At 61.8% G+C, this 57,671-nt stretch carries 49 protein-coding genes and 2 pseudogenes; 14 read left to right on the forward strand and 37 right to left on the reverse strand.

The genetic code is table 11. The annotated features are described in order from the left end of the window. The first annotated feature begins 190 nt into the window (after positions 1-190). Positions 191-547: a GNAT family N-acetyltransferase gene (locus ABEA12_RS16600; protein WP_210102366.1), complete on the forward strand. Its 357-nt coding sequence runs from the start codon at positions 191-193 to the stop codon at positions 545-547. Positions 548-956: 409 nt separating this feature from the next. Here ABEA12_RS16600 and ABEA12_RS16605 read toward each other — a convergent pair whose 3' ends face one another. Continuing rightward, positions 957-1,535, reverse strand: a complete 579-nt coding sequence (locus tag ABEA12_RS16605) for an HNH endonuclease family protein (RefSeq protein WP_345469001.1) — start codon at positions 1,533-1,535, stop codon at positions 957-959. Between the two features lie 263 nt (positions 1,536-1,798). Further along, positions 1,799-2,695, reverse strand: coding sequence for an excalibur calcium-binding domain-containing protein (locus ABEA12_RS16610; RefSeq protein WP_345469002.1), 897 nt, complete (start codon positions 2,693-2,695; stop codon positions 1,799-1,801). Between the two features lie 308 nt (positions 2,696-3,003). Between ABEA12_RS16610 and ABEA12_RS16615 the strand changes: the two genes are divergently transcribed. The 3 genes from ABEA12_RS16615 (at position 3,004) to ABEA12_RS16625 (ending at position 5,877) form a co-directional block, all read left to right on the forward strand. After that, positions 3,004-4,044, forward strand: coding sequence for a PDDEXK nuclease domain-containing protein (locus tag ABEA12_RS16615; protein WP_210102365.1), 1,041 nt, complete (start codon positions 3,004-3,006; stop codon positions 4,042-4,044). Between the two features lie 467 nt (positions 4,045-4,511). Next, positions 4,512-5,579 (forward strand): sodium:calcium antiporter, encoded by a 1,068-nt coding sequence (locus ABEA12_RS16620; protein ID WP_345469004.1) that lies wholly within the window; start codon positions 4,512-4,514, stop codon positions 5,577-5,579. A 64-nt stretch (positions 5,580-5,643) separates the two neighbouring features. Continuing rightward, a complete protein-coding gene (locus tag ABEA12_RS16625; RefSeq protein ID WP_345469006.1) occupies positions 5,644-5,877 on the forward strand; it encodes a hypothetical protein in 234 nt (77 codons plus the stop codon). Positions 5,878-6,043: 166 nt separating this feature from the next. On the opposite strand, the gene ABEA12_RS16630 is transcribed toward ABEA12_RS16625, so the two are convergent. Continuing rightward, on the reverse strand, positions 6,044-6,601 hold the full coding sequence (locus ABEA12_RS16630; protein ID WP_210102364.1) for a DUF488 domain-containing protein: 558 nt from the start codon (positions 6,599-6,601) through the stop codon (positions 6,044-6,046). 273 nt (positions 6,602-6,874) lie between these two features. Between ABEA12_RS16630 and ABEA12_RS16635 the strand changes: the two genes are divergently transcribed. Then, positions 6,875-7,093, forward strand: coding sequence for a hypothetical protein (locus ABEA12_RS16635; RefSeq protein WP_210102363.1), 219 nt, complete (start codon positions 6,875-6,877; stop codon positions 7,091-7,093). Between the two features lie 160 nt (positions 7,094-7,253). Continuing rightward, positions 7,254-7,427, forward strand: coding sequence for a CsbD family protein (locus ABEA12_RS16640; protein ID WP_210102362.1), 174 nt, complete (start codon positions 7,254-7,256; stop codon positions 7,425-7,427). 159 nt (positions 7,428-7,586) lie between these two features. On the opposite strand, the gene ABEA12_RS16645 is transcribed toward ABEA12_RS16640, so the two are convergent. Next, positions 7,587-9,503: an alpha/beta hydrolase gene (locus tag ABEA12_RS16645; RefSeq protein WP_210102361.1), complete on the reverse strand. Its 1,917-nt coding sequence runs from the start codon at positions 9,501-9,503 to the stop codon at positions 7,587-7,589. 463 nt (positions 9,504-9,966) lie between these two features. Between ABEA12_RS16645 and ABEA12_RS16650 the strand changes: the two genes are divergently transcribed. Further along, complete coding sequence (locus ABEA12_RS16650) at positions 9,967-10,470, forward strand: hypothetical protein (RefSeq protein WP_210102360.1); 504 nt, start codon at positions 9,967-9,969, stop codon at positions 10,468-10,470. On the opposite strand, the pseudogene ABEA12_RS16655 reads toward ABEA12_RS16650, so the two are convergent. From ABEA12_RS16655 to ABEA12_RS16675, 5 genes and pseudogenes are all read right to left on the reverse strand, one after another. Then, a pseudogene (locus ABEA12_RS16655) lies at positions 10,358-10,838 on the reverse strand (IS3 family transposase); the annotation flags it as partial. The gene ABEA12_RS16650 and the pseudogene ABEA12_RS16655 sit on opposite strands and share 113 nt — an antisense overlap. 82 nt (positions 10,839-10,920) lie before the next feature. After that, positions 10,921-11,910 carry a tyrosine-type recombinase/integrase gene (locus tag ABEA12_RS16660; RefSeq protein WP_210102359.1) on the reverse strand — a complete coding sequence of 330 codons (990 nt, stop codon included), beginning with the start codon at positions 11,908-11,910 and terminating at the stop codon, positions 10,921-10,923. Further along, complete coding sequence (locus ABEA12_RS16665; RefSeq protein ID WP_345469011.1) at positions 11,907-12,800, reverse strand: tyrosine-type recombinase/integrase; 894 nt, start codon at positions 12,798-12,800, stop codon at positions 11,907-11,909. The genes ABEA12_RS16660 and ABEA12_RS16665 overlap by 4 nt, the downstream gene beginning before the upstream one ends. Before the next feature lie 35 nt (positions 12,801-12,835). Further along, positions 12,836-13,888, reverse strand: coding sequence for a tyrosine-type recombinase/integrase (locus ABEA12_RS16670; protein ID WP_210102357.1), 1,053 nt, complete (start codon positions 13,886-13,888; stop codon positions 12,836-12,838). A gap of 334 nt (positions 13,889-14,222) precedes the next feature. Further along, positions 14,223-14,938: pseudogene (locus ABEA12_RS16675) on the reverse strand (IS3 family transposase); the annotation flags it as partial. Positions 14,939-15,464: 526 nt separating this feature from the next. Between ABEA12_RS16675 and ABEA12_RS16680 the strand changes: the two are divergent. Continuing rightward, entirely contained in the window at positions 15,465-16,730 is a 1,266-nt protein-coding gene (locus ABEA12_RS16680) for an MFS transporter (RefSeq protein ID WP_210102356.1), read from the forward strand. A 1,642-nt stretch (positions 16,731-18,372) separates the two neighbouring features. On the opposite strand, the gene ABEA12_RS16685 is transcribed toward ABEA12_RS16680, so the two are convergent. From ABEA12_RS16685 to ABEA12_RS16720, 8 genes are all read right to left on the reverse strand, one after another. Next, positions 18,373-18,747 (reverse strand): hypothetical protein, encoded by a 375-nt coding sequence (locus ABEA12_RS16685; RefSeq protein ID WP_210102355.1) that lies wholly within the window; start codon positions 18,745-18,747, stop codon positions 18,373-18,375. A 1,003-nt stretch (positions 18,748-19,750) separates the two neighbouring features. Beyond that, positions 19,751-20,386, reverse strand: coding sequence for a response regulator (locus ABEA12_RS16690; RefSeq protein WP_210102354.1), 636 nt, complete (start codon positions 20,384-20,386; stop codon positions 19,751-19,753). Then, positions 20,383-21,813, reverse strand: coding sequence for a sensor histidine kinase (locus tag ABEA12_RS16695; protein WP_345469014.1), 1,431 nt, complete (start codon positions 21,811-21,813; stop codon positions 20,383-20,385). Before ABEA12_RS16695 ends, ABEA12_RS16690 begins: the two co-directional genes overlap by 4 nt. Beyond that, on the reverse strand, positions 21,761-23,170 hold the full coding sequence (locus tag ABEA12_RS16700; protein ID WP_210102353.1) for a phytoene desaturase family protein: 1,410 nt from the start codon (positions 23,168-23,170) through the stop codon (positions 21,761-21,763). Before ABEA12_RS16700 ends, ABEA12_RS16695 begins: the two co-directional genes overlap by 53 nt. Then, positions 23,160-24,599 carry a glycosyltransferase family 87 protein gene (locus ABEA12_RS16705; RefSeq protein ID WP_210102352.1) on the reverse strand — a complete coding sequence of 480 codons (1,440 nt, stop codon included), beginning with the start codon at positions 24,597-24,599 and terminating at the stop codon, positions 23,160-23,162. Before ABEA12_RS16705 ends, ABEA12_RS16700 begins: the two co-directional genes overlap by 11 nt. A gap of 182 nt (positions 24,600-24,781) precedes the next feature. Beyond that, positions 24,782-25,222, reverse strand: coding sequence for an SRPBCC family protein (locus ABEA12_RS16710; protein ID WP_210102351.1), 441 nt, complete (start codon positions 25,220-25,222; stop codon positions 24,782-24,784). Between the two features lie 51 nt (positions 25,223-25,273). Beyond that, positions 25,274-26,227: an acyl-CoA thioesterase gene (locus ABEA12_RS16715; RefSeq protein ID WP_210102350.1), complete on the reverse strand. Its 954-nt coding sequence runs from the start codon at positions 26,225-26,227 to the stop codon at positions 25,274-25,276. A gap of 174 nt (positions 26,228-26,401) precedes the next feature. After that, on the reverse strand, positions 26,402-26,656 hold the full coding sequence (locus ABEA12_RS16720; protein WP_210102349.1) for a hypothetical protein: 255 nt from the start codon (positions 26,654-26,656) through the stop codon (positions 26,402-26,404). A 195-nt stretch (positions 26,657-26,851) separates the two neighbouring features. Here ABEA12_RS16720 and ABEA12_RS16725 point away from each other — a divergent pair, with 195 nt between their 5' ends. Further along, entirely contained in the window at positions 26,852-27,463 is a 612-nt protein-coding gene (locus ABEA12_RS16725; RefSeq protein ID WP_210102348.1) for an NADPH-dependent FMN reductase, read from the forward strand. Between the two features lie 222 nt (positions 27,464-27,685). Here the strand turns inward: ABEA12_RS16725 and ABEA12_RS16730 are convergent, their stop codons facing one another. The 5 genes from ABEA12_RS16730 to ABEA12_RS16750 are packed head-to-tail and all read right to left on the reverse strand — an operon-like array spanning position 27,686 to position 32,525. Beyond that, positions 27,686-28,690: an ABC transporter substrate-binding protein gene (locus ABEA12_RS16730; protein ID WP_210102347.1), complete on the reverse strand. Its 1,005-nt coding sequence runs from the start codon at positions 28,688-28,690 to the stop codon at positions 27,686-27,688. Next, on the reverse strand, positions 28,687-29,559 hold the full coding sequence (locus ABEA12_RS16735) for an ABC transporter permease (RefSeq protein ID WP_210102346.1): 873 nt from the start codon (positions 29,557-29,559) through the stop codon (positions 28,687-28,689). Before ABEA12_RS16735 ends, ABEA12_RS16730 begins: the two co-directional genes overlap by 4 nt. A gap of 10 nt (positions 29,560-29,569) precedes the next feature. Further along, positions 29,570-30,370 carry an ABC transporter ATP-binding protein gene (locus ABEA12_RS16740; RefSeq protein ID WP_210102345.1) on the reverse strand — a complete coding sequence of 267 codons (801 nt, stop codon included), beginning with the start codon at positions 30,368-30,370 and terminating at the stop codon, positions 29,570-29,572. Then, positions 30,367-31,269, reverse strand: a complete 903-nt coding sequence (locus ABEA12_RS16745) for an NAD-dependent epimerase/dehydratase family protein (RefSeq protein WP_210102344.1) — start codon at positions 31,267-31,269, stop codon at positions 30,367-30,369. Before ABEA12_RS16745 ends, ABEA12_RS16740 begins: the two co-directional genes overlap by 4 nt. Continuing rightward, entirely contained in the window at positions 31,266-32,525 is a 1,260-nt protein-coding gene (locus ABEA12_RS16750; RefSeq protein ID WP_210102343.1) for an FAD-dependent oxidoreductase, read from the reverse strand. The genes ABEA12_RS16745 and ABEA12_RS16750 overlap by 4 nt, the downstream gene beginning before the upstream one ends. Before the next feature lie 95 nt (positions 32,526-32,620). Between ABEA12_RS16750 and ABEA12_RS16755 the strand changes: the two genes are divergently transcribed. After that, positions 32,621-33,595, forward strand: coding sequence for a LysR family transcriptional regulator (locus tag ABEA12_RS16755; RefSeq protein WP_210102342.1), 975 nt, complete (start codon positions 32,621-32,623; stop codon positions 33,593-33,595). A gap of 1,303 nt (positions 33,596-34,898) precedes the next feature. Beyond that, positions 34,899-37,463: an ATP-dependent Clp protease ATP-binding subunit gene (locus ABEA12_RS16760; protein ID WP_210102341.1), complete on the forward strand. Its 2,565-nt coding sequence runs from the start codon at positions 34,899-34,901 to the stop codon at positions 37,461-37,463. A 112-nt stretch (positions 37,464-37,575) separates the two neighbouring features. On the opposite strand, the gene ABEA12_RS16765 is transcribed toward ABEA12_RS16760, so the two are convergent. From ABEA12_RS16765 to panD, 3 genes are all read right to left on the reverse strand, one after another. Next, complete coding sequence (locus tag ABEA12_RS16765; RefSeq protein ID WP_210102340.1) at positions 37,576-38,520, reverse strand: FUSC family protein; 945 nt, start codon at positions 38,518-38,520, stop codon at positions 37,576-37,578. 247 nt (positions 38,521-38,767) lie between these two features. Next, on the reverse strand, positions 38,768-40,456 hold the full coding sequence (locus ABEA12_RS16770; RefSeq protein ID WP_210102339.1) for a long-chain-fatty-acid--CoA ligase: 1,689 nt from the start codon (positions 40,454-40,456) through the stop codon (positions 38,768-38,770). A 48-nt stretch (positions 40,457-40,504) separates the two neighbouring features. Further along, positions 40,505-40,927 carry an aspartate 1-decarboxylase gene (gene panD, locus ABEA12_RS16775; protein WP_210102338.1) on the reverse strand — a complete coding sequence of 141 codons (423 nt, stop codon included), beginning with the start codon at positions 40,925-40,927 and terminating at the stop codon, positions 40,505-40,507. A gap of 244 nt (positions 40,928-41,171) precedes the next feature. On the opposite strand from panD, the gene ABEA12_RS16780 reads away from it, so the two are divergent. After that, on the forward strand, positions 41,172-41,447 hold the full coding sequence (locus tag ABEA12_RS16780) for a DNA gyrase subunit A (RefSeq protein WP_210102337.1): 276 nt from the start codon (positions 41,172-41,174) through the stop codon (positions 41,445-41,447). On the opposite strand, the gene moeB is transcribed toward ABEA12_RS16780, so the two are convergent. The 5 genes from moeB to thiO all read right to left on the reverse strand — a co-directional run bounded on the left by moeB (position 41,439) and on the right by thiO (position 45,701). Continuing rightward, positions 41,439-42,641: a molybdopterin-synthase adenylyltransferase MoeB gene (gene moeB / locus ABEA12_RS16785; RefSeq protein WP_425571798.1), complete on the reverse strand. Its 1,203-nt coding sequence runs from the start codon at positions 42,639-42,641 to the stop codon at positions 41,439-41,441. The two genes, ABEA12_RS16780 and moeB, sit on opposite strands and share 9 nt — an antisense overlap. Before the next feature lie 65 nt (positions 42,642-42,706). Continuing rightward, the gene (locus ABEA12_RS16790; RefSeq protein ID WP_210102335.1) at positions 42,707-43,366 is read right to left on the reverse strand and encodes a 4a-hydroxytetrahydrobiopterin dehydratase; all 660 of its coding nucleotides are present in this window, start codon (positions 43,364-43,366) and stop codon (positions 42,707-42,709) included. A gap of 24 nt (positions 43,367-43,390) precedes the next feature. Next, complete coding sequence (locus tag ABEA12_RS16795) at positions 43,391-44,194, reverse strand: thiazole synthase (RefSeq protein WP_210102334.1); 804 nt, start codon at positions 44,192-44,194, stop codon at positions 43,391-43,393. A 41-nt stretch (positions 44,195-44,235) separates the two neighbouring features. Continuing rightward, the gene (gene thiS, locus ABEA12_RS16800) at positions 44,236-44,475 is read right to left on the reverse strand and encodes a sulfur carrier protein ThiS (protein WP_210102333.1); all 240 of its coding nucleotides are present in this window, start codon (positions 44,473-44,475) and stop codon (positions 44,236-44,238) included. Next, complete coding sequence (gene thiO / locus ABEA12_RS16805; protein ID WP_210102332.1) at positions 44,472-45,701, reverse strand: glycine oxidase ThiO; 1,230 nt, start codon at positions 45,699-45,701, stop codon at positions 44,472-44,474. The genes thiS and thiO overlap by 4 nt, the downstream gene beginning before the upstream one ends. A gap of 145 nt (positions 45,702-45,846) precedes the next feature. Here thiO and thiE point away from each other — a divergent pair, with 145 nt between their 5' ends. Next, positions 45,847-46,527 (forward strand): thiamine phosphate synthase, encoded by a 681-nt coding sequence (thiE, locus tag ABEA12_RS16810; protein WP_210102331.1) that lies wholly within the window; start codon positions 45,847-45,849, stop codon positions 46,525-46,527. An 11-nt stretch (positions 46,528-46,538) separates the two neighbouring features. On the opposite strand, the gene ABEA12_RS16815 is transcribed toward thiE, so the two are convergent. From ABEA12_RS16815 to ABEA12_RS16840, 6 genes are all read right to left on the reverse strand, one after another. Beyond that, positions 46,539-47,597, reverse strand: a complete 1,059-nt coding sequence (locus tag ABEA12_RS16815) for a hypothetical protein (protein ID WP_345469027.1) — start codon at positions 47,595-47,597, stop codon at positions 46,539-46,541. A 24-nt stretch (positions 47,598-47,621) separates the two neighbouring features. Next, positions 47,622-49,097, reverse strand: coding sequence for a hypothetical protein (locus ABEA12_RS16820; protein ID WP_210102329.1), 1,476 nt, complete (start codon positions 49,095-49,097; stop codon positions 47,622-47,624). Between the two features lie 192 nt (positions 49,098-49,289). After that, positions 49,290-49,949 carry a hypothetical protein gene (locus ABEA12_RS16825; RefSeq protein ID WP_210102328.1) on the reverse strand — a complete coding sequence of 220 codons (660 nt, stop codon included), beginning with the start codon at positions 49,947-49,949 and terminating at the stop codon, positions 49,290-49,292. Between the two features lie 101 nt (positions 49,950-50,050). After that, positions 50,051-50,266 (reverse strand): hypothetical protein, encoded by a 216-nt coding sequence (locus ABEA12_RS16830; RefSeq protein WP_210102327.1) that lies wholly within the window; start codon positions 50,264-50,266, stop codon positions 50,051-50,053. A 601-nt stretch (positions 50,267-50,867) separates the two neighbouring features. After that, a complete protein-coding gene (locus tag ABEA12_RS16835; RefSeq protein ID WP_210102326.1) occupies positions 50,868-52,844 on the reverse strand; it encodes an ABC transporter ATP-binding protein in 1,977 nt (658 codons plus the stop codon). Then, positions 52,841-54,574 (reverse strand): ABC transporter ATP-binding protein, encoded by a 1,734-nt coding sequence (locus tag ABEA12_RS16840; RefSeq protein WP_210102711.1) that lies wholly within the window; start codon positions 54,572-54,574, stop codon positions 52,841-52,843. Before ABEA12_RS16840 ends, ABEA12_RS16835 begins: the two co-directional genes overlap by 4 nt. A 250-nt stretch (positions 54,575-54,824) precedes the next feature. On the opposite strand from ABEA12_RS16840, the gene ABEA12_RS16845 reads away from it, so the two are divergent. After that, a complete protein-coding gene (locus ABEA12_RS16845) occupies positions 54,825-57,212 on the forward strand; it encodes an ATP-binding cassette domain-containing protein (RefSeq protein ID WP_210102325.1) in 2,388 nt (795 codons plus the stop codon). A gap of 20 nt (positions 57,213-57,232) precedes the next feature. Here the strand turns inward: ABEA12_RS16845 and ABEA12_RS16850 are convergent, their stop codons facing one another. Next, positions 57,233-57,466, reverse strand: coding sequence for a hypothetical protein (locus ABEA12_RS16850; RefSeq protein ID WP_210102324.1), 234 nt, complete (start codon positions 57,464-57,466; stop codon positions 57,233-57,235). Positions 57,467-57,671: the final 205 nt, after the last annotated feature.

Raw genomic sequence — 57,671 nt, forward strand, 5'->3', positions numbered from 1 at the left:
TAGAAAACCCTGCTCATTGTCAGGTTAGATTCTATGAGCTCGACCAAACTCTGTCCATTAATAAGAATACGAACCCTAATATGACATCATTTAATATGCCAGTCTTACGTCTAGTTGGGGTATACCCCAGAACGACACGCTTAATCCTGAGATCTTGCTTTTCAGAATCTGAAACTGCCATAATGCGGTCATGGAGAACATCACGATTCGTTGGGTCGGTGAAACGCCGACCGATTCATGGGGACAACTCGCGGCCTTTACCGACGACGGAGCGGTTATCGGCGAGGCTACCTATAAGCGCTGGGAGCATGCTCCCGAACTCACCTACCTCAGTGGCTTCTACGTCGATGCCGCTTATCGGAAGCACGGCATCGCCAGCGACATGATGCATAAGGTCTTCGACCAGCTCGGCCGCGACCGACCATACTTGGTGAAAAAGATGACTGGAAACCTGGATCGTCTCTTCATGGAATCCATCGCCGGCGAAGAAAATGCACCCAAACTCTTCGAGCTACAGGGAGACCATTCATACCAGCCGATGAACTGAACACCCCTGCGGCGGTCATGCCAGCGTCCGGCCAAGCAGAATTGCGCTCACCTTAGCCGCCGGTCCTCCGCATGAAGGATGAGTATTCGTGATCCTGTCGTGAGTGTCGTTCCAAAGGTCCCGCGACAGTTTGTTGAGAACGTTTGGTTATCTTTCGCGCAGGTTATTGCTGCTTCGAGCGCGAATCGTCAGGTCTCAGCAGAGGATCCTTTGATAAGAAGCCTCGATTTCCGCGAACCCTCTCATCTGTCGTTGAGCCTCACGCATAGAACACGTGGTGCTCTCTTGATTCCGTTACGACTGTTCTCGCCATCATGGGGCTTTCTGGATTCCGGTCCAGCTTGGCGGAGGCATTAAGCCGTAATCGCCGGCCCTTCTAATGCTTAGATTCCGGCGACGGGGATCTTGGTTAGCCGGATGTGGCGAAGGCTCCTTGGTTGGGGCATTGGTTGGTGATGGTGGCGTGGATTGCGTCGTGTTCGGCCCGGGTCATCCAGAGCCCGTGCTTGGCCTTGACCGCGGTTTGCCGGGCGACGTAGTCGCACCTGAACTCCTTGTTCGGTGGCAGCCAGGTCGCGGCGTCACCGTCACCCTTTGAGGCGTTGGTGGGTCCGTCAACGGCCAGGAGGTTCAGCGGGTCATTGGCGAACTCCAGGCGATCCCCGGCGTCCAGTTGTTGGGCACCCTTCTGCCAGGCATCCGAAAGCGCGACTACGTGGTCGATCTGGACCTTCGTGCTTGTCCCTTGTCCCCGGATAAAGTGGATCGTCTTGCCGGTGAACGGGTCGTAGAGGGTGCCCGTGGTGATGACGCAGCCGTGCGTCCCGGGTTTCGCCGTCGTGTTCAGCAGGTCCCGGCCCAGGACGTCGTTGCGGGCATCACACCCGTTGCGGTCCGGGTCCTTCCACCCGGCCCCGAAGAGGTCGCGGTCATACCCGGTCTTTGGCGCCCTGCCCTTGATCTCGATGGAAGCCAATTGAGCCAGCACGGTCCCGCTCCCGGGTGCGGCTTTCGGCGGCTCGGCTTTCGCTGGCGCGCTCCGGGGTGCTGGTGAAGGTTCGGCAGCCGACGTGGGGGCGGCCACCGGTGTCGGAGCTTCCGACCGGATGGTGATCGGTGCGGGGGTGGCCGCCTCCGAATGGATGGTTAGCGGCTCGGCCGCCGGGGCTGCGGCGCTTGGCGCACCGCAGCCCGACAGGAGCCACGCGAGGGAAGTTCCAAGGACGAAAAGTCCCTGCCCCCGGGTCCGGATCAGTTTTCGCAACCCACGCCGTCGCCATCGCGGTCCAGCTTGCTGCTGTACCCCGGATCGCCCGAATAGATCGGGGCGGCGCCGGCCGCCCGGACCGCAGAGCAGTTTTCGTAGTAGGCCGAGGACCCCGCGGAGTCCTCCACCATCGACTCCGCCTCGGCCAGCCGCTCGGCTTCCCGCTCGGCCTCGGCGGCCGCTGCCGCCCGCTCGGCGTCAGCCTCCGCAGCGGCCTTGCGTTCGGCTTCCTTCTTCGCCTTCGCCTTGGCTTCCGCAGCGGATTTTTCCTCGGCTGCCTTCTTCGCCGCAGCCTTCTGCTGGGCTTCTTTTTTCGCCTTGGCCTCGGCGGCAGCCTTTTCCTGTGCTGCCTTTTCCTGGGCAGCTTTCTTGTCGGCCTGCTCCTTCGCCTGCGCAGTGGCCTGGTCGTGGTTCGCCTGGTCCACCCAGACAAAGGCCCCGGTGGTGTCCTTGTTGCAGTAGTTGCTCTCGTTTCCCTGGGTCATCACCAGGTGGTCGGCCTCGCAGGCCTGGCCTACGAAACTGGCCAGGGTCGCCTGCTCGGCGGCAGCGGGGGCAACAATCCCCGCGACCGGCGGGTTCTCGGTGGTTTCCGTTGGCAGGCTCAGCCCGAAGACCACAAACGAGACCAGCAGCAGGCCGAAAGATCCGCCGGCGACGCCGCCGGCGAATCGGCGGTTGGGAATGCGCGCCCAGCGTATGCGCCCGGTCACCAGAGCAAGCAGGCCCACGACTAGCACCGCGAGGCTCAGCAACAACACCAGAAGCGGGGCGAACACCAGCAGAAGGACGAGCAGGACCACAAGCGCCGCTACAACGATCCAGAACTTGGGTGGACGTGGACTCTTTTGGACAGGCAGGTGCACCGAAGCGTTATTCATGAGACGTTCCCCCAACGAAACTAAAACAAATGGAAAGGCTCATCCTAGCTCCTAGAATCAGGAACAGAAGTTTGCTGTCACTCGGTTACACATGCTGACTTCTCACCGTGAAGCGGCGAGTGGCGAACATCTGCCGTCCGTTCTCATTCGGGTCCCGTCACGGCGCTTTTTGCGCATCCAGGAAAGATGCTCCGCACACCGGCAATCGCGCGACGGCCACTTCAGCTCGATACCTGCTCATCCCGGCAGACCTGAAACGCTTCTGCCCTTGTTATTCCGGGTTTGGGGCCGGCGATAAACTGGTCCTCATGTCCACAAACGGTTCCCTCGTCCCCGAGGGCTACGCCCAATTCCTCACCGACCTAAAGGCCCACGTCCTCTCCGCCCGGGTGCAGGCCCAGCGGGTCGTGAACACCGCCCTCATCGACCTGTACTGGAACATCGGAACCCGGATCCTGACAGAGCAGGAACGCCAGGGCTGGGGAAGCGCCGTCATCACCCGGCTGGCGGCTGACCTGCGCCGAGAGTTCCCAGAAATGACAGGCCTGTCCCGCAGCAATCTGCACTACATGCGCGCCTTCGCTGCGGCGTGGGAGGACTGGGATCTAAATGTCCCACAGCCTGTGGGACATTTGCCGTGGGGCCACATCCGGGTCCTGCTGGACAAGGACCTGGGACCGGAATCCCGGGCTTGGTATGCCGCCGCTGCCGTGGAACACGGCTGGTCCAGGAACGTCCTGATGAACATGATCATGAACAAGACCCTGGAACGCACCGGCGCCGCCCCCTCCAACTTCGACAGGCACCTGGCGGCCCCTGAGTCTGAACTGGTGCAGCAAATGGCCAAGGACCCCTACGCCCTCGAGTTCTTGGGCCTCACCGGAGAGATCGCCGAACGCGACCTCGAACAGGCCCTCATGGACCGGATCGTCGAAACCCTGCGTGAGCTCGGTCCCGGCTTCGCGTTCGTCGGCAGGCAGGTCCACTTCGACGTGGACGGCGACGATTTCTACCTCGACCTTCTCTTTTTCCATGTCGAGCAGCTGCGCTACGTTGTCGTGGAACTGAAGACCGGGAAGTTCCAGCCGGAGTACGCCGGCAAGCTCCAGTTCTACATCGCCCTGGTCGATGACAAGCTCCGCCGCCCGGCTCACTCCCCCACCGTGGGCATCCTGATCTGCGGAAGCCGCGACGACCACACCGTGAGGTACGCGTTGAACCAGTCCAACACGCCCATGGCCGTGTCCACCTACACCTACGAGAACCTGCCCCCCGCGGAACAGCAGGCACTTCCCGACGCCGACGAAATCGCCGTAGCACTGGACTGGGCGGAACCGGACGAATCCTAGCCGGCGGACAGTAAGTTGTCAGTCGAAGCAAAGCTCGATCCCATCCAAGCGTCGCCTCGAACTGCCGATAACAGCACATCCGAAAAGTTGTCTCCCTCGAGGCGAACCCATCCAGGGCAAGGGAACCTCGCATCGTGGCTATGTGTCGTTCGATGGTGTCGGGCCGATGCGTCACGCCTCCGGTTCACTCCCCGGATCGTACTGCCGGGCTTCCGTACTGGCATCCGGGGACGACACGACGGCCTTCTCCTCGACCGGAAGTGCCTCGTAGGTGTATGAAGCCACGGCCAGGGGCCGGGCGGAAGATGCCCCGCCGGCTTGGAGGCCGACCTCGTCCGTGCGGCGGAGCCACACTTTTCATGAGTCAACACGAACCATTCCCATAACCTGCTGGGGAGAGGATCATCATTACGTAACCGCAAATAGATGTTGGCTCGTGGGCCACGTACCCGGATTGGATTGCACGAATGTTGGCATCCCTGCCCCTGTGGATTCTCATTCTCATATTCATTGCCGCTGCCGTAGTCATCTGGTTCGCGGGGATTCAACTGTCCAATAAAACCAACATCCTGGACCAGCGGTTCCATCTGGGCTCGGCGTTGGGCGGATTGATCCTCCTGGCTATAGCAACGAACCTCCCCGAGCTTGCTATCACCGTCAGCGCTGCAATCTCGGGAAACCTGGAAGTAGCTGTGGGCAACATTCTTGGTGGCATCGCCTTGCAAACGGTCGTTCTGGTGGTGCTGGACGTCTTTGGAGTTAAAGGAAAACATCCCCTCACGTACAAAGCCGCTTCCCTGACCCTCGTCATCGAAGCACTGACCGTTGTCGCGGTCCTCGGAATCGTTATCGCCGGCAGCCAGATGCCCACCGGCCTGATCTTTGCCGGCCTGACACCGGCAGGTGTCTTGATCGCGGCCACCTGGGTCATTGGACTGATGCTCGTCCACCGCGCACAAAAACATTTGCCATGGCAGGAGCAGGGCGAAGCTCCCCAGAGCCAAACCGAACCCAAGGGCCACAGCAAAACCAAAGCCCAACCCAACGACAATAAAAAACACGGCACCGGTGCCTCCGTCGCTATTTTCGCCATCGCGGCCATCGCTACCCTGGTAGCCGGAGTCGCACTTGAGGAAAGCGGCAGCGCAGCAGCGGAACAAATCGGTCTCTCCGGGGTGCTCTTCGGAGCAACCGTCCTAGCCCTGGCGACCTCCCTACCCGAAATCTCCACTGGCCTGGCCTCGGTACGCCATGGCGACTACAAACTTGCCGTGAGTGACATCTTCGGCGGCAACGCCTTCCTACCCGTCTTATTCCTGCTCGCCGCGCTCATATCCGGCAAACCAGTCCTCCCGCAGGCCCAAGCCACGGATATTTACCTCACAGCCCTGGCTATCCTACTCACCGTCGTCTATATAGTGGGGCTACTCTTTCGTCCCCAACGACGGATAGCACAGATGGGAGTCGACTCCCTCATCGTTCTTGTGCTCTACGCCGTCGGCATCGCCGGACTCTTCGCCATCGCCACAGGCTAGGAGCGAGTTCGAAATCATCTTCTGAACCTCCAACGCCCGCAAGGGGTGGACAGCTGTCCTTGCAGTGCAGAGGAACACCGTCGTCCAGGCATGGGAACGGCTGACACTCGATCCTCTGGCCAGCGACTCCACCTGCCACGGCATGAAGGGTGACCTGGAATTCGCTGCCCACCACGGCACCACCCACAGGCGCCGTCAATATGAGCTCTCCAACGGGGCCAGGATCTGGTTCTACGTCGAGGGAAAAACGGTAGCTCTGTTCGACGTCCACACGCACCACCCAAACTCCACGAAGTAGGCCTCTCACTGCCCATTCGCCGATAACCGCACATACGTTTCTGAGTATTTATCCTATTGCAGAATCCGCTGACTAGGACACGGTATTAAAGCATCAACGCGCAGGCACATGGACGCATGGTTCTGCGTCGATGCCAGGACCGCGGCCAGCCGGGTATAAGTTATGCTTATTCTTCTTCGGGTGCAGGGTAGGTGATGTCCCCACAGTGCACCTTGATGAATTCGGTCATGTTCGCTGGTCGGGTTGAAGAGGACGACATGATGTCGAAGACCTCAACACCGGCAACTAGCAACGCATCGGTGATCAGTCGCCGGTGGCACCGCCACGGCACCGCCTCGCTACACATGATCGCCGGTACGGATTGTTTTGCGACTTCCAGCAGTTCAGCGAACCCGGAACCGAACTGCGCACTTGACATGTAATCGGCGTAATCCCTGAAGGCCTTAACCCTCCATCCCTCGTTCGGGCTGGAGACGCCGGCGGGTGTGTGTCTGCGGCCACCCAGATCCCGGATCCACCGGTACCTGATATCAGGAGGTAGGGCGGTTTCGATGGCCGCTTGGTTCCACTGCGGGAACTTTCGTGAAGACGGATATGAACGCACGTCCACCAACGCCGTGACAGCATTAGCCCGCAACATTTCCAGTACCTCGTCGAACTCACGGGTGGAATGACCGATCGTGAAGACACGAAGCTGCGTCTGTTCAGTTGATTGTTCCTTCATCGGCGTACTCCATATCCTTTGTGTCTGTGCAGTCAGTATCCACCGGGTAACTTCTCCTGTCCCCTGCCGACGCTGCCCTTCCAGTCTGGCAGCACACCAGATCACTCCTCGGGGCAGAACGTTGGATCCGGGCATCGAGAAAAAGTTGGAGAATGTCCTGAAACTCCGGTGCCACGCTGTGGACCCGTTGGTTCGACAAATAACTTCTCAACCCCCGCAGCTCCGTGCAAGACTGGTTCTTTGGTCCCCACAGCACAGGAAACGGGTACGAACATGATTGAAAAAATCCATGACCTCGGAGTAAAAAGCGACTACGCCTACATCGGTGGTTTCGCCTCGATCGCGTTGTCCTTCACCTCATGGCTGATCAGCCGCGGGAAACCAGCACACAGTCGTGCACAGTCCGACCGATGGGGAATCTTCGTCGGCCACTGGGCGCCGACCTTCTTCGCCATCGGCATCGCACTGCGCCTCGAAGAAAAAAAGAAGTAACCTCAACCCCGTCAAGCAATATCACCGGCTCAACCACCACGATCCCCCGGTACACCGCTGCCCGGGGTCAGTGAACGGCATGCATTTTTGATGCGTAACCCGCCCGGTTGTGGTTATGCTGGCTTCGTCAGTACATCGGTCAAAGGAAAGGCAGAAAAGTATGGGACTCGGAGATAAGATCAGCAACAAGGCTCAGGAAGCCACCGGCAAGGCCAAGGAAGGCCTCGGCGATGCTACCGATAACAAGAAGCTGCAGGCCGAAGGCGTAAAAGACCAGGCTGCCGGCAAGACGAAGCAGGCCGGCGAAGACATCAAGGACTCCTTCAAAAAGTAAGCTTCCCCGATGGCACTGCTTCAACACAGTGCTTCAATTTCAACACTGTGCTTCAACACAGTGCTTCAATTTCAACACTGTGCTTCAACACCGAAGAAGGACGGAACCGTGATCACGGTTCCGTCCTTCTCAGTTTCTACTCGTTGCCTCTTGCGAGTGTTAGGTGCGGGGAAGTGCACCAGGAAGCGGCGGCACCACCGGTGGCAGCTGACGCTCAGGGCCCGACTTACGACGCTGCTCACCGGAATCATCGAGCTTGTAGGTGAACGGCTGCTCATCCCCAACGCAGAGCTTTCCACTGGCCGGCAGCCGCTTGGTCAACAAGTAGCGGTCCATGGAATCGGTAACGCACTTCGAGGTGCCATAGGCGGTATGGCCCCAACTGTTGCTGCTCAGAAGCCTACTGTTGGGCATCAACTTCGCAACCTTCTTGGCCCCGGCATAGTTGGTGGCTGGATCCCAGTAGTTTCCCACCACCAACAACGGGTTCTTGGTCCGACGGGTGAACGGCCCCTTGTAGGAATCTTCGTCCTTGGCCTTCCACGTGGTGCTGGCGCACGGGGCCGAAGCCCAGGTCCAGAGCTGACCGAAGCCCGGCGCGGTCTTACTCGCGGTTGCTGCGTAACGGGACCAGTTATCGGCCTTGGCGGGGTTACGTGAATCGGTGCACAGCACCGATTGGAACGCTTCGGATGAATTGTTGTAGGGGAAGGCGAACCCGGTGGCGGCCGCCATGCGCGCTGTTTCCTTAGCAGCAGCCTTCTGTTCGACTTCGACCGCACGCATGCTCTTCACAAGGGCCTTGTGCGCAATATTCAGCTGCGTCTTGGTCGGCGCCTTAGCAGGGGCCTTGGTCTTGGTCGAGGTTTTCGGGAACGTCGTGCCTTTCTGGGCTGCCCTATCCTGCAACATCTGCAGAACATACGTCAGATCCCAATCCACGACGGAGGACCCTTGGGGGTCATACATGTAACTGAGCAAGCCCGCAGTCTGGATTGCTGCGGTCAACGAGTAATCAAATTGGGGATAATCAGGATCCGAGAACACCAGTGGCTCACGCTTCAGCTCCGCTATGATCGCACGATACAGTTTCTCCGGATCCCCCTGAGAGGCCAGCATGCAATAGTCCTTGCCGGCCTTCTTGCAACGACTCAAGATCCCGCGCATGGCCTTCTCGGCTCCCTCGCCCGATTTGATGCGTTGGGTCTGCGGAGTGCCAGTGGTGGAGGCGGTTCCCGCCCAAGCCTTGGGATCCAAGACCCCGTCAATGGCCACGGCACGAACCCGGTCAGGGAACATGTTGGCATAGACGGTGCCCAGGTAACTGCCGTAGGAGAACCCCAGGTAGGTCAGCTGCTTATCCCCCACCATGCGGCGCAGCACATCCATGTCACGGGCGACCTCGGCGGTGGACATCGAGGCGGAGAGCGGTTTACCGGCGGTGGAGCAGGCCTTACCGAAAGCCTTGGCTGATTTCACGAAGGCGCGCGTTTCCCTAGGTGTATCCGGATAGGGAACATTCATTCCGGCCAAGGCGGTGTCCTGGACCCCCAGGTTCTTCCAGCAGCGTACGTTGTCACTGAAGTTGGTGCCCCGAGGATCTACGCCCACGATGTCGAAGCGCTCCAGGACACTGGGGCTCATGAAGTAGGTGGCCATCGCGGCCATCTCGATGCCTGACCCGCCAGGTCCCCCGGGGTTCACGAAGAGGGTTCCGATGCGTTTTTTCTGGTTTTTGGCCTTGATCCGCAGCATCGCGACTTCGGTCTTGGCTCCACGTGGGTTGTCGTAATCCAGCGGCAGTTTCACGGTCGAGCACTGGGCACCGGCCGCAAGGGGTGAGCAGTTGAACCACTTGGCTTTGGGGGTCTTGACCCCATCGACGCGCTTGCGTTCGGCCTTGCTCGTCGTGTCATGCGTGGGCTTCTTGGCCATCTGCACCGTGGGTGCACTCACCGCGGGGGTGTCCTTGGTCAATGGTGGTGCTGCGTTGGCCGGGGCGATGAAGACGGTTCCAGCCAGCAGTCCCACCGCCGTCGCCATGCCCAAGGCGCCACCGAATCTTTTATGTGCCATGTCAGTTTCCTTCACAAGTAGGTGCTCGGCATGGCGTCTTGGACGGTTCATTGATGGTGCGGTCACTTGGCCATGATTGAAGTATCGGTGATCTGATGGAAAAAACAAGGCTTGGAAGCACATCGTTATGGACACAAAAATGACGTACCGATGATGGCTTGTATCTCTAACACCCAGTGATGCTCTAGATGATTGAAAAATTCTGCCGATTCAAAGCAAGTCACCGGAGGGTGCCCCATGATTTTCTTAAAGATTCTTAGCGGGGACTCACGATAGATGAAGCAAATGCGACGCCGTTGCCCGGCTTCGCCACAGTGCTCCTGCATCACTGTTCCAGATCTCAGTGGGCACGGACCAAAGATTGTTACTCCGCCGGTATTCCCTGGCATACCTCTTCATGGTTCGATTCGACTCCACACCCTAGCCACTGCCGGTGCAGAGCGGCCCTTTGAAGGAGTTCGCTTTGAAACGTCTTCCGTCATTATCCGCCGGCGCCTTGGCTTTGGCCTTGGTGTTCGCAGCACTCCCCACCACGGCTCAGGCAACTGTTCCAGATGCTCCCAGTGTCTCCACCTCATCAGTCAATGCCCCCACCTACACCGGGGACAAGACCCCGGCTTCCGGCGCCCGGCTCTCTCCTTCGAAGATTGACGCAGCCGGTGGGGATCCGGCGGTCTTGAAGTACTGCAGTGATGATCGCATCTCCAAGGCCATCCCGTTGAAGAGCCCTGAAGTCACCAAGGCCCAGCTGGCCAAGGTCGAAGCTTCAACCCGTTCCTTGGCAAAGTCCAGCCAGGAAACCGTGGCTGTACTGGGCTGCTTCGGACTTTTCGGACAGCGGATTAGTGGTTTCTCTACGCTGCCGTGGCCGGCTGCTGATAACTATAATGGACTTCATTCGGCCGCCGGTAATCGAGTGCCGAATGGCGCCTGCGACTGTTATAGAAACCCTCGATGTAGCGGATGACGTCACTACGGGCACGCCCCTTTGTGGCGTACGTCGTACGGCAAACGCGCTCGTTTTTCAGGGCTGAGAAAAACGTCTCGGCTTGGCTGTTGTCCCAGCAAATACCGGTTTTCCCCATGGACGACCGCATCCCTAGGCTGATGACCAAGGCCCTAAACGAGGCCGAGGTGTAAACGCTCCCACGGTCTGAATGGAAAATTGCGTCAGGCTCGATCCGCATCGTGTCCGAAGCATTGCGCAGTGCCCTTTCCACGAGTTCAACGCGCATGTGATCCTCGATCGCCCAGCCGACGACTTTCTTGGCAATAGCAGTCGATAACCGTGGCTAGGTAGATGAAGCCCTGCCACGTGTGGATATAGGTTATGTCCTATGCCGACCTTCGGATTATGCCGATCTTTCCCGCTCCGTGCAGGGCTGGCGGGCTACTGAGCTCTAGAAGGTCGGCATAGTTAGAGGGATGTGAGCCAGGCCAGGATGTCGGGTTCAGGCTGGTAGGTACCGGCAGTTATTCCTGGTGGTCGGGTTCGGTCTATCGCGGCTTGCTTCATGGCCAGGTCGGCGTGGAGGTAGGCGTCGGTGCTGTGGGTGTCGGAATGTCCGAGCCAGAGCGCTATGACAGCGACGTCAACGCCGGCGATGAGTAAATTCATCGCTGTTGTGTGTCGCAGGGTATGCATGGTGACGTGTTTGGCGGAGAAGCTGGGACAGGTGCTTTCCGCGGCAATGAGGTGTTTTGCCAGGCGATGTTCGAGCGCGTCACGTGAGAGCGGAAGCCCGTGTGGTCCGCAGAATAGTGCAGTTCCAGGGTGGTTGGCGCGTTCTGTGAGGTAGCGCTTCATCGTGGTCACGGTGCTCTTTGTTAGAGGGGTGATGCGTTGTCGCCGTCCTTTGCCGGTGCAGGCGATGTGTGCTCCAGTACCGAGGTTGATGTCCTCAAACGTCAGCGAACAGATCTCACTGATACGAAGTCCGGTTTGGATCGTGATGGCTAGGAGTGCGTGGTCGCGGCGGCCGGTCCATGTCTGCTGATCGGGTGCTGCCAGTAGCGCATCGGTTTCAACGGGAGTGAGGAACTCGATGAGGGGTCTGGTCGTGCGGCGGGGTGGGATCGCGAGGACTTGAACGATGGTTGCGGCATGTTCGGGATGCTCTGGAAGTGCTCGGCCGAGCACGGCGCGGATCGCTGTCAAGCGAGTATTACGAGTCTTGGCGCTGTTGCCCCGATCGTGTTCGAGGTGATCGAGAAAGCCGGTGACGTTGAGTGCGGTCACGACGTCGAAATCGAGTGCGTCGGCGCGAATTCTGAGTGTCTCGCTCAGGTATTTCAGCAGCATCCGCCAGGTATCACGGTAAGAAGCGATGGTGTTCACGGAAAGATCGCGCTGGGTGTGGGCGAAGGTTGTGAAATAGATTTGCAGGCTGGTGGCGAGGGCATTCATGATGACTCTCTTTCGGCCTCAGTCTCGAGCATTCCTGCGGCTAGGGACATCAGTTCTCCGGTCGCGGTCAGGTAATAGTAGGTATGGGCGGCATCAGCGTGTCCCAGCCACGTTGCCAACAGGGACAAAACCCGGTCGGGGTCCTTGTGATGGGCGTAAGCGACGGTCATGTGCGCGGTCGTGAAGGTGTGCCTCAGGTCGTGCAGTCTCGGGCGTGCCCGGCCTCGTGGGGTGAGCCCGGCAGCTTCCCGTGCTCGTTTGAACAAGGAGAAGAAGGACACGTATCCATATCCGGTTCCGTTGGCGGTGACGAAGATCGGGCCGCGTGGGTCCGGATGTGTGTCCATCCTCGCGGGCAGAGTGAGGTAGTTAGTGAGCGCTGCGGTGGTTGAAGCATGGATGGGCACGAGCCGTTCATCAGACTTCGCTGCTTTGATCACCAGCACCTCGTTGTCAAAATCAATGTCTTCGACCCTCAAGTTGAGTGCTTCACTGATCCGCAGGCCGGTAGATATGAGAAGACCAATGACAGTGCGTACGGTCGCAGCGACACGTGGGTCCGCGAACGTTGAACCGCAAGCGGTGAGAAGCGCATCGATATCGTCCTGGCTGTAAATGAACGGCACCGCTCGTGGTTTCTTGGCTGCCAGCAGACCCTTGGGGATGATCGGGACATCAATACCGATGGCGTTGAGATATGCGGCGAAACGGCGAACCAGGGACAACCGTGTCGCCCACCACGAAGGGTGCGCATCGGGATTGAGTCGAGCCCACGTGACCGCGTCGTCGATGGTGAAGGTTTGTAGCTGTCCCCGTCCTTCTAACCAAGTACAGAACAGTCCCACCTGCCGTTCGACTTCATTGAGCTGGAACCCGAGCAACCTACGCATCCTCAAGTACTCCTTCAAGCGGTCGCGCAGCGTGATCATCTCGGCACCTGCCCAAACGGAACGACCAACTCACGCAGCGAGGCGAGGTCGACTTTCGCATAGGCCATCGTGGTGACCGTGTAGCGGTGGCCCAGGAGTTCTTTCGCTTCAGTTAAGGAGCCTCCCGCAGCCAAAACGTCCATCGCGGCAGTATGTCGGAGCCGATGAGCGTAAATTGTTTCCAGCCCGGCCAAGTGCGAGAGCTTGGCAATGATTGCAGAAATTGCAGCGGGCGTCAGCGTATGGCGTGGCGCCTTCATTCGCACGAACACTGCCCGGTCCAAGGCGACCGGTCGTAGCTTCAACCAACCCGTCAACGCCTGCCCCACGTCCACGGGTATCGGCAGTATGAGTTCCCGGCCTTTCCCTGTGACCCTGAGTTGTCCGTGCGCCCAGTCGATATCGTCAAGGCTCAAACGGGCAGCCTCACCCGCACGCAAACCCAGCCGGACCAAAACCACAAGCACGGCAAAGTCTCTGGCTCCAATTACTGTCGCTGGATCACACGCGGCCAACAAAGCCGCAACTTGTTCGGAATTCACCCCACGCGGCAGAGCGCGCGAGGTCCCTTTTGGTTTGAGGATCCCCGCGCTCAGATCACGCTCGAGACGTCCGGTACTCAAAGCCCACCGCAGCAGGCAACGGATCGCATCAACGATGTGAGCACGCGTCACCACACCATAAGGGCGGCCACGCTCAGCGATGTATTCGTTGAGGGCTTGCGCGTCCAGCCGCGCCCATTGCACACTCCCGTCTGCCGCGATCAGATCCAAAACCCCGGCAGCGTAATAGCAACAAGCCGCTATAGATTTCTCGGTCAAACCACGATTCTCACGCATCCATAAACACCACTGCACAATCTCAACCTGTGCTGGGGTGACCGGGTCACCAACGACCGAAGTCGCGCTCAGATAACCGGCATCAGTCAAGAATCTGCGCATCGCGCTCATCGATTCTTTCACCGTCACGCATACGAACTCGCGCGAACGTTCCGCAGCAACGAACCGAGCCAGCAGTTCCGCATCAATGGCGTGGACCTCGATGCCCACCCCCTGCATCCATAGGCTCAGGCGTGCCGCCAAATTCACTATCCCAGCCGCCGACTGTTGTGAATACCCTTGCCCTAATAACCATGTCCGACACTCATCCAGCACCACCGGCACCAATGGGCCTACCGGTCTCCGTGGAATCGGTTCCGCATGTGGTCGGGCCGTCAACGATCTCTTCGTCACGAACCTCACCTCCAAACATCTAGTGTTTGAAGCATGGTCCGAACTATGCCGACCTTCTAGAGCCCAGTAGCCCGCCAGCCCTGCACGGAGCGGGAAAGATCGGCATAATCCGAAGGTCGGCATAGGACATATAATGCCGACGTCGGCATTAGATATCGCCAACAAATTTGATGCCTGGACGGTCGGCGGTGAAGTCCCGCTGGACCAGATCCGGCATGGCAGCTGCCGCTTCGGCGTCAGCGACCGTGGTGGTCCTGAAAGGTCGGGGCTGGCACGGAACCAAGCCTTCTTGACGCATGATTTGGCGCACCAGCTCTGGGGAGCATTCGATTTCCTCAGCTTGAAGGTCCGCGTGGATCCTGCGGTATCCGTACGTCCCCTCGGCTTCCTCGAAGAAGTGCTGCACGCGGTCAGCCAAGGCCGTCCTGCGGGCCGCGGTGGCCGAGACTGGCCGTGAGCGCCAGTGGTAGAAACCCGAGCGGGAGACCTCCAACCAGCGGCACATCTTCAGCACCGCCGGCGGCCTCTCGACCTCGGAAGCGTAGGAGTCGATGAATTCATACTTCGCCACTATCGTGGCTCCCTTGCGAAGTATGCGGCCGCTTTTTTTAGGAACGCAGCCTCAGCTTTCAGCTCCTGGTTTTCGCGTTCCAGTTCCTTGAGCCGGGCACGGTCAGAGACATTTAACTCCGGCTCAGACTCGGCGGTCCCGTTCGCTTCCTTGTACTTTTTTAGCCAGTTGCGCAGCGTCTCGGTGCCCACACCGTAGTCGGTGGCGACGGTCTTGATGGGCTTGGACGAGTCGATGACTTCGCGGCACAGTTCATCCTTGAATTCTTGGCTGAACCTGCGTCGTGTTGATGACATTTCGGTGATTCCTCATTCCGGTAGTCCCCATCATTTCATGGGGTCCACTGTCCGAAATATCCAGAGCAGCCCAGCTCTGAGAGTCTCCCGTGCCTCCATTTACAGCCACCTGCCCCTCAGCAACACCTGAACCACGTCGTCCAAACAGATTCCTTAGCGCCAACCACTGTTCCCCGGCAGATCGGGCCCAGCCCACACCGTCATTGCAGAGCATCGCACCGCCATCGGCCCGCCCTGAACCTGAGCCGGGAGCCGGGAGCCTATCGCTCAATTTACCGCGGTTACCACCAAGACCCCTATCCACGGCGGTCGACATCGCGTAAAGGGCCGCGTTTGGCAGGTGCATGGTTCTGGAAGGGACCTGGGTGCTGGTCTGGCTCACACACTTCAGTGTGCCGGCGGTGACTGAACGGCTTCCGGGCTCCTGAACGGCGTCATCAACCCGGCAGGTAGTGGGCAATCATGGAACACTGGCGGGCAATGCATGTGATGCATGTAGCCTAGAAATTTGAGAGAGCATCGACCCATGTCACGTCCCGCCAAGTACTGGTTCCCTGCGGCACTGAGCTTGATGATGGTCGGCTGGGGTGCCAACCAATACGTTTCGCTGCTGGTCCACTACCGGGAGGAACACGGCTTCTCCGAAGTCCTGGTGACCTCGCTGCTGGGTGTGTACGTGCTCAGCCTGGTTCCGGCGCTGCTGCTGGGCGGGCGGTATTCGGATCGCACCGGACGCAAGCGGCTGGCGATCCTGGCCGTGGTGCTATCCATGGCGGCCAGCATTGCGCTGATGGGCTTGGCCTTTGGTCCGGTGCCGCTAGTCATCGGCAGGCTGCTGGCCGGTACCGCCACAGGCCTGGCTATGGCCGCGGCGACCAGCTGGGTGAAGGAACTCTCCCAGCTGCCCTGGGACGCTTCCTCGGTACCCGGCTCCGGGGCACGGCGCGCCTCGTTGCTGACCTCGGCGGGCTTCTGGCTTGGTCCAGTCACTGGTGGGATGCTGGTGGCCTGGGCACCGGTCCCCGACATCCTTCCGTACGCGGTGCACATCCTGCTGTGCGTACCGCTGCTCTTCGTGCTTGTGCGGCTGCCCGAAACCCGAACGCGGCAACCGCGTCCGGGTCCGCACAGGGCCAAGCAGCTGGCAATTGGCGTTACCCCCGCCCCGAGCGACTCCGGACAGGTCACTGCCGGGGGACACAAACGTTTCTGGGTCGTCATCGCACCTGCTGCACCCTGGGTCTTCGCGGCCGCCACCATGGGGTTTGTCGTCATCCCCGAAATGGTCCCGGCGATGCGTGAGGCGCGCCTGGCCTATACCACGGTGGCGGTGGCGATCACCATGGGCTGCGGCGTGCTCATCCAGCCGCTGGCCCGCCGCCTAGACACCACCAGCAACGCCCGTTCCCTGCTGACCGGCGTCGCGGTGGTGCTGCTGGGCATGGGCACAGCGTTGTCGGCGATCCTGCTGAACAGTCCCGTGCTGGGGCTGGTTGCAGCGGCCCTGCTGGGCTGCGGCAACGGGTTGCTGATGGTCGGCGGGCTGCTCGAGCTGCAGCGCGCCGCGGGCCCCGACGAGCTCGGCACACTGACCGGGTTCTTTTACACGCTGGCCTACGCCGGGTTCCTCGCGCCGACCGTGGTGGCGTTCATCGCCCAGTGGGTCGGGAACACGTCGATCATCACCGGCACCATCGCTTTGTGTGCGATCTCGCTGGGCGTCGTCGCGTTGAACTCGCGCAAGCACCTGCCCCAGGCTCTGGAGCGCATCGAGACCAGCCAGGTCGTGTAGACCCAGCTACCCACGACCCCGAGGCGGGTGGCCGGAGGGGATCTCACCCTCCCGGATCCTACAGATCCCGGCGTGACAGTCTCGCGTCACCGGGTTCTTTTCAACCTCAACACCACGCGGTGCTCACCCACTGCCAATGAGGGGTTCGAGGACCAAAGCTCGCGTTAGTCACGCTAAGCATCTTGTCGAGAGACGATCGTCTGCCAATACACGGCAGCAAGGAACAAAACCCTGTGAAATCCCCGTCGACAAGCAGTGACGGTAAACAACTGAGGAAAACCCCGGTCACAACAGAATCGACATATTCAAGAACAAAATTGCCGCCAGATCAAAGAAGATCAGTCACTAAAGTGACTTTCCTGAGCATTATTCCTCAACCCCTGACACACACTAGGAGGACACGATCCCACGCTAGAGCACCGGCTAACAAGACCGCAGCTGGAAGGCAGCTATCGAGTCTGACCAAGGGGCTGATGTAGCCACTCCCCCACCGGAGCCTTCACCGGCTCTTCACGAGCACCCGGAAATTCTGGAAGGGTTGGCTTGTGGAAAAGGAAAATATCCGACGATACCGTCAGATAAGTAGTTCGTATAGCCCCGGAGCGCAGTTGATCCTGGAAAGCTGGTTAGACTCGTCCGCCGGGGAACCCTACGCGGAAGCTTCAGCGGGCGACTGAGGGATACCCGCCAAGATCCCAGGGTGATTTATTATGGATAGCGTCAACTCCGATTCCTGCCATAGAGGTACGCAGCTCGTGGTCGACGCAAACTTTAGCAAGAACGTCAAAGGGCGGGTTAGTGATGAATACAGATTCATCACTAACCCGCCCCATAAGGGTGTTGCTTTACTGCTGTGGCCGTCTCAAGCTGTCCTACGGCCCGGTACTGCAGGTACTACCGGTGTTGCTGGTACTGCTGTGGTCGTCGCAAGCTGTCTGACGACCACGCCCTCCGGGTACTGCTCTACTGATTTACTGCTGGTACTGAATTACTGCCGGGGTTGCTGGTTCTGCTGTCCTGCTGCGGTCGTCGCAAACTATCTGACGACCACGCCCTCCGGCTACTGCTGTACTGCTGGTACTTCTTTACTGCGGTGGCCGCTTCAAACTGTCCGACGACCGGGTACTGCTGTACTGCTTTACTGCCGGGGTTACTGGTCCTACTGAACTGCTGCGGCCGCCTCAAACTGCCCGACGACCACGCCCTCCGGCTACTGCTGTACTGCTGGTACTGCTTTACTACCGGGGTTACTGGTCCTACTGAACTGCTGCGACCGTCTCAAACTGTCCGACGACCACGCCCTCCGGCTACTGCTTTAGTACTGGTACTTCCTTACTGCGGTGGCCGCCTAAAACTGTCCGACGGCCGGGTACTGCCATGCGGTATTCCCCCGCATGCAAAAAATATAGTACTGCTCCGAGAGAAAATCAAATCCCCAAGTTTCCGGGGACTTTGGGAGGGTTTGCGCACCAAGCCAAGCCGAGCCGCTAACTTACGGCTACGTCTCCCCGGGATGCCCGGGGCGACCTAGCCGTAGTGGCCTCACCGGCGTTCAGATCCTGTTGGCCAGCCGGTGATGGCCCCCCAGGGACGAGAAGCTGTCGATCGCGATCATCGGATCGCCACAAGCAAAGGCGTTACCTCATGGGGCAACCAATGCATAGTCGAAGTCTAGGTAGCCGATGCTTGCGGTCCGCTCCGTGGTGCGGTTTTGGTCCTGGCAACGCAGCGAATAGGTCATCTGGGGCACGAAAGCCTCCGCAGAAATGCTTAGTGCGGCTGAGGGCTCACCTACGGCGCTTGATTCACAGGGTTCCTTGCCTGTTCCGCTGAAGAAGCTGGTGTTCTCGGGTGCTTGGGCTTTGACCTGCAAGTTCCTGCCCGTGGGGTCATCGACAATTTTGTTGGCCAGGACCTCGATGCAGTCCACTGAAAAGGTTGGTTCGGCGCGCGACCGGACACCTGAGCATTTTGGTCCGGAGTGAGGGTTGGTCCGCTCCTGGATGTCTGGGATCACTGCTCCCTGTGTTCTGCCATGGAATGACTGGCGGGAATCGATTTGACAGGCCACGGAACCCATTATTAGCATATTTGTAATTGCATCCGTTGATGGCTTTGACCGGCCAAGAGGGGAGGGACACGTCGCCGTTAAATTAAACCTAAACCGAGTCAAACCACCCCATTCGTTGAGGGCCCCTCTGGCATAGAGGGGCCTTCCGTTTACTTGGAACAAGTCCCTCGCCCGCCGTCGAGGTGCGGGCATCTTGTCGCCTGTGCCTCGGTCCGGGAAAACAGTGAAGACGTTTATCCCCCAAGCCGTGAAAACACCACGCGCCCGGCCGTGGAATCCCCGTCCTGGCGCTTGAGGCGATTTCGTGGTGGTCGGCTACAGTCTGCTGGGCAGATGTTTGTCGCCTTGCAGATCTTCCCTGCACGGTGCCAACGGGCTGCCGTGCTTCCCCTTTTTGAGTGGGGGCGGTACTCGTCCGCCATCGGGCATTCGAACGGGTCGCGAGCGGAGAGCCCGACCTTGTCAATGTGGCTGATCACTGGGGCGTAGGCCTGCGCCAACCTCGCCACCGTGGACGGGACCTGGAGTTCTTCACAGTACTCGCGGACGATTCGTGCGACAGCCGGCAGGTTGGTGCCCGGCATCGAGGGGAAGAGATTATGCTCGGATAATCCCACTCCCCGGTCTTACCAAGCGTTAGATTTGATCTTATTTGAGAAAAAGGACACGAGACACCACATTGAGAATTTTGGTTGCCCCGAAATTCTGCGGTTCACTGCGTTTAGATTTCGGCGTGGGGACAAGTGGTGCGGCATCCCATCAAAAGATGGTTTGTTGAGACAGTCGTCGGCTCGCGGTGGATCAAATTCTTATGATTCGTCCCTATCGAGTCCACCTACGTGCATTACCGCGTTAAGCACATGAGGGCGATTCAATGGTGAAGCTACACGCGACTCACGATCTTTCCGAACGCTGGCCCCAAACAGGAAAAACTCCCTCGATATGAGAACTAGCGGATCAGCCGGTTCCCCCGGGCCCGGTCGATCGCCGCGGTGCGGTTGTCCACCCCGAGCTTGTCGTAGATGTGGATCAGGTGCGTCTTGACGGTGGACTGGGAGATGAACAGTGCGGCGGCGATTTCCTTGTTGGTTTTTCCGCGGGCCAGCAATTGCAACAGTTCCAGTTCCCGCGGGCTCACATCCGTGCTGTTGGCCCGCGCCTCGGGTGCGAAGCGCGCGGCGATGTCGGCCGAAAGCACCTGCTCGCCCTTTGCCGCGGCCTCGACGGCGGCGAGTACCTCGGGAAGCGGTGCGTCCTTGAGCAGGTAGCCCACCGCCCCGGCATCCAATGCGGCGCGGATGTCTGCGTCCGAATCGTAGGTGGTCAGGATCAGTACCGGCGCGCCGCCCAGGGCCCGTATCTGGCGGGTGGCACTCACTCCGTCCATCCCGTCCATCTGCAGGTCCATCAGCACCACGTCGACGCGTTGGCCCAGGGTGCCCAGCCGTTCCAGCTGGGCCAGGGCGGCGGCCCCGTCCCCCGCCTCTGCCAGCACCTCTAGCCCGCCTTGTTCGGTGAGCACCGCGCGCAGTCCGGCGCGCACCACGGGGTGGTCATCGACGAGCATGATCTTCAGGTTTCTCATCGTCCGTGGCTTTCTTCGCCGGTGTACGGGATGCGGACGGCAAGTACCGTCCCCTCGCCGGGTGCCGATTCGATATCCAGAGCTCCGCCCAGCAGCCCCAGGCGCTCACGCAGTCCGGCAAGCCCGTAACCGGTGCCGTCGGGCCGCGGTCTGATGGGGATGGTGGCGGTGTCCATGCCGTCCCCGTCGTCGAAGACGTCAAGGGTGATCGCATCGGGCAGGTACCCCAGGCTGATCACCGCCTGGCTGGCGTGTGCGTGGGCCGCGACGTTGGCCAGCCCCGACTGCGCCGCGCGCCAGAGCGCGGAGGAGATCTCCGCCGGCAAGGCCGTGGCGGCCCCATCCTGGCGGAAGGCCACGTCGAAGCCCTGCCCGGCGGCGGTCGCCGTACGTTCGGTGGAGGCACACAGTCGGCGCAACCTCCCGGCGAGGGTCCCGGCACCGTCTCCCGAGGACGATAAATCAGCCACGAAGTCCCTGGCCTCGGCCAGGTTCTCGGCGGCGGTGTCCCCGATGGTAGTGAGGCGTTCGGCCGCGGATTCGGTATCCCCCGCGGCAAGGGCCGCAGAGGCAGCGCGGGAGACCAGCACAATGCTGGACAGGCCCTGGGCCAGGGTGTCATGGATTTCGCGGGCCAGCCGGGTGCGTTCGGCCAGGGTCCCGGCGCGGTGCTGTTCCTCGGCGAGCGCAGCGCGGGTGGCACGCAGTTCATCCAGGGCGGCTCGCTGGTTCACGCCCTCGGTGTACAGCGCCCGGTAGGCCATGCCCATGATCACCGCGAAGATCGCCCCGACCACCGGTCCCACGATTGCCGCCAGCGCCAGCGATCCGGAGTGGTACCAGCCAGCGGCGATGACCGCTGCGGTGAGCAGCGCAACGGCGAGGAGTGCATGGCGGGGGCCCAGTATATGCAGGTGCAAAAAGAACAGCGGGAACGCCAGCCAGGAGTAGTCGGGGTGCAGGAAGAGCAGCATCAGCCACAGCACCACCACTCCCCCAAGCCACCATTTGGCCCAGGGCACCGTGCTCGGCGCCCGGCCCGTGGCGTGACGCTTCTCGGCCACGGTCCCTGCCAGGTAGAGGACAGCAAGCAGGAAAGACAGTATGGCGGCGGTGATCCCCACGGCCATGCCGGGACCGGAGAGCAACACCCGCATGAGTCCCACCGCCAGCAGGGCGGCAAAGCCTACGTGCAACCCCACGCGCAATACGCGCAGCACCGTTTCCCCGGCCGAGGGTCCCGGGGCCAGTACGGGGTCATCCAAACCGCCGGGGTTGGGGTGCTGGGCATCAACGATCACCCACCCAGCGTAGCGCCGCACAGCTGCCGCCCGGCTCCACCAAAGGGTTGAGTCCACCGGATGTAGGCTGGCCTCAACGGAGCCCGAACTCGTGGCGCAGGGCGCTTTGCGCTGCGAGGTAGCCATTCATCCCGTGTACCGCCGGGCCCGGCGGGGTGGAACTGGAGGCCAGGTAGAGGCCCTTGGCCGGGGTACGCCACGGGTCCGGCGAGAGCACCGGGCGGGCGAGCATGCCGCGGATGTCGGTTACTCCCCCGGAGATGTCTCCGCCGACCAGGTTGGGGTTTTGGGCTACCAGGCCCGGCGCGTTGGTTCTTTGCGCGTACTCGATGGTGTCCCTGAACCCGGGTGCCACGGCCTCGATCTGGCGGTCCATCGCCTCACGCATGTCCCCGGGGTGTCCGTTGGGCACGTGGCAGTAGGCCCACAGCACGTGCTTTCCCTCAGGGGCCCGCGAGGGATCGAAATTACTTGGCTGGGACACGATCGCGTAGGGGGCAGAAGATACGTTGGTGCGGATCCGACGCTCCTCGCGTCCGATCATCGCGGCGGTTCCGCCCAGGTGGATGGTCCCGGCGCCGGCAAGTTCGGCGTTGCGCCACGGCACCGGTGAATTGAGCACGTAGTGGATGAGGCAGGATCCCGGGCCACGGCGGGTCGACGCCAAGCGCTTGCGGTATTTTGCCGGTAGCGCATCCCCGGCGATCCGTGCCATCGCCTCCGGGGAGGTGTCAAAGAGAACCGTTGATTCTTCGAGCTGGGCCAGGTCGGTAACCTCGGTGTCCGTTTCGATCCTGCCCCCGGCGGCCAGGAACATCGAGGCCAGCGCATCGGAGATCGTCTGGGAACCACCGACGGGGATCGGCCAGCCGGCGCCGTGGGCGGAGGCCGCAAGGAAGAGCCCGGCCCCTGTGGAGGCGGGGCCGCGTCCCCCGCCGGCGGTATGCGCCGAGCAACCTGCGAGCATCGCGGTGCCGATCTCCCCGGTGCTCAGCCCGGGGACCATCATCGCTGCGGCGCGCACCGCAAAGGTTGCTAGTGCTACCGGATGCTTAGGGACCCGTATCAGTGGGTGCATCAGGATCTCGGCGGTTTCCTCGATGCCCCGCACCACGGGTCCCAGCATGCGTGCGTATCCCGGCCCCTCGGCACCAAGGCTCTGAACGGTGCGCGCCAGGTCCCGGTAGCCCAGGCCCACCCGGCCATCTGCCATCGGGTGCGCAAAGGAAATCTCCGGCACCCGGAAGTCAACGTGGTCGTTTAACCCGATGTCCATGAAGAACGGGGAAACCAAGGCCATCGGGTGCACGGCGGATCCCAAGTCGTGGATCGCCCCTCGGTAGCCCAGCTCCCGGGTGCGGGCAGCGCCGCCAACGGTGGGGTTGGCTTCGATCAGCCGCACCGAGAGGCCGGCACGAGCCAGTTGAAGGGCCGCGGCCAGGCCGTTTGGCCCGGCGCCGATCACTGCGGCGTCATGCGCCATGGGTAGTCCTAAGCACGAACTTGTCGCTCGCCCCGGCGAACGCACCGGCCTGCGGGTCGACCTGCCCCACCCGGCGCACCGGGTCCAGCTCGGTATCGAACATCGATTGGCTCACCTTGTACATCAGGTAGCCGGTGGCAATCATGTGTCCCAGCACGGCGAAGACGTAGAAAGACGTAGGGAACGTGTTTGAGGCCTTGATGTCGGCGTTGGTGGCGTAGAGGTACATCCAGATCGCCCAGAAGTGCAGCACCTCAAAGAGCTGCCAGACCAGGAAAGCCTTCCATTTGGGCCAGGCCAGGGCCGCCAGCGGGATCAGCCACAACACGAATTGGGGTGAGTAAACCTTGTTGAACAGGATGAAGGAGGCGACGATCAAAAAGACCAGCTGGCTCAGCCGCGGGGCCACCGGGGCGCGCAAGCCAAGGTAGGCGATTCCCGCGCAGCTGGCGGCGAAGAGCCCGAAGGCCAGTGCATTGATCATCGAGGCGTCCAGCGTGGCCATTGCCGGAATGACCCCGGCGGTGACGTTCCAGATGTGCCAGAAGGAGGACAGGCCGGCACTGCGGTCCTCGGTGAAGGTGAAGAAGTGCTTCCAGGCATCGAAGTTCACGATCGCCAGAGGCAGGTTCACCGCCAGCCAGGACAGTGCCGCACCGCTCAGCGAGACCCACAGCGGCTTGTAGCGCCCGGAGCGGATGGCCAGGACGATCACGGCGCCGAAGAAAAGCAGCGGGAAGACCTTCATCGCCGTGCCCAGTCCGATGAGCACCCCGGCCAGGAACGTTTTTTCCCGTGACCAGGCCAGCATGGCCAGGGCCAGGAACGCCACGGCCCACATGTCCCAGTTGATGGAGACCGCCAGGATGATCCCGGGGGCCACCGCCACCATTGCTGCGTCCCAGGGCCGGCGCCCGGCGGTGCGGGAGGTGGCGATGACCACCAGGATCCACAGCGCGATCACCAGGAGGAAGTTCAGGTCGTAGAAGGCCAGGACCCTGTTGAATTCACCGTGCGGAATCACCGCGGCACTGAGCGAAGAGACCACAGACATCAGCACCGGGTACTCGAACTGCGCACCGGCGGCGAAAGGAGCGAAGGCGTTCTCCGCGAATCCGCGGGCGTTGAAGAGCGCACTCCAGTCCGAGTAACAGGCCCACGCGTAGGAGTTGGTTCCTCCCCAGCCGTTGAGCCGGCAGGCGTTCTTGGATGCCACCGCGAGCAACGCCGCAATGACCGTGAGCAGAACCAGCACGCGTTCGATGGTGAAGAAGCCGGGGCTGATCCGCCCCGGGCTGCTGTGCCTTCCCAACGGTCCGCCGATGACCTCGGTGAACTTGCGTAAAAACGCGTCGCTGCGGCTCGGCACGGTGATCCGCGTCGGGGCACGCCTCGATTTCGGCGGTCCGGGGGCAGGTCGATGGCTCATGGGTTTCAGCCTAGTTGCTCAACCACTGCCTCTCGGTGACCCGCGCTGCCTTACGGTGGTTTGTCCCATTGAAATGCGGTGGGGAACGCCCGAGCACAGTCCTTTGGCTGGCGAGCCATCCAGTGTCGTTTGTTCGCCGGCGACGGCGAGGCCAAGAGGTGGAACCCGGCTGGGGCGTGGCCCTATTCCGTGGGGAACTGCGCGGCAAGCCGTTCGAGCGTGCGTTCCATGTTCGGCCCGGTGCTCCGCGTGAAGCCCAGTAGCCGAAGTAGCCATTTGTGCCGCAGGCGGCTGGCATCCCAGGTTTCGCTGACCATCGTCCCGGTCCCCACGGCCTCAAGCTCGTAGCGCCAGCGGTGTCCGCTGAAGTGCCGCCAGGCAATGCGCGAATCTTCCTCGAACTCGACCACGGTGTTGCTGATCCGATAGGGCAGCCCCAGGCGCATCTGCATGCCGAATTGGCTGCCCTGAGAGAGTTTGTCGCCGTGGCTGCTTGAGGCCTTCACCGTTCCGGAACCGTCGATGACCGGGTGCATGTCCGGGTCCCTCAGCAGCTCAAAGATCTCGTGGGGCGCAGCGGCGACAAGGCGACGGCGGGTTTGGAAGTATGGGGATGTGCTCACCACCACACTCTATGTGCTGGATGGGTAACGTGCTCGCCGTGACCCCGTCATTCAGTAGACCCGTGCCTCGGCAAAGCGCATGGGTGGGAGCCCGGCACGGCGTTCGATCAGATCCAGCGCATGGGCATCGAGACGAAAGTCCTCCTGACTGCGAAGCACCGCCTGCGGGACCGCCGAGGCACGTCCGGTGGCGTCCCGGGAGACGAAGACGCTCATGCATTGGGTGGTCTCGCGCCACACGGATTCCCTCGGGTCCTTGGCCATCACGCGCACGGCGATGTGCATGGAGTGCGGTCCGGTGTGGATCAGGCGTGCCGCAAGTTCCACGATGTCCCCGATGTGGATCGGGGCCAGGAAATGGATTCCCCCGGAATAGACGGCCACCGCATCTTTGCCGCACCAGGCCATGGCGCAGGCCCGGGCCACCTCGTCAATCCAGCGCATCACGATCCCGCCGTGTGCGTTGCCGCCCCAGTTCACGTCCGAGGGGGCGGCCAGGAACCTGAAGGTCTCGCGTTGCAGGGTTCCGACGTCCGTATATTCCTGCGCGCGCATGGCGTCGCGGATCTCGGCTCGGCCGCCGATGCGGTCGGCTGCGCCTTGGGCCAGCTGTGCCGTTTCGTCGTCCGCGGGCTCGAAATGCGGAACCGTCTTGGGCCGGCGCTCCTCGTCCATTGCGACGAAGACCAGGATGCAGTCCATGGCCGGGCGGAAGATGCGTTCGCGCACGTCGGCGGCGTCCACGGTGACCACCACCTGCATGCTGCTGCGCCCGGTGTGGACCACGCGGGCGGTGACCTCGATGAGGTCGCCGTTTTCAATGGGCCTGGTGAAGTGCACGTTGCCGACGTAAGCGGTGACGCAGTATCCGCCGCTGTAGCCCACGGCGCAGGCGTACCCGGCCTTGTCGATCCACTCCAGCACCCGGCCGGCCTGGACCGTGACCCCGTCTTCGGAGACATCTGTCGGTGCTGCCAGGAAACGCAGCTTCATGATGTCGTTCATGGCTTCATCCTAGATAAGGACCCGCACCGGGACCCGTAGATGACTACGGCGCGACGCACAAAGAAAAACACTCCGCTCCGCGCAGGCTCCCGCGCATAATTACAGCCCTCAGCAAAAGCACCGGTGGAGCCAGGTATCGACAGGGCCGACCAACCTCCTTGGGGAAAGAACCCGTCAGGAAAGAGGCGGCAGATAGGGACGGGTACCGAATCCCGGAGGTGGTGTGAAGCGATGCGCAGCCACGAGAAATCGGTCGAGTTCAGAGGGATCCTTTCCCTTGAGAAAGACGCCGAGCAAGCTCATGAGGCCGTCAACCATTTGCTCCTTGTCTGCGGAAGAATCCATCAGTTGCTTCGCGGCTGGCTGGTTCCCGCCGCGGATCGTCTGAAACAAGACGATCGCTTCTATCCATGGTCCGGCCTCGGACATGCTGCACCTCTTTTCGTATCCTTCCAGAATATATACGTTATAACGTAGTTATAACTTCGTCACAACGTAGACTAGTGGAATGGCCGGATGCTACTACTGGGTGGAGCATCTTGACTGCCGTGCCAAAACCGCGCGCCGCACCGGAGGTGGCCAATTCCGGTCCCTCGGGCGCAATGCACGCTTGAAAGGAAACCATTGGCCAAGAACATCAGCATCCTGGTGGGAAGCCTGCGCAGGGAATCCTACGCACGCAAGATCGCGCTCAACGCGATCGATCTTTTTCCCGCCGATTACCGCGTTGGGATCGTGGAGATCCGCGACCTGCCGCTTTACGATTTCGACTACGACGATCCCGAGGTCACCGACAAGGCAACGCCTGCCCGATACACCGACTTCCGCGAGACCATCAAGGGCTCAGACGGTGTCCTGTTCGTCACACCGGAAAACAACCGGACGATTCCGGCCTGCCTGAAGAACGCCGTTGACATCGGATCCAAGCCCAACAGCGACGTGGCATGGAAGAACCGCCCGGCTGGCATCATCAGCCACTCCGTCGGGCGCATGGGCGGGTACAGCTCCCAAAAAAATCTCCGCCTTGCACTGTCCTACTTCGACATGCCAACCCTGGGACAGCCGGAAGTGTTTCTTTCCCAGTCACCCAGCCTCGTCGGCGCCTCGGGCAAGATCGCCCATGAGTCCACGGTGCGGTTCCTGCAGGACTACATCACCCGCTTTACCCAACTCGTGGAAGCGCGCGCAGGAGAACGTCTTGGTTCCCTAAAGGCCGTCCCCCTACATCCCCGCTAATCGCCAGGGTGCAGGATCGCGCATGGATGCGGTGCTGCACACCGGCGATCATCGCACCAGCGCACGGGCGTCCTTGCCCTAGACCCCGCGGGTGGAATAGCGTCATTCGACCTCTGCGGGGGTGCCTGGGTTTCGGGGCCGAAGCGGATGCTTGGAAGCAAAAAAACGGGGGGCGTTGACCGGGAGGTATCCCGGTCAACGCCTCCGCCCTTATGCGACCGGCTACTTCACCTTTTCGGCAAAGGACCCATCAACGTACTGGTCCTGCGGAATCGCAGTCTTGTATTCGAGGGCTCCTGCATCCATCCACACGGACTCCATGTCAGCAAGCTGCTCCGGCAACGGCGCCAGGTTGGGCAACCAGGTGTAGAGCGGCACCGACTTGAGCTTGTCGACTTCCTGGTCCGTGGCCTCGGCAATCATTTTCAGGTTTTCGTCCGAGTAGCGGGCCTCTCCCTGCAGGTCCTTTGCTGCCTTGGAGACGGCATTGAAGAACTTCTGTGCGGACTCCGTATCAGCAAACTCATCGCCGAAGATAACACCGGTTCCCGAGGTGCCGGCAGGCGGGACACCCAAGGAAACCCCTGTGCCGTCTCCAAGTGCGATCGTCGAGAACGGAGCCGAGATCAGCCCGGCGTCAAGGCTGCCGTTCTTGATTGCCGTCGGCATGTCGGGGTTGCCCAGGTTAACGATTTCCACGTCGTTGATGCCAAGTCCCGCTTCCTTCAGCGCAAGGGAGGTCAGGAAGGCTCCCGTTCCGCCCACGCCGCCGGCGGCACCGACCTTCTTGCCCTTGAGATCGGCCACCTTGGTGATGGTTCCGTCATCGAACAACGCCTTTGATACGACCAGGTCCGTGGGGCTCTTCTCGGTGTTTCCGTCGGAGACTCCCATGGAGCCGACGATCTTGATATCAAGGCCGGTCTCGATGGCCGAGAACATGCCGGCAGAGAACCCGGCGGCCACGACATCGAGCTTCCCGCTGGAGGCCAGCGGAATCGCATCCGAACCCGACTTCACGGTCTGCAGATTGACGGTGAGGCCTTCATCCTCGAAGTAGCCCTTGGCCTGGGCCACGTAAATAGGTGCAAAGATCGGCAGCTGAACGATGCCAACTTCCACTGTCGCCGCCTTGTCACCGGTCTTGGCGGATTCCGTTGCCGAGCATGCCGTCAAGGCCAGGCCCGAGATCGCCAGTGCGGCGACCAGCTTGAGTTTCTTGTTCATTTGCTTGCCTTCTTTGTGCGTTTGTTTGAATATTTCCAGGGGATGAGCGCCCGCTCCAAGACGATGATCAGGCCGGTGACGATCGCGCCCAGCACCGAAACGACGATGAGGCCGACATACATCTTGGAAGGCTGGAAAAGCTGCCAGGAGTTCCAGATGAGGTAGCCAAGGCCATCGTTGGAGGCCACGAATTCCACTGCCGTGACCACGATGACCGACATACCCGCCGCGACGCGCAAGCCGGTCATGACCGAGGGCATGGCTCCTGGCAGCAGGACATGGCGGAAGAGCTTGGTGCCGGTCGCTTTGTAGGCACGGGCCGCTTCAAGGATCCGGTCATCGATCTGCACGATACCGGCCAGTGTGTTGATCTGAATCACGAAAAACACGGAGATTGCAACGGAGAGGATCTTCGGGGTTTCAGTGAGTCCGAATATCAGCAGCAGGAGGGGAAGGATAGCAATCTTCGGCAGCGCATACAGCGCCGTGAAGGTGGGACCGAGCGCGGCGCGCAAAGGCCTGGACACACCCATGAGCAGACCGACGAGGATACCCGCGGCCGCACCGCAGGAGAATCCGATCAGCAGCCGGGTGCCGGTTGCCGCGATGTGTTTCCAGAGCTCACCGCTTACCGTCATCTTCCAGCCCTGGGCAGCAATCTGGCTCGGAGGAGTGAACAACCTGGCATCGATGAGTCCGGTTCGCGCTGCCACTTCCCACAACAGCAGAAGAATCACTGGTGTGAGGACAGCCAGAGACAGGTCGCGCGCACGCAATCCCTTCTCCTTGCGACGGTTCTTCTCGATGGCCCGGTCAAGGTCGGGATTCTCCGCCGTGGCGGCTGCTCCCGGAACGGAAGCTTGGGTCATTTGTGTCATTTCAGGCCAACCTCAACGATGCTTGTACCTCGTCGCGCAGGGAATCCCAGATATCCTGTTTCATCCGCGCGAATTCGGGGGTTGCTTCGACTTCCATGCTCCGGGGACGGCCAAAGGGCACGTCAATGATTTCCTTGATGCGACCGGGACGCGCGGACATCATGACGATTCGGTCGCCCAGCAGCAACGCTTCCTCGATGGAGTGCGTGACCAGGACGACCGTCTTGCGTTCCAACTCCCACAGCTTGACCAGCTGTTCCTGCATCAGCATGCGTGTCTGGGCATCCAATGCGCCGAGCGGCTCGTCCATGAGAAGCGACGGGGACCCCGTGGCAAAGGCTCGGGCAATGGCGATTCGTTGCCTCATGCCTCCGGAAAGCTGGTGCGGATATGAGGACTCGAAACCCGATAGCCCGGCCTCGGCGATCCAGTGTCTGGCCCGTTCCTCGCGTTCACGCTTGCCGACGCCGGCCATGTGCTCGCCGAATGCGACGTTCTGCAGGACGTTGAACCAGGGGAAGACGCCATGCTCCTGAAAGACGAAGGCAGCTGTCGGCACTTTCTTCGCGCTCAGGTTGTTGATTATTTCACCCGATGTGGCGTCTTCGAGGTCTCCCAGGATCCTGAGCAGGGTCGATTTCCCGCAGCCCGATGGACCAACGATGCATGTGAATGAACCCTCCGGCAGCTTCAGGTTGATATCTGTCAGCGCGTGAACGGTGTTCGCCCCGGTAAAGACCTTGTTGACGTTGCGCGTTTCGAACGCGTACCTGGGCTCCGTTCCGGTTTGGGAGGTAGTCATTTATTGGATCCCTCAGTTTGGTGTGGCTCTTGATTGTCTATTGAATATGGCTGTAAGGGTGGCTCGTCAGAGGAGAACACCCCGCCGAGATATTTGCGGTCCCACTGTGACTCGGCTGCCAACGGGTTGCTTTCCGCTTCCTCGGATATCTGCTCAGCAAACACCTCGGCGTCGTCGAGGGCATGAAAGCCGATGGCTTCTCCCGCCTCCGCTGACAGATACCCCCGGGCATTCCGCGATACGCCCCAAATGGTCCTGAATCCAGTGGCCTGAGGACCAAGTGCCGCAATGAAAAGGCGACCTGCATCCTCAGGAGAAAGCCAGGTGCTGAGCATCCGCACGTTCTGGGGCTCGCTAAACCTCGAGGCGATACGCAGACAGATGACGTTCATGGCATAGCGATCGTGGTAGTAGCTGCCGAGCGCTTCCAGCGCGGCTTTCGAAACCCCATAGAAGGTATTCGGACGTACCCGCACATCCGCCGGAACCGCTTCATCCGCGGGTATTCCGACGAAACCCGTGGCGTGGATCGAACTGGCCAGCACCACCTTATTGATTCCGGCATGCAGTGCGGTATCCAAGACCGCTTGGGTTCCATCGATGTTGTTTTCGAGAATACGCTCCCACTCATCTTCCAGCGGGATACCGGCCAGGTGTACAACAGCGTCGCAGCCGACAAAAGCTGCCTTGAGTGCATCACGGTCATTGATGGAGCATATGTGCCATTCCAGACCGAGATCCTTCGCGGGCTTGGTTCGATCCACGCAGACAAGCTCCACGCACGCTTCCAGAAGCGCCGGAATAATGTCTGCGGCGAGGCTTCCGGCAGCTCCAGTGATTGCTACCCGCATGTCGCTGACAGCGGATCCGGCAATGTCGAATTCGGAGGTTTTGTTCATACCAGTGCACCCTGCTCATTAAGTGCTGCCCTTAATTTGGCGATGTCCACGCATCCGTTTTCGGCATGGGCTGCTGCGGCCAGCCCCGCGCCATGACCGGTGGCGAAAGCCGTTCCCATCACCCGTAGCGAAGCGAAGGCGCGGTTGTCAGCACTCACGAGTCGGCCACCGGCCCAAAGGTTGTCGATATTGCGCGAGGTTATTGCTCCGTAGGGTATGTGGTACCACTTGTGCTCTTTGATTTGGCTGTACGAGGTCTCACCGGGGACTGCATGATCTTCCATCGGCCAACCGCATCGGGCGATGGCGTCGTCGGGCCGCTGCCGTGCCTCAACGACATCACCGGCAGACACTGCTTCCATACCAATCATCCGCCGTGATTCGCGGATGCCGATCTGTGGTCCTGTCGAAGCAAGGAAAGCTCCATCCCAACCAGCAATAGTCCCCTTGAAGGCTTCAAGGTAGTGTCGCGAAAGCACTCTGCCGTCGAGCTCGGCCCGGGTCAGCTCTCGCACATCAAGGGCATCGACATGCTGATCCACCAGCAAAAGCATGATCTCTCGGGAAATTGGCATCCGCACACAGGTCCCATTGCTTCGCTGCAGCCGGGTTCCGGTCTTCTCCCTATAGGAGTCCAATGCCCCATCCATGGATTCAACGCTGGTATCTGCTCCTTCCGCGACACCGCCGACGCGCATGACCAAGGTGCTCGCCTGACGTTCACCAACATCTGAGACGTGCGTTTCGGCCTTCGCCGCCCGCAGAAGTGCGCCGTCGCCACTGCAATCGACGAACGCCTTACCCTTGACTCTCACAATGCCCCCGCGATGAATGAGGTCGACGCTCGCTATGGATCCTTCGTGTACCTCAGCAGAAAAGACGGTGCTGTGGAGCAGCAGATCCACTCCCGCGCCCCTGGCCATTTCATCCAACGTCGACTTGGTAGTTTCCATGTCCAAGACAACCACGGTGTTTCCGGAGTTCTCGAATGTTTCCAGTCGATAAAGATCTTGGCGGCTCAATTCGTCCAGGAAGTCCTGCCCGATACCTTTGACCACTTGCTCTTTTGTTTGGTCAAAGAACCCGCAATAGGCCAACACCGAGCTATTCGTGGCAGCGCCACCCAAGAAGCCGTATTGCTCTATCAAACACACGCTGGCCCCTGTGCGGGCCGCACTGACGGCCGCGGCAACACCGGCTGCGCCCCCGCCAACGACCACCACGTCAACCTCTGTAACTGATACCTCAGAGACCATAACGGTAAACTTTCCTCTCCCCTGCGAATAAAGGATCTGTTAGATCGATCACTATTCCTTGTTTACATCCTTGTGTGACACGTGACATAACACAAATGCCAAAAAATCATGTCTGCCATACCGAATATGCATACGATGTGAGTATGGAAATGCGCCATCTAGAAACCCTGATTAGCGTCGCTGCGGCCGGATCGATCAGCGCTGCAGCGATTGACCTGCGCACTTCCCAACCGGCTCTCAGCCGCCATATCGCAGAACTCGAACGCAGGGCCGGCGTCCCCCTGTTGTTGAGAACCGCTCGGGGCGTCGAGCTAACACCCCCCGGACGAGCCTTGCGAGATCACGCCCTAGGCATCCTCGGGCAGATTGATAAAATCCCAGAACTGGTCCGCAAAGCGAACACTCAGCCTCAACTCCTGCGTGTCGGCATGCCTCCGGGAATGCCCCATTCATGGTTTCGGTCTTCGGTTAAGATCTTTAGGGGTGAGCAGCCAAGCATCAATTTCGCACTCACCGAAGCAAACAGCAACGAGCAGTGGGCCTTGCTCCAAGCGGATTTCATCGATCTTGCCCTGCTCCACAACGAGCCACGGGAACACGAATCCAGGCTGGTACTTCGCCAGGAAATCGGGGTAGCGCTGGCTCCAGACTCGGAGCTTCAGGCCGAGACTACAATCAGTCTCTCCCAACTGGATGGGAAGGTGGTCATGGCGCATGAATCCGGTGAAGTTCGCCGACAAGAGGCGCGCCTGCGGATAGCCTCCGAATCAGCTGGAATCCACGTCCACTGGGTTTTCAGGAAATTCGCCCAACACAGTGTCCTGATCGCCGGCTTGGCGGATGCCGATGCCGTACTGACCACTGCGCCGTCGGCCCGCATCAACTTCCCCGGCTGGACTTGGCGCCCGATGGAGAATACGAAAACGCCGGGACAAGACCTGACGGTCCAAACCTGGGCGTCTTGGAAGCCAAGCACTCCTCCCGTCACGGCAGGATTCGTCAAAATCCTTGCTGAAACCGGTTCGCCGTGGCTGGTACACGGGGCTGATCCGCACGTTGATGATCAATAGTGGCTTGACGGTGCAACCGGCCAGCGTAGCTTCCTGAATGAGTGGCCTTGCTCTGGTGCGATCATACTGTCAGTGCACTCCACGGGCTATATAGCGTTTTGGGTCCTTGCCAGCTGGAGCACCACAGGCCTTGAAGCCTGTCGGGCTTGCTAACTGCCACAAACTCTCAGTTTGCGCTCGACAGGAAACCATCACCAAAAGTTTAGTCTCCGAAAAACCCGAGGTCGCCAGCAAGGAAGCGCGTGCCAAGTACACCGAGTTCCGCGAGATCTTCAAGGTCTCAGGTGACGTCCTGTTCCTGGCCCCGGGATGCAGCAAACCATTCCAGCCTGCCCAACGAACGCCGTTGACATCGGACCCTAGCCCGATAGCAACTCAGCATGAAATCACCAACTAGTAGGCACCATCAGCCACTTCATCGATCGCATGAGCGGGTGCAGCTCCCAAACACACCCTCTCCTCGCGCTGTCCCACTTCGCTACGCCAAGCCAGAGAGGGATCGTGGCTTCCTGAGAAACACCACTTCGTGCTTGCTCTTGCGAAGCCCAAGGGCCTAGGGGATGGTCAAACCCAGCACAGCTGGCTCCGGAGTCGACGATGGACAGTGGATTTAGTTCATCAGCTCCACTCCTGAGCAGCCAACAACGATCTTTGAGTCCATGCACCGTACTACAGCGGCACCATCATTTCCTGGTGCCACTGACGAAAAAGACGTGGGATCCAAGCAATGCTTGCATCCCACGTCCTTGGTGAACAACCCCGCCACTCAAGGGTGGGATTGAACGTAACTGCTAGGAGGAGAAGTCCTAGATCGCTGAGGCGATCCAGATAACTAGGGCTACGGCAACAAGAACGCCGACGATGGTCCATACAAGGCTGCTTCCACGCATGTGGCTAACTTCCGTTCTCTTCGTTGTTACTTCTTCTTTCGTTTTCAGAAGAAGATACTTTCCCTACCGTCAAGTAGCCGCGAGTGGCCCTTACTGCGGGGAATTATTGACCGGCGCGTCGGATCGCATTATTCCAGGGCATTGAGGCACCGCCGGACCCGAGCCAAGATGGTGCGAACAGCCGAACTGCGCGTTCGTTAAGGGTGCCCATAGTTTGCGGGCCGTCTGTTTCTCGACAGCAGCTCCCTTTTCCTGCCCTGTAAGCCTCGCCGGCACACTCGGCGCGGACATGACGGACGTTTACCCTTGCCGCTGGTGGCGAACAAGGAACCATTGGAGACGGGGCAGGGAATATTTTGTTGACTACGTCGTTAACTTGAGTCAAAGACACTCAAGTATCCACAGGAGGAAACATGCCTGCACTCTTTGGCTCATCCGGTTCCGGTAACGGTTCTTTCGAAGATTTCCTGGCCCGCTACCTTCAAGGCCAGCGCAGCAGTCGATTTGGACGGCCCGTCGACATCACCCGGTTGCTGAGCCGCCAAACCCATGAGGTACTGGCTCGTGCCGCACAATTCGCCGTCGAACACGGCCACACCGATATTGATGCGCTTCACCTTTTGCGGGTGATGCTCGAGACCGAGCCTACCAACGGTGCCTTGCGCCGCTCCGGAGCCGACGCCGACGCCATTGCCCGCGACGCCGAGCAACGCCTTCCCGAAACCGGGCCACAACGCACCGATTCGGCCCCTGCATTGACACAATCAACCCAACGCGCACTGCTGGATGCCTACCAAGTCGCCCGCGCCTTCGGCTCCACCTATATCGATCCCGAACACCTGTTCCTGGCGTTCGTGCTGAACACCGAAGCACCCGCCGGCCAGGTCCTGGGCGCTGCCGGAGTCACTCCGCAGTCCCTGCAGTCCGCGGTCGAGGGTGCCCAGGAAGCTGCGAAGAGCCGCCCCGCCGGCGCCCCGGCACCGTCGTCGAATACCGGAACCCAATCCATCAAGGGCGAGACCCCCATGCTGGACAAGTTCGGCATGGACCTGACCGCCCGGGCCGCGGAGGACAAACTGGACCCGGTGATCGGCCGCACCAAAGAGATCGAACAGACCATCGAGATCCTGGCACGACGCACCAAGAACAATCCGGTATTGATCGGAGAGGCAGGGGTCGGCAAGACAGCCGTCGTGGAAGGCCTGGCGCGCGCCATCGTCGCCGGGGAGATCCCCGAACAACTGCGCGGCAAACGCGTTATTGGGCTTGATCTGGCGGCCATGGTCGCCGGGACCCGCTACCGCGGCGACTTCGAGGAACGGCTCACCCAGATCATGGACGAGATTGCCGCCCAGGACGGAAACGTGATCGTCTTCATCGACGAGCTGCACACCGTTGTCGGCGCCGGAGGCGGAGGGGACGGCTCCATGGACGCAAGCAACATCCTCAAGCCCCGGCTCGCCCGCGGTGAACTGCACCTGGTCGGTGCCACCACGCTGGCCGAATACCGCAAGGTGGAGAAGGACCCCGCCCTTGAGCGCAGGTTCCAGCCGGTGACCATCGGTGAACCGTCGATCCAGGACGCCGTCGCGATCCTGCATGGGCTCAAGGACCGCTACGCCCAGCACCACCAGGTGAGCTACACCGATGCTGCCATCCGAGCCGCGGTAGAGATGTCCGCGCGATACGTGACGGACCGGTTCCTGCCGGACAAGGCCATCGACCTGATCGATACGGCCGGTGCCCGCCTGAGCCTCAAGCACGGACCCGGTGCAGACACCGAATCCCTGGTGACCCGCATTGCGGAACTGGGTGTTTCAAAGGACCAAGCAGTGGCCGAGGAACGCTACGAGGATGCCTCGAAGTTGCGTGATGAGGCCGAGGAGGTTTCCGCCCGCTTGGCGGAGATCGAAGACGGCACGGCACAAAGCGCCCCGGCGATAGTCGACGAAACCGAGATCGCCGAGGTCATTGCCCGAGCCACCGGCATCCCCGCAGTCCGGCTTACCGAGGATGACAAGGAACGCCTGGCACGACTCGAGGAGGAACTGCACGAGCGGGTCATTGGCCAGCACGACGCGGTTTCCGCCGTTGCCAAGGCGGTGCGCCGCTCAAGGACGGGACTGGGCGACGAGAACCGCCCGGTCGGCAGCTTCCTCTTCTTGGGTCCCACCGGCGTGGGCAAGACCGAACTGGCCAAGGCCCTGGCCGCATCACTCTTCGGCAACCAGTCCGCGATGGTCCGGTTCGACATGAGCGAGTTCGGCGAGCGCCACACGGTCTCGCGCCTAATCGGAGCCCCTCCGGGCTACGTCGGCTACGACGAGGCCGGGCAACTGACAGAGGCTGTGCGCCGGCGGCCCTACTCGGTGGTGCTGCTGGACGAAGTGGAGAAGGCACACCCTGATGTGTTCAACCTGCTTTTGCAGGTGCTCGATGACGGCCGCCTCACCGACGGACAAGGACGCACCGTCGATTTCCGAAACACCGTCATCATCATGACCTCCAACCTCGGTTCGGAGTTCCTGGCCAGCCGCGGCGCCCCGTTGGGCTTCTCCGGAGAGTCCGGTACCGGTACCGAGCGCGAACTACGTGCCAAGGTAATGGGCCGGTTGCGCGAGACAATGCGCCCCGAATTCCTGAACCGGATCGACGAGACGGTGCTCTTCCGCAAGCTTGGACAGGAACAGTTGCGCGAGATCGTGCGGCTGCAGCTGCAGCGTACCGAAGCCCGACTCACCGCCCACGGGCTGGCCTTGGAAGTCGATGGGTTGGCGGTGGACTGGATCGCGGCCGAAGGCCACGAACCCGAGTTCGGCGCCCGCCCTTTGCGCCGGGTGATCCAGCGCGAGCTCGATGACAAAGTCGCCGATCTCCTAGTAGCCGACGAGCTGCCGGCGGGCGGCACCGTTGTGGTCACCATGGATGAGTCGGGCCTGCGGGTTGCGGCTCGACGCGCAGAACTTCTGGCGGCCTAGCAAACACCGTGTAGGGACGGACGGCTGAGTCCGACGTCCCCACACGGTTCTCGCTGCTTTTCCTGTTCCCGCCACCGCTCTGCTTAGGTGCCCCGGGCTGGCGCACCCTTGGTCAGGCTGCGTGCGATTCACGCCGGGATTCCCACCGGCGAAGCATCAGGGCAAGCAACACCGCTGCGGCAACCCCGATGACGGTGAAAAGGACGCGTTCGATCGTCAGCTCGAATCCGCGGTCGATATCTCCAAGGGAGGCAAAAATCAGCAGCATTGGAGTCAGGGCCAGCGCCTGCATCAGATAGGCACCGCCCATGGTGTACCAAACCAACGAGAACAGGCAGAACACGGCAACGACAACCGCTGCCCACAAGGGCAGCAATAGCACAGCCAACAGTGCGATGATCGCACCCAGAAACGTGCCAATATGTCGACCGTTCAACGTCTCGCGCCGCTGGTTGGGCAGGGGGCGCAGTGCCATCAGAACTGTGACCGCGATCCAGTATCCATGGGGGATGTTGTTGGCCAGGGACCAGAACATCACTGCTGCACACAAGACACCCACGGCGATGCCGTGTTCCCAGGATGTACGTTTTTCCACGGGCATGACAGGCGCCTGAAATTTCAGCAATTTGGTGATGAAGGCCCCCACCACACCGCCGCCAAGAATCCACAACCCCGCCACCCACCATTGAAGGGTGATCGGTCCGGGGCCAAACAGGATCACCATGATCGGTGCCAAGGTGAGCAATCCAGCGGAACGCTGGTTGGTTAGTGCCGAGAGGACCGCGGAAACGAACATCAGGAGCGCAATGGCCCACGGTGTAGATCCGGCCAGGGAGGCCAATGCCCCGAGTGCGGCGCCGATGACCACCAGCAGGGCCGCCAGAGGGGGCTTGCTTACCGGGGTGACGGCCATTCCCAGACCAATGGCGAGACCGAATCCCATGCTGGCCGAGGTTCCGGCCAGCACGCTGACGATCGCCGACGGGATCAGGATCGCAACCAGAAGCTTAAGGGTGATGGGCAGTGTCCCCGGTTGGGGTCGACTGAAAAGCGCCATGGGGTTGTTTACCTTTTCGCGGACCGGAGGCCGCAGGGATTCTAGCCCCTGCGAAAGCAGGGCCTGAAGGATTTCTCGGCTGGATCACTAACGTTACCAACCCCATGGAAGTCACCCGACAACAAGTACTGTCTAGACGACATGTTTTATCTCATGACAGGCAGCTAGCCAAACCACTTGACTGCAATCTCCATACGGCAGTAAGACCCCCGGTGAGGCAGGTCAAAGAATCCAACCAGTATGTTGTCTACAGGCCGGGGTTCACTTGCTCCCGGACCTGCTTGCGCAGGATCTTGCCAAGCATCGATCGCGGCAGGTCATCAACGGCCACGATTCGCTTAGGAATCTTGTAGCCGGCGAGTTGGGTCCGGCAATGCTCTCGCAGCTTGGACTCGTCAAGGGACACCCCGGGTTCGAGCTCCACGGCCGCGACCACCATTTCCCCGCCTCGCTCCAGTGCCCTGCCAAACACGGCGGCATCCTTGACATCGGGGTGCGCGCGCAACGCTGTCTCCACTTCAGTGGGTGCGACGTTGAAACCTCCGGTGATGATCAGCTCCTTGGCCCGATCCACGATAGTGGCGAATCCGTCGGGATCCACTCTGACCACGTCTCCGGTGTGCAACCACCCGTCGGCGGTCAGCGTCTTCGCTGTTTCCTCCGGGTTGTTCCAGTAGCCGGCGAATACCTGTGGCCCCTTGATCAGCAGCTCTCCGGGTTCTCCCTGCTCCACTTCGGTGTCCGGGTCATCCAGATCCACGACCTTCATCAGTGTCGAGGGGAACGGCACCCCGATGGTTCCGGTGCGGCGGGTGGGGTGGAACGGGTTGCCCATGGCCACCGGGGAAGACTCCGTCATCCCGTAGCCTTCCACCAGCAGCCCGCCGGAGACCGACTCCCACAGCTCGACCACGTGGGCAGGCAGGTTCATGGCGCCGGAAATGCAGTACTTGGCCGAGCGCAGCGAGACACCTTTTTCCTTGGCCGCCATGGCCGTGCGCTCATAGATCGGCGGGACGGCACAGTACACGGTCGCCGGGGACTTCTTCATCGCATCGAGGATCAGATCCGGGTCGAACTTCGGGAAGAGCACCAGCAACCCCTGCTTTTTCACCCCGAAGGTGAGGTACAGCGTCATGCCGAACGCGTGGAACATCGGCAGGATTGCATAGAGGATCTCCTCGCGTTCCTTGGCCCCGGCCATCCATGCTTCCCCCTGCAGCGCATTGGAATACAGGTTGAAGTGGGTGAGCATGGCGCCCTTGGGAAGTCCCGTGGTTCCGGAGGTGTACTGGATGACCGCCAGGTCGTTGACTTTAGGACGCGGATGCGAGGTGGAGAGGCGATCGGCCTTAAGCAGTTGCTTCCACGGCATGGTTCCCGGCGCCGGGGCGCTGAGCGCCGCCTTGGATTCGCGCAGCTTCTTCACCGGTAGGTTCAGCGCCAAGGCCTTGAAGGTGGGGAACGCCTCGAGCAGGTTCACCGAGATCACGGTGTCGATCTGCACATCCTTGGGAAATCCCAACACGGATCCGGCAACCTTGTCCCAGGCAATGACGATGCGTGCCTGATGGTCCTCGAACTGGTGTCGCAGCTCCTTGGAAGTGTAGAGCGGGTTGTGTTCCACCACGACGGCACCCAGGCGCAGCACGGCATAGAACGCAATGACATGTTGTGGGCAGTTGGGCAGGATCAGTGCCACCGTGTCCTCGGCCCGGACCCCGAGCAACCGCAGTCCCTCCGCGGCGCGCTCAACGGCTTCGCCCAGGTCGCGGTAGCTGGTGCGCCTGCCGAAGAATTCGGTGGCGGGGTGCTCCCCCGCTTCGGCGACCGAGCGTTCAAACATCTCGCTCAGTGATTCGGTGGGAAGTTCGATCTCGGCCGGGACACCCGGCTGGTAGTTCTTGGTCCAGGGGTGGGCCGCAGTGTTGTCCATGGTTCCATCATGCCGCGTATCCGCGACGTGAACGAGCCGGCTAAAACCTCAGGCGTCGGCGAAAATGGCGAACGGCGGTGTTTCCAGGCCGTCTGCCAGCGCTTCGGCAGGGTTGCTGCCCAGTGCGCGGATGGCATTGGTGTCATCGACATGCACCACGGAGGGCTTGAAGGACTTGGCCTCCGCGTTGGTCATCGAGGCGTAGGTGATGATGATGACCAGGTCACCCACATTGACCAGGTGGGCGGCGGCGCCGTTGATGCCGATGACGCCCGAGCCGCGCTCTCCGGCGATCGTGTAGGTCTCCAGCCGTGCCCCGTTGGTGACATCGACGATCGAAACCAGTTCCCCGGGCAGGATGTCGGCGGCATCGAGCAGGTCTGCGTCAATGGTGATCGATCCGACGTAGTGCAGGTCGGCATGGGTGACCGTGGCACGGTGGATCTTGGACTTGAACATTGTTCGCTGCATGGGCAATCTCCTGAAAGGGGTGGTGCAGGCCGTGGCGCTCTTCCGTGGACGCCGGCCGTGGTGCCCCGGTTTCTTTAACTGGCCATCCCGGGCCTAAGTCATTCTAGGCGGGCACGCTGCCGATTGTCTGTGACGCACCCAGGGTTCACAGAGACTTCCTCCACCCATCCGAAAAAGGCACCGCCAACGGCTTGGGTCGACCCAGCCGCCCAGGAATGACTGGCCTGCATGGCATGATGACGTCATGGAACCGGACCGGAACAAAGCATCAGTCATTGATGAACTGCGAATCCTTGAGGCCATGCTGCAGGCCATTAACGAGCGCGAGAAGGTGTTTGCTGCGATTGAAACATCGGAAACGCACGAGGAGGCACTAGCCGCCCTCGGACAGGTCCTGGGTATCGGAGAGATCCGGGCTCGTGCCGTCCTTGACATGCAGGCACGGCGTTGGACCCACGGTGAGGCACGGAAGCTCGAGGCGCAAATTGCAGTGCGGCGCTCCGAGCCGGAATTACTCTAGGCCAGCGCCCGGATCCCCCATCTCCAGCCAGGCATCGATCCCGCCTTCGAGGTGCACCACGTCGTCATACCCGGCTGCGGCCAGTGCTTCCAGTGCTTGGGCCGAACGCACGCCGGACTTGCAGTGCAGCACCAGCGGGGTCCCGCGCGGGATCTTTCCCAACGCCGTCGAGTCCTTGATCCCTGCAAGCGGGACCAATACAGAGCCGGGGATGCGCGCAATCTCGAATTCCACCGGTTCGCGCACATCGACGAGCATGAAGTCGCGCTCCCCCGTATTGCGCCCGCGCAGCCTTGCCTGCAGGTCCTCCACGCTCACCGAGGACTCATCGCGGCCACCTTGATCGCTTTCGGCACCGAGGCCGCAAAGAACCTCGTAGTCCACCAGCTCGGTGATCGCCGGGGCTTCGGGATCCTTGGTGATGCGCAGCTCTCGCCAGCGTGACGCCAGCGCATCGAAAACCAGGAGCCTGCCCAGCAGGGTCTCGCCGACACCGGTGATCAGCTTGACGGCCTCGGTGACCATCATTGCCCCGATCGAGGCGCACAGCATGCCAAAAACCCCGCCCTCCGCACACGAGGGAACGGTTCCGGCGGCCGGCGGTTCCGGATAAAGATCCCGGTAGTTCGGGCCGTGCTTGTCCCAAAAGACGCTCACTTGTCCGTCAAAGCGCAAGATCGAGCCCCATACATAGGGCTTGCCCAACAGCGTGGCGGCGTCGTTGACCAGGTAACGCGTGGCGAAGTTGTCGGCACCGTCGAGGATCACGTCGTAGCCCGCGAAGATTTCCAACGCGTTGGTGGAATCAAGGCGCACCGGGTGCAGCACGATACCCACGCCCGGGTTGAGTTCCGCGATCGAGTCGCGCGCGGATTCGAGCTTGGTGCGACCGATGTCACCGACGCCGTGGATCACCTGGCGTTGGAGATTGCTCAGTTCAACCGAGTCATCGTCGATGATGCCCAAGGTTCCCACGCCGGCAGCCGCAAGGTAGAGCAAAGCGGGCGAGCCGAGCCCGCCGGCCCCGATGACCAGCACCTTGGCATTTCGCAGCCGGCGCTGTCCCTCAAGCCCGATCTCGGGCATGAGGGCATGGCGGGAATACCTCTCCAGTTCCCCTGCGTCCAGTGCCGGTCCCGGTTCAACCAGGGGAGGCAACGAGGCAATGCTGTTTTCGGCGAGCGTCTGGCTCAAATCGACCTTCTTTTCGGGGTGGGTGGGCATGGCAGCGGTGCTTTGCGACCCATGGCGGTTGGTGGCTAGCGGGCGTCCCGGTCCTTTTCGGTGCAGATGCACAGCCTGTTTCCCTGCACGTCGGTGGCCACCGTCCAACTCGGTGAGACCGATGGGTCAAGAACGGCGCCGCTGGCACCCAGTGCCTCGAGCACCGGGGAGCTTTCGCTGAAGGGCACGGTGATATCGAGGTGGAGGCGGTTCTGATTGGGGGTGGCGGTCTTCTGGAACCAGATGGCCGGACCGCGGCCGTTGGGATCTGCGAGGCTGCCGTCGTCCTGCTGCTTGTACCCCAGCGCCGTGCGCCAGGTTTCCGAGATCGCTTCCACGTCATCGGTGTCAATGGCGATCTCCACGGTGCGCAAGAGTTCGGACTTCGCTTCGGCACCGGACTCCTGGGCCACGGCTGAGATCGAACGGGCCAGCGCAGTGTCGCGCACACTCACCCTGCTTCCCACGTCGTGCGATGTCAGCGTGATGAACAACGTGTCGTAGCGCCAGTCGATGTCCGGGTGGTGGTTGGCTTCCTGGGCCCTGGCCCCGATAGTGGCGAACAACGCCAGCGCCGCGGCGGAGGACTCGCACTTCAACGCGGTGCGCAACGCGCCCAGGCCATAGCGCCATTGCGGCAGCGCCGCGAGGTTGGCATGGACCTGCTCCGTGGTCAGAACATCTTTTGCTGGCATGACGTGCTCCTTCGGGTTCCGGTTCTAGAAGTCCGGGCGGCCCTCCATGGCGGAGGAAGCCAGGGCATGGGCGCGTTTGGGGATGCGTCCGGCTTGTGCCGCCAGTCTTCCACCAATGACCGCATGTCTAAAGGCCCCGGCCATGCGCACCGGATCCTGTGCACGGGTCACGGCCGAGGCCAGCAACACCGCGTCGCAGCCCAATTCCATGGCCAGGGCGGCATCGGAGGCCGTACCGATCCCGGCATCGAGAATGATCGGAACCGAGGCACGGGCGACGATCAACTCGATGTTGTGCGGGTTCAAGATCCCCAGTCCGGTGCCGATCGGCGCCCCCAGCGGCATGACCGCCGCGGCGCCGAGATGTTCGAGGCGCAGCGCAAGGACGGGGTCGTCGTTGGTGTAGGCGAAGACCTTGAAACCCCGGTCCACCAACGCCTCGGTGGCCTCCACCAGCTCGACGGCGTCGGGCAGCAGCGTGTGCTCGTCGGCGATCACCTCAAGCTTGACCCAGTCGGTTTCCAGGGCCTCGCGGCCGAGCTCCGCGGTCATCAACGCCTCGCGGGCGGTGAAGCATCCGGCGGTGTTGGGCAGCACCCGGATGTTGTTCTCCAGAAGCAGGTCAAAGAGGTTGGTTCCCCCGGTGGATCCGGCGCCCGGGGTGCTGTATCTGCGCATGGCCACGGTGGTCAGCTCGGTCCCGGATGCCACCAGGGCGGCGCCGAGCCCGTCCAGGCTGGGGGCGCCGCCGGTGCCCATGATGAGCCGGGAGCCCAATTCCACGCCGTCGATGACCAGCGGGTCGGTGTGTACAAGTGTTTGGGTCATGGTGCTTCGCTTCCTGGGGATAAGTGGCGGGGGCGTGCTTGCTAGCCGCCTTGGACGGCGGTGACGATCTCGATGTCGTCGCTGCCTTCCAGTACGGTCTTGGACCATTGGCTGCGCGGGATGATTCCGGAGTTCCGGGCCACGGCGACGCCGAGCCGGCCTCCATCGCTGGGCTGGCCGCTGGGAAGCAGCTCACGGCCGGTGACCTCGGCAACAAGCTGCGCCAATGTCATGCCGGATGCCAACGGGTGGGTGGCTCCGTTGAGTTCGATGGTGCTCATGGTCTCTCCTGTGGGTGGACTGCGGGTGAGAAGCGGTCGGGACGGAAACCAGCATGGGCCGGGTCGCTACGTCCTTGCAGCAATCCGGTAATGACGTGGGCTGCAATGGGGGTCAGCAGCACTCCGTGACGGAAGAACCCGGTGGCGATCAACAGCCCCGGAATGTCGCGGCCCCCGGCCCCTGCCACCCGGCCGAGCAACGGCGCATTGTCCGGGGTTGCCGGGCGTGCGCGGGCGGTGGTTTCAAGAAGTTCGAGTTCGGCGACCGCGGGCAGCAGCACCTGCGCGTCGCGCAGCAGCTGGTGAACTCCCCCGGCACTGACCCCGGGGTTCGAGTCCTCGCGCGAGGTGGCTCCGATGACCACCGTTCCATCGCTGCGCGGGACGATATAGACCGGAATCCCGCGGACCATGCCGCGCAATGTTGCCGTGGTCAACGGCCGGAGGTGTTCGGGCACGCGCAAGCGGAGCACGTCCCCGTACACCGGGCGCAGGGGAAGCACCAGGTGCGCCGGCAACCCGCCCAGGGAAGCGGCGCCCAGTCCGTTCGCGACCACGACCTCGTCGGCACGGATCGATCGCCCGTCGGCCAGCATCACCCCGGTGACCGGGGAGTCGTGGTCCTCGGGGTCGCGGTGCAGCAAGGCGGCGGCGTTGGTGCGGATGATGGTGTCCCCGGCAGTCTTGGCGCTGTCACCGGCCCCGGCCAGAAGTCTGGCCTCGATGGCGGCGGCAACGGCACGGGGATCGACCTGGTGGTCCCCGGAAATCATATGGGCGGCGGTGATATGTGGGGAAAGCAGCGGTTCCAGACGGCGGGCTTCACGTATCGAGAGCCGGGAGACGTCCAGTCCCTCCCGCGTCTGCGCCTCACGCATGTCGGCGAGGGCACTGCGGTCCGCGGCGTCGGCCCCCAGGGCCAGGGTGGGCGTGGATTGAAACCCGATGTCCGGGTACCCGTCCGCGGCAAGCGCCTGCATGAAACCGGGCCATCGTTTGGCCGAGGCCAAGGTCAGCCCGAGAAGCCCCTCTTCCTGGTAGTGCAGTTCACTGACCGGGGCCAGCATTCCGGCCGCCGCATATGTAGCGCCGCTGGCAGGGGCCGGATCGATGAGCCTTATGCGGTATCCGGCCCGTTGCGCCTCCAGGGCGATGCCCAGGCCGATGATTCCGCCACCGATCACGACGACATCGGTGCTTGTGGGCTCCGGTTCGGTGCACGACATCAGGGTCTCCTTCCCTACGCCGGTATGAGCCGGATCAGGTTCCACGCCTCCCTTGGTTCCGGGACGGCGTCTTTCGGTCGGCGCGTTCGGCGCCCTCTCAGCCAGCGTTCCTGGCTCCCGCGGTACGGAAGCTAGTCTATGAGACATGAGCCAAATCACCGATAACGATGACAAGACCACCGTCTCATCCGCCCCCGATATTGCTTCCGCACGGCTTTACCTGTGCACCGATGCCCGCAAGGAGCGTGGGGACTTCGCTGATTTCCTGCGCGCCGCCTATGCCGGAGGGGTGGACATCATCCAGCTGCGCGACAAGAACATCGATGCCGCCGAGGAACTGGAATTACTCGGCGTGCTGCGCTCGGTTGCCGAGGAATTCGGCAAGCCCTGGTCGGTGAACGACCGTGCGGACCTCGCCCTGCTCACCGGTGCCCCGGTGTTCCATGTTGGCCAGCGTGACCTGCCGCTTCCCGGCGCCCGGTCCTTGCTGGACCCCTCGGTCGCCATCGGTCTTTCCAGCCACGACCCCGCCCAGGTTTCCGCCGCCGCGGCGGATCCGGACGCGGATTACTTTTGCGTCGGTCCGCTCTGGGCAACACCCACCAAGCCTGGGCGGGCGGCGGTGGGCCTGGAGATGCTCACCCATGCGGCAACCCTGGAAACATCCAAGCCGTGGTTCGCCATTGGCGGGATCGATCTGGGCAATGTGGAACAGGTCGTGGAGGCCGGTGCCTCACGCATCGTGGTGGTCCGCGCAATCACCGACGCCGATGACCCAAGCGCCGCCGCGCAGGCATTCCTCTCACTGCTGCCCGAACTGCAGTAGTCGATACCTGATCAGCCGCCAGGACCAGCCCCTGCCGTTGGCTCCGGGGTTGCCACCAACACTTTCACGTCGGTGATTCCCTGTCGGTAGGCATCGGTCGGCAGATAGAAGCCGTGGCCGGCGACGGTGAATTGGTAGGCATCACGGATGAACTCCTCCGCCGGCCTGTCCCGCATGGGGTTATTGTCCTGCCGGGGCCAGGCGCCTATGTAGTGCAGGCCAAATCCCAGAGGGTCGTTGGGCCGGTATAGATTGATCCACCGTTCTTCCAGGATCCTGGACAGCGGCCATGGGCCTCCTGCCCGGTCCCGTGCAATGGCCGCGGCCATATCCTCCTCGCTGACCTCCGGTTGGTCTCCCGGGCGTCGGGGCCAGGCATCGATCGGCCACGGGTTTCGGGAATCACTTCCCGTTTCGGGTGGGCCTGCGGGGACAACGGAGAGCAGTTCCGGGCCAAGGATCGACGGGAAAAAACGCGCGAAGTAGCGCCTCAGCTGCACCCCGTAACTGAGCACGGCGATGCGCTTGAATTCTTCCTCGCCCAGGTTGCCATCGGCCCGAGCGTGGAAGAGCATGCACACGGTAAGCACCATGCCCATGGAATGGGCGGAGATCACCACCCGCCGCCGCGGGTTGGCGGTCAGCGGATAGGCCGGGCGCTGGGGCTGCCGACCGTCTTTCCCGGGGCGGGTGTATTGGTCGTCCGCACCCGCCAACCAGTCCCCCACACGGTCAGCAAGTTCCGGGGCAACCCTGGTCGAATAGCACGGCGGGCCGAACGGGTGTCCCTGCACCGGCAGGAAACACATCAGGTCCCAGAGCAGCCCAATCGGCCGGGCCTCGGTCTTGGAGGACATCAGCACCAACCCCAGCAGCGCAACCAATGCAACCCATAGCCCGAATCCGCCACCGAAGCGTACCCACGTTTCCGTGTTTTCAAGTTTCGTTCCGAACTCTCCGAGGCTGCTTGCATCATGCAGCTCCCACGCCAGCGACAGCAGGGCGAACACCGCGGTGCTCAAAACCAGGAGTCTTGCCGTTGCGCCGGCGATCGGTTCGGCTCGTCGCATCAGCGAGGTGAACCGACGCGACTTTCATACTCGTTCCCGGGCTCGCTGCTTCATCCACCCATCGACGCCTTGCCAGGAGCTGATCCGCAGCGACGTGTCGACAGCGTCCATTTCATCTCCGCGCGGGCCTCCCCGGGTGGGCCATCGGACCACGATGCATGCCAAGCCCGTACCCACCAACAAAACGAAACCGAGACTGCTGAGCACGTAAACCATGGGAGGGGGCGGGCCTCCGGGAACCAGGGCTGCAAGCTGGACTGCGGCAAAGGAGAGCAGCAGGGCAAACCCGGTGGCCAGCGCGGCAAAGACAAACGGTCCGCGTCCGCCCCAACCCGTCTGCTCCAGCTCCCTATCGCCGGAGGATCCTGCGGAACCCCTCGCCCGGACCATCCCCAGGGCGATCACCAATGCCAAGACCAAGGCGGCAGCAACGAGCGGGGTGCCGTTGTCCTCCATGGGCAAGCTCGGTCCCCACGCCGACAGGGCCACTGCGGTGGCAAGAACCGCAGAACCTGCGACCAGCACGGACAGATCAAGATAGCTGGAATGCTCGTACTTGACGCTGCGCACCAAGCTGAACAGGAACAGGGTCGTTGCGACCGCGGCAAGAACAATCCACCAGCCGATGCCCGCATCCCGTTCCGCTTCGGGACGGGCCGCCGCCGCGAGGTAGGAGCCTGCAACGAGACCCGCCAACAGGGCGAACGAGGCTGTCAGGTGATTCACGGCCAGTCCGGCCGTGCCCGAACCGATCTTCCAGAAGTGTCGATGGGCGACCAGTGGCCGCGAGGCATCCGCCGGTGCCGGCGCCGCAGCGTCCTGAGCCTTCGAGGGGGACGCTGTGGGCCCAGGCAGGTGGGGAACGGGCATAAAGGAGATATTGGCCAGTTTCGGGAGCGCCCAGATCACCACCACCCCGGCCGCACACACCAGTCCCGCCAAAGCGAGGTCCTGGCCCGGCGTCCAGTTGCGCAAGGGGGTGAACGTCTTGAATAGCACGTCGGTGTCGAAACGCATCGTGATCGAAGCAGCCGTCACCACCAACATCAAAGTCAACAGCAACCCCACGAAACGGATCGTACCCGTTCCGGGGCCCGCGTTCACCGCCGAACCCAGCCGCGCAATCTGTTCGTGGCCATCAGTTGGCCTCTCCTGCCCGTCGGCCTCAAGCGGGTGGTCCAACACCCGGGCACGGGACCAGAACGCCGTATTCACCAAGCCAAAGGGAGCCAAGGCAAACCAGATGACCCGCACCGCCGCATCACCCACACGGCCAAGTTGCGGCAGCCCGGTGCTTCGGGCAAGTTGTCCCCATGAGTAGGCTTCAAGGCGGTGATTAGCCTCGGGCTCTCCCGGGGCGGGATCAGCAACCGTCGAAAATCCGGCCGCAGCATCGCCGCGCCCCATGAGCAGCTTGGCGCCCGGCACCTGAAGCATCCGGTGGGCCGGTGTGTTGCGCACTCCGTGAATCCGGATTTCCAGTAGATCCGGGTCTTTCATGGCTCTCTCCCGCCGCTGATTGTGACGGTGCCGCCCTCGGCTGAAAATGGTCTTCTCCCTGACGGGGCACCGTTTCCGGGGCCGAAGCCCGGTCACTCATTGTCGGTCTCTGACTAGGAGAAATTCAAGGGTAGGGGTGTGATCCCGTGTCAATGGACCTGGAGGGGCCCATTGGGGAGGAGGCTTGGGCCGTTAGGTCACGGATCCGGCCGCAAATTCACGAACGAGATCCGCCACTGCTTCGACCTGCAAGAGGGTGAGTGACTGTGGAAGCTCATGCACGGCACCCGGTGCCACCATGAGCTGCTTGCCATTTGCAGCATTAGGTGCCACGTTCATGGGCTCGACCGATTCCCACGGCGTCAGCACAGGGTCCTCACCCAGATCCCGTGAACGCACCGCACGGGAAGTGAGGATCAGTCCGTACACACCCAAGAAGGTGGCGTCGGTGAAGGTGGCAAGAGTCTTTTCGTTGTCTTCAAGCTGGATCTTCTTGGCAAGTTTTGCGAAGTGCTTGCGTTGCTTTGGATCCTCCGGATACTTCACCATTGCGCTCAGCCCGAGTTCGGCGATCCTGCCTCGCAGGTCGCCGGCCACCTTCGGCTCGTGGCCGAGGGGCGCACCAAGCTCGTGGAGGATCTTGAGCACCGCAGCCACTGACGTTCCGACCCGACCGGCTAGGGCGCTCGACATACCCTCGTTCACGAGCCCTTTGGCAAACGTCCACGAATAGGAATCACTTGCCTTGGCGCTGATGACGGCGGCTGTTTCCCGGGGACCGTCCGTGCCCAGGTACAGCGGATAGGAGCGGGCCGTCGCCTTGCCGAAGACTCCATCGCAGTCGTCCTTCACGATCAGCCTGCGTCCGTCAGCAGGATTCCCTGCGCCTCCCGCTTGCCGGAGAACCGGCTCTGGACGTGGTAACCGAACCAGACCACGGGTAACTCCCCGGCCTATGGGGCATCAACAAACATGAGCTGCTCCAGCGCAAGCCACAACACCTCCTCGCTATCGCTGCATACCGGATGTTGCTGACCGGGCACAAAGGCGAGTTCATCGACGTCCGAAACGTTTTTGACGTGTTCGGCAATGGTCCCGACAAGGGTTGCATGGGTGCTGCGGCGCTCATCGAGGAGTGCCTGCCGATAGTGAGAGAGATTTTCGCTCATCGGGTGTGCCTTTCGGTGTCAGGACAACGTCGGCGGCCTGCACCAGTGCTATTCCTCCACACGGGTTACCGGCCGACCGGAGGAAACGCGATGTCACCGGAGCTGCTTGGGACATGGCTCTGCGAAAGACAGTACCTTTTCGGGAATCCGGATGGGGGTCTGGTTCGGTGCCGTGCCCTGTCAAGACCTGAATCGAAGGTCCCGGCCGATCCCCGGTACGACGTTGATAGGAGGGTGTCTGCACGCACCTAATATCGTCAATGACGGATCGTGGCAAAGGACCCACTGGCGTCTTGGATGTCATGGGCTAATGCATCTTCACTCATGAGCATGCCGACATTGAAAGGGTTGGCCCGGGCATCTCCTGGGCCGGCCACGATGCCGGAGATGCCAACACGCAAGAAGTCCGGATTCGCCCTCGGTTTCGAGGTCTCGCCGCACACTCCCCGGCCCCCTTGGCGACAAACCCCTACCTCCAGGGGAGGCACTAATTGTCAGAGGCTAATCCACAATGAGTAATGACACTTGTCTCGATTCCAACAAAAATCACACAGGCTGCCCATTCATCGCTGAGCAACGCGTGTTCTCCGTCGGGCTGCACCTAGGGCCCGTCATCGACGGGAAGCGCGAACTGTGCGTTGTAGAGCTCGAAGTAGGCGCCACCCGCGGCTAGCAGCTCGTCGTGGGTCCCCTGTTCAACGATGTGCCCCGCGTCCATCACCAGGATCAGGTCGGCGTCGCGGATCGTGGAGAGCCGATGGGCAATCACGAAGCTGGTGCGGTCGCTGCGCAGCGCTGCCATGGCCTGTTGCACCAAGACTTCGGTCCGGGTGTCAACCGAGCTGGTGGCCTCATCGAGGATCAGCACGTTGGGCTTGGCCAGGAAGGCACGGGCGATGGTGATCAATTGCCGTTCCCCGGCGCTGACGTTCTCCGCTTCGTCGGTGAGCACCGTGTCGTACCCCTCGGGCAGGGAGCGCACAAACCTATCCACATAGGTCGCTGTGGCCGCGTCGATGATTTCTTCCTCGGTGGCCTCGGGCCGCCCGTAGGCGATGTTTTCGCGGATCGTGCCGCCGAAAAGCCACGCGTCCTGCAGCACCATCCCCATGCGTTGGCGCAGGTCATCACGGGTCATGGCCGCGATGTCGACCCCGTCCAGAGTGATGCGCCCGGAATCCAGCTCGTAGAAGCGCATGATCAGGTTCACCAACGTTGTTTTGCCTGCCCCCGTGGGCCTCACGATGGCGATGGTGTGGCCGGGCTCGGCGGTCAGGGACACATTCTCGATCAGCGGCTTCTCGGGGGAATAGCTGAAGCTGACATTCTCGAAGACCAACTCGCCGCTGCCCCCGCGCGGACTTTGGGCGGCAATCGGATCGGCGGACTGCTCTTCGGCTTCAAGCAGTTCAAAGACGCGTTCGGCCGAGGCAATGCCCGACTGGACCAGGTTGGCCATGCTTCCCAGCTGGGTCAGCGGCTGCGTGACCTGGCGCGAATACTGCAGGAACGCCTGCACATCCCCCAGACGCATGGAGCCTCCAGCCACGAACATCCCACCGACCACGGCAATGGCAACATAGGTGAGGTTTCCAACGAACATCATCGAGGGCTGGATGATCCCCGAGACGAATTGCGCCCCGAAACTTGCCTGGTAGAGCTCCTGGTTCTTCGAATCAAGGACCGCGTTGGTCTCGGCCTGACGGCCGAAGACCTTGACCAGCGAATGCCCCGTGTAGTTCTCCTCGATGTGCGCGTTGAGCTCACCGGTGTGTTTCCACTGGGCGACGAACAGCTTTTGCGAGCGCTTGGCCACCAGGGTGGTGATCACGATGGTCAACGGAATCGCCACGACGGCAATCAACGTCAGCATCGGGGAGACCACCAACATCATCACCAGCACACCGATCACGGTCAGCAGCGAGGTCACCATCTGGCTGAAGGTCTGCTGCAGCGACTGGGCCACGTTGTCGATGTCGTTGGTGACCCGCGAGAGCAGCTCCCCGCGCTGCATCTTGTCGTAGTAGCCCAGCGGCAGCCTGTTGATCTTGTGTTCGACACCTTGGCGCAGGCTATACATGCTCTTCTGGACCACCTCGTTGAGCACATAGGCCTGAAGCCACCCAAAGACTGAGGAGAACACATAGATCGCCAGCACACCCAGCAGCACCATCCCCAGTGCGTCCAGGTCAACCCCGATCCCCGGGGTCAGGTGCATGCCCGAGAGCAGGTCCGCCTGGGCACCCTGCCCGGAGGCGCGCAGGCCCGAAATCACTTGGTCCTGGGTGAGGCCCGGCGGGAGCTTCTTGGAAATGACGCCCTCAAAGATCAGGTTGGTTCCCTGGCCCAAGAGCTTTGGTCCCAGCACGCTGAGCCCCACGCTGAGTATTCCCAGCAGCAGCACCGCGGCCAGGCCAATGCGGTGCGGAGCCAACCGGCGCAGCAACTTCTTGGCGGAGGGCCCAAAGTTCAAGGCCTTCTCCGCCGGCATCGAGGCACCGGCACCAGGGCCGTGCCTGCGGACCGGCGGACCGGCGACACGCGTGCTGGTTGTCTCCTTCCGACTGGACTCGCTCATGCCGTCGCCTCCGCAGTGAGCTGGGACTCAAGGATTTCCACATAGGTCTCGGAGGCCTCGAGAAGTTCCTCGTGCGTCCCATGGCCCACGATGCGTCCACCCTCCAACACGATGATGGCTTCGGCATCCTTGATGGTCGCCACGCGTTGGGCGACGATCAGCATCGTCGCCGAACTGCGGTGCCTTTTCAGCGCGAGGCGCAGCCGGGCATCGGTGGCCGAGTCCAGTGCGGAGAACGAGTCGTCGAAGATGTAGATCTCCGGGTCCTTGACCAGTGCCCGGGCGATGGCCAGGCGTTGGCGCTGCCCGCCGGAGACATTGGTGCCACCCTGGGCAATCTTTGCTTCCAATCCGCCATCCATGGAAGCGACGAAGTCACGCGCCTGCGCTATCTCCAGGGCTTCCCACAATTGATCCTCGGTGGCATCGGGCTTGCCGTAGCGCAGGTTGGAGGCGACCGTCCCGGAAAACAAGTACGGTTTTTGCGGGATGATCCCGATCCGGCTCCACAACAAATCCGGCTCCAACTCCCGGACATCGACTCCGTCCACCAGAACCGTCCCGTCGGTGGCATCAAATAGCCGCGGCACCAGGTTCACCAGGGTGCTCTTCCCGGAGCCCGTGGATCCGATGACGGCAGTGGTTTGGCCCTGGTGCAACGAAAAATCAAGGTGGTGCAACACCGGCTGCTCGGCTCCGGGATAGGAGAACGATACGTCGGAAAATTCCACGGTGCCGGTTTCGCGTACCCGGCCCACCGCCGGGTTCGCGGCCTTGACCGTGGACTCGGTGTGCAGCACCTCCCCGATGCGGTCGGCGCTGACGGTGGCCCGAGGCAGCATCATGCCCATGAACGTGGCCATCATGACGGCCATCAGGATCTGCAGGAGGTAACTCAGGTAGGCAACCAGGGCGCCGACCTGCATCTCGCCGGATTCCACCCGCATCCCGCCAAACCAAATCACGGCGACGGACGAAATGTTGAGCACCAGCATCACGATCGGGAACATCAACGCCATCAGGCGCCCGGCGCCCAGGGAGACCTCGGTCAGCTCGGAGTTGGCCTTGGCGAAGCGTGCCGATTCCTGGTCCTCACGGACGAATGCGCGGATCACGCGAATGCCAGTGAGTTGTTCGCGCAGCACCCGGTTCACGACGTCAATGCGCTTTTGCATGACCCTGAACAGCGGGACCATCCTGCTGATGATCAGCCCCACGCTGAGCAGCAGCACCGGCACGCTGACGGCCATCAGCCAGGACAGCCCCAGGTCCTGCTGCATCGCCATGATCACCCCGCCAACGGCCAGGATCGGGGCGGAGACGAAGAGCGTACAGGTCATCAACACCACCATTTGGACCTGCTGCACGTCATTGGTGGTGCGGGTGATCAACGACGGCGCGCCAAAGCCGGAGACCTCGCGCTCGGAAAACCCGCTGACCGTATGGAAGATCGCCCCGCGCAGGTCGCGACCCAGCGACATCGCCGTCCTGGCCCCGAAATACACCGCAGCGATCGCGCAGGCGACTTGCACCAGGGTGATCACGAGCATGATGGCACCGATGGTCATGATGTGGGCGACGTCGCCCTTGGCTACGCCGTTGTCGATGATGTCCGCAACAAGGCTGGGAAGGTAAAGCGAGGCAATGGACTGTGCCGCTTGGAAAATCCCCACCGCAACGAGCAGGCTCACGTACGGTGCCAAGTACTTGCGCAATAGCGGCAGCAGCATGTTTCCCGGGCCCTTGGTGCTGGCCTTGGCCGCGCGGCCGGATCGTGAACCTGACATGTAGTGAACATATCCATGCAAGCCGTGTCCCACAAGGGCAATCCGGCCCCGCGGGACGGTTTTGCTGGAGGCGGATTTCGCGGGTCCGTCATTTTGGGCTGCACCCCAGAAGCTCGCGGGGGCACCGGGGCGATATTGTAAGCAGCGGGAAGCTTCGTGGAGACGCGGAGAGATATCGGAGAGAAGAGAAGCCATGCGCGCCAACACCGGCAGAAGTGAATCCACGACGGTGCACGCGGCGGATCGACACGAGATGATCAGGGTGCACGGAGCGCGGGTGAACAACCTCAAGGACATCAGCCTCGAGATCCCCAAGCGCCGGCTCACGGTGTTCACCGGGGTCTCCGGATCGGGAAAGTCTTCGCTGGTTTTCGGCACCATTGCCGCCGAATCCCAACGCATGATCAACGAAACCTACTCGGCGTTCGTCCAGGGGTTCATGCCCACCCTGGCCCGGCCCGAGGTCGACACCCTCGAGGGACTGACCACGGCGATCCTCGTCGACCAAGAACGACTGGGTGCCAATCCGCGTTCCACGCTCGGCACCGTCACCGATGCCAACGCGATGCTTCGCATCGTCTTTTCCCGTCTCGGCCAACCACACATCGGTTCCCCCCAGGCCTACTCCTTCAACGTGCCCTCGATTTCAGGTGCCGGTGCCGTCACCATGGAAAAGGGCGGAAAGAAGGTCAAGGAGCGGCGCAGCTTCTCCATCACCGGTGGCATGTGCCCGGCGTGCGAGGGTCGCGGTACTGTCAACGACTTCGACCTCACGGCACTCTACGATGCCGACAAGTCGCTGAACGGGGGCGCACTGAAAATCCCCGGCTACTCCATGGAGGGCTGGTACGGGCGTATCTTCCGCGGGTGCGGCTGGTTCGACACCGACAAGAAGATCCGCGATTATTCCATGGAGGAATTGGAGAACCTCCTCTACAAGGAGGCCACCAAGATCAAGGTCGAGGGCGTGAACCTGACCTACCTGGGGTTGGTCCCGCAGATCAAGAAGACCTATCTCGCCAAGGACATCGAGGCCATGCAACCCCACATCCGGGCGTTTGTCGAGCGCGCGATCACCTTCGCCGCCTGTCCCGAATGCGGCGGTACGCGGTTGGCCGAACACGCGCGGAACTCGAAGATCGACTCTAAAAGCATCGCCGATGCCTGCGCCATGCAGGTCAGCGACCTGGCCCCCTGGGTCCGCGGGCTCAGCGAACCCTCCGTGGCCCCGCTGCTCAAGGCGCTAGGAGACACGCTGGATTCCTTCGTGGACATCGGCCTGGGCTATCTTTCCCTGGACAGGCCCTCGGGCACTCTCTCGGGCGGGGAAGCGCAACGCACCAAGATGATCCGACACCTTGGCTCGTCGCTCACCGATGTCACCTATGTCTTCGACGAACCCAGCATCGGGTTGCACCCACATGACATCGAGAAGATGAACGAGCTGCTGCTCGCCCTGCGCGACAAGGGCAACACGGTGCTGGTGGTCGAGCACAAGCCGGAGATGATTACGATCGCAGACCACGTCGTTGACCTGGGTCCCATGGCCGGTTCCGGAGGCGGGCAAGTGATGTTCGAGGGAAGCGTCGAGGGGTTGCGGGCCTCGGACACCATCACCGGGCACCACCTGGATGATCGGGTGAAGCTCAAGGAAACGGTTCGCAGCTCCGTCCGGGCGATCGAGGTGAGGGGGGCCAAGACCAACAACCTGAAAAACGTGGACGTAGACATCCCGCTGGGGGTGCTCACGGTGCTCACCGGGGTCGCCGGATCGGGCAAGAGTTCACTGGTCACCGGTTCCATTGCCGGATTCGAGGACGTCATCACCGTCGATCAAGGTGCCATCAAGGGCTCGCGACGCTCAAACCCCGCAACCTACACCGGTCTTCTCGAACCGATCCGCAAGGCCTTTGCCAAGGCCCACGGCGTGAAGCCGGGCCTGTTCAGCGCGAACTCCGAAGGCGCCTGCCCCACGTGCAACGGCGCGGGAGTCATTTTCACCGATCTGGGCATGATGGCCGGGGTCTCGAGCACCTGCGAGGAGTGTGGGGGCAAGCGTTTTGATTCCATGGTGCTCGAGTACCAGCTCGGCGGCAAGGACATCTCCGAGGTCTTGGCGCTGTCTGCGACGCAGGCGCAGGACTTCTTCGCCGACGGTGAGGCCAAATTGCCCGCCGCGCACAAGATCCTCACCCATCTGGTGGACGTGGGGCTGGGGTACCTCAGCCTGGGGCAGCCATTGACCACGCTGTCCGGCGGAGAGCGCCAACGGCTGAAACTCGCCACCCACATGGGCGAGAAGGGCGCGGTCCTCATCCTCGACGAGCCGACCACCGGCCTGCATCTGGCCGATGTGCAGCAATTGCTGGGCCTGCTGGACCGTCTGGTGGACGGAGGCAAATCGGTCATCGTGATCGAGCACCACCAAGCGGTGATGGCTCACGCCGACTGGATCATCGATCTTGGCCCCGGGGCCGGCCACGATGGCGGCGCCGTTGTCTTCGAGGGCACCCCTGCGGATCTGGTGGCTGGGCGCAGCACCTTGACCGGCAAGCACCTAGCCGACTATATCGGCGCGTAACCCACCGCGATCTCGGGGGATCAGCTCTTGGCGGTGGAGATGACCTCGTCAGGGGCTTGGGTTCCGGCGGCTTCGTGGGCGCTGAGCACCCTACGTGCCCGATCGCGTTTGAGCCGTTCACGGGGATCGCGGTGCGGGGCCTGCTCGGCGGGTCCGAAGAAGAAGAATCCCACGAATTGCAGTCGCCACAAGGCCCGGTACATCAGGCTCAGCCCCGTGGTGTCTTCGACAATGGGCAGTCTCTGGTCGGACATTGAATTCAGTCTCCCTCTGTGGAACCCCGGTCCACCGAAGCGGATCGGATCTTCCGCGGATGCGCGGCCGTCATGGCCCATTGTATTCCACGCGTCGGGCCCACCGACCACGAGCCGTGCACGGGTGCGGGACCCCCATGTCCGCCTCGATGGCCTTGTCACGGGTGTATGCGGCAACGAAGCTGTCTGAATCCAGAGGCAAGGC

Origin of the sequence: Paeniglutamicibacter antarcticus (assembly GCF_039544305.1) — a bacterium.
In the GTDB taxonomy this organism is placed as follows: domain Bacteria; phylum Actinomycetota; class Actinomycetes; order Actinomycetales; family Micrococcaceae; genus Paeniglutamicibacter; species Paeniglutamicibacter antarcticus_C.

Bases quoted from the DNA above. Each gene is read 5' to 3' on its own strand.
- ABEA12_RS16610 (WP_345469002.1), bottom strand. From the start codon at position 2,695: ATGAATAACGCTTCGGTGCACCTGCCTGTCCAAAAGAGTCCACGTCCA.
- thiO (WP_210102332.1), bottom strand. From the start codon at position 45,701: ATGTCGTGCACCGAACCGGAGCCCACAAGCACCGATGTCGTCGTGATC.
- ABEA12_RS16760 (WP_210102341.1), top strand. From the start codon at position 34,899: ATGCCTGCACTCTTTGGCTCATCCGGTTCCGGTAACGGTTCTTTCGAA.
- ABEA12_RS16770 (WP_210102339.1), bottom strand. From the start codon at position 40,456: ATGGACAACACTGCGGCCCACCCCTGGACCAAGAACTACCAGCCGGGT.
- ABEA12_RS16830 (WP_210102327.1), bottom strand. From the start codon at position 50,266: ATGAGCGAAAATCTCTCTCACTATCGGCAGGCACTCCTCGATGAGCGC.
- ABEA12_RS16850 (WP_210102324.1), bottom strand. From the start codon at position 57,466: ATGTCCGACCAGAGACTGCCCATTGTCGAAGACACCACGGGGCTGAGC.
- ABEA12_RS16730 (WP_210102347.1), bottom strand. From the start codon at position 28,690: ATGAACAAGAAACTCAAGCTGGTCGCCGCACTGGCGATCTCGGGCCTG.
- panD (WP_210102338.1), bottom strand. From the start codon at position 40,927: ATGCAGCGAACAATGTTCAAGTCCAAGATCCACCGTGCCACGGTCACC.
- ABEA12_RS16845 (WP_210102325.1), top strand. From the start codon at position 54,825: ATGCGCGCCAACACCGGCAGAAGTGAATCCACGACGGTGCACGCGGCG.
- ABEA12_RS16615 (WP_210102365.1), top strand. From the start codon at position 3,004: ATGTCCACAAACGGTTCCCTCGTCCCCGAGGGCTACGCCCAATTCCTC.
- ABEA12_RS16695 (WP_345469014.1), bottom strand. From the start codon at position 21,813: ATGGCTACCTCGCAGCGCAAAGCGCCCTGCGCCACGAGTTCGGGCTCC.
- thiS (WP_210102333.1), bottom strand. From the start codon at position 44,475: ATGAGCACCATCGAACTCAACGGAGCCACCCACCCGTTGGCATCCGGC.
- ABEA12_RS16640 (WP_210102362.1), top strand. From the start codon at position 7,254: ATGGGACTCGGAGATAAGATCAGCAACAAGGCTCAGGAAGCCACCGGC.
- ABEA12_RS16715 (WP_210102350.1), bottom strand. From the start codon at position 26,227: ATGAACGACATCATGAAGCTGCGTTTCCTGGCAGCACCGACAGATGTC.
- ABEA12_RS16645 (WP_210102361.1), bottom strand. From the start codon at position 9,503: ATGGCACATAAAAGATTCGGTGGCGCCTTGGGCATGGCGACGGCGGTG.
- thiE (WP_210102331.1), top strand. From the start codon at position 45,847: ATGAGCCAAATCACCGATAACGATGACAAGACCACCGTCTCATCCGCC.
- ABEA12_RS16835 (WP_210102326.1), bottom strand. From the start codon at position 52,844: ATGAGCGAGTCCAGTCGGAAGGAGACAACCAGCACGCGTGTCGCCGGT.
- ABEA12_RS16600 (WP_210102366.1), top strand. From the start codon at position 191: ATGGAGAACATCACGATTCGTTGGGTCGGTGAAACGCCGACCGATTCA.
- ABEA12_RS16660 (WP_210102359.1), bottom strand. From the start codon at position 11,910: ATGAATGCCCTCGCCACCAGCCTGCAAATCTATTTCACAACCTTCGCC.
- ABEA12_RS16735 (WP_210102346.1), bottom strand. From the start codon at position 29,559: ATGACCCAAGCTTCCGTTCCGGGAGCAGCCGCCACGGCGGAGAATCCC.
- ABEA12_RS16750 (WP_210102343.1), bottom strand. From the start codon at position 32,525: ATGGTCTCTGAGGTATCAGTTACAGAGGTTGACGTGGTGGTCGTTGGC.
- ABEA12_RS16780 (WP_210102337.1), top strand. From the start codon at position 41,172: ATGGAACCGGACCGGAACAAAGCATCAGTCATTGATGAACTGCGAATC.
- ABEA12_RS16720 (WP_210102349.1), bottom strand. From the start codon at position 26,656: ATGTCCGAGGCCGGACCATGGATAGAAGCGATCGTCTTGTTTCAGACG.
- ABEA12_RS16690 (WP_210102354.1), bottom strand. From the start codon at position 20,386: ATGAGAAACCTGAAGATCATGCTCGTCGATGACCACCCCGTGGTGCGC.
- ABEA12_RS16755 (WP_210102342.1), top strand. From the start codon at position 32,621: ATGCCAAAAAATCATGTCTGCCATACCGAATATGCATACGATGTGAGT.
- ABEA12_RS16705 (WP_210102352.1), bottom strand. From the start codon at position 24,599: ATGAGCCATCGACCTGCCCCCGGACCGCCGAAATCGAGGCGTGCCCCG.
- ABEA12_RS16665 (WP_345469011.1), bottom strand. From the start codon at position 12,800: ATGCGTAGGTTGCTCGGGTTCCAGCTCAATGAAGTCGAACGGCAGGTG.
- ABEA12_RS16815 (WP_345469027.1), bottom strand. From the start codon at position 47,597: ATGCGACGAGCCGAACCGATCGCCGGCGCAACGGCAAGACTCCTGGTT.
- ABEA12_RS16790 (WP_210102335.1), bottom strand. From the start codon at position 43,366: ATGCCAGCAAAAGATGTTCTGACCACGGAGCAGGTCCATGCCAACCTC.
- ABEA12_RS16620 (WP_345469004.1), top strand. From the start codon at position 4,512: ATGTTGGCATCCCTGCCCCTGTGGATTCTCATTCTCATATTCATTGCC.
- ABEA12_RS16820 (WP_210102329.1), bottom strand. From the start codon at position 49,097: ATGAAAGACCCGGATCTACTGGAAATCCGGATTCACGGAGTGCGCAAC.
- ABEA12_RS16635 (WP_210102363.1), top strand. From the start codon at position 6,875: ATGATTGAAAAAATCCATGACCTCGGAGTAAAAAGCGACTACGCCTAC.
- ABEA12_RS16700 (WP_210102353.1), bottom strand. From the start codon at position 23,170: ATGGCGCATGACGCCGCAGTGATCGGCGCCGGGCCAAACGGCCTGGCC.
- ABEA12_RS16680 (WP_210102356.1), top strand. From the start codon at position 15,465: ATGTCACGTCCCGCCAAGTACTGGTTCCCTGCGGCACTGAGCTTGATG.
- ABEA12_RS16840 (WP_210102711.1), bottom strand. From the start codon at position 54,574: ATGCTGCTGCCGCTATTGCGCAAGTACTTGGCACCGTACGTGAGCCTG.
- ABEA12_RS16765 (WP_210102340.1), bottom strand. From the start codon at position 38,520: ATGGCGCTTTTCAGTCGACCCCAACCGGGGACACTGCCCATCACCCTT.
- ABEA12_RS16795 (WP_210102334.1), bottom strand. From the start codon at position 44,194: ATGACCCAAACACTTGTACACACCGACCCGCTGGTCATCGACGGCGTG.
- ABEA12_RS16745 (WP_210102344.1), bottom strand. From the start codon at position 31,269: ATGAACAAAACCTCCGAATTCGACATTGCCGGATCCGCTGTCAGCGAC.
- ABEA12_RS16630 (WP_210102364.1), bottom strand. From the start codon at position 6,601: ATGAAGGAACAATCAACTGAACAGACGCAGCTTCGTGTCTTCACGATC.
- ABEA12_RS16740 (WP_210102345.1), bottom strand. From the start codon at position 30,370: ATGACTACCTCCCAAACCGGAACGGAGCCCAGGTACGCGTTCGAAACG.